Genomic DNA, 57,671 nt, shown 5'->3' with positions numbered 1-57,671 from the left:
ACCAAAAATCATATCCATAGGATGAGAAAATTCAGAATTTGGCATAAAAGCATCCGCTTTTACATAGTCATAATTATCATCTAAAGTAACCACATAAATCCAGTCACGCATCCACTCATAGACGAATAATTTATTTTCAAAATACTCAGGAAAAGTTTCCTTTGCATTTGGCGAATCATCTTTGTGGAAAACGGGACCCGACATTGGGTTTACGCCGCCAATTCCCAACCATGGAAATTCTTCAGAGGCATCATAAGAAAACCAAATTTGTGATTCTTTTACAGGCGGTAATTTTTTAAGACCTGTATTGTTTGGTGAGTTGTTGATGATATTATTTGGGTCAAATTTTGGACCTGATGTGTTTGTGGTAAAATCAAAATCATTATAGGGTTGGTTATTTCCTCGAGTGTATGGCCAGCCATAGTATCCTGCTTCTCTAGCTTGGTCAAATTCACCCATTCCTTTAGGTCCTCTGTTAGGATTATCTTTCCCAGCATCAGGGCCAATATCTCCCCAATATACAAAACCTGTTTTACTATCAATTGAAAGTCGAAAAGGATTTCTATTACCCATTATATAAATTTCTGGACGGGTTTTATCAGTGCTTTCTGGAAATAAATTTCCTTTTGGAATAGAATAGGTGCCATTATCTTCAGGTTTTATTCTTAGAATTTTCCCACGTAAATCGTTGGTATTTGAAGCGGATTTTTGAGCATCCCAAAGTGCTCTACCTTCTCGCTCATCAATGGGAGCATATCCATCAGATTGAAATGGATTGGTATTGTCGCCAATCGTTATAAATAAATTGCCTTTTGGGCCAAATTCTAATGCACCACCACTATGACAACATTTTCTTATAACAGGTACTTCAAGTAATAATTTTTCAGACTCAAGTATGAGTTCGTTATCAACTAAATCAAAACGAGAAATATGCTGTAAAGGTTCATCTCCTGGTTTAGAATAAAAGAGGTAAATCCAGTTGTTTTCTTCATAGTTAGGATCGACGGCTAAGCCTAATAAACCATCTTCATTTCCATAAAACACATCTAGTTTGGCAATTTCCTTTGTTTTGTTCTCTTTAAAGTCAAATAATTTTAAAGTACCTCTTCTTTCAATAAATAAGATACCTTTTCCAGGTAACTCATCCAATTCCATAGGTTCATCAAGGTTAAAATCTAATACCGTTTTTACAAATCTATTTTCTTCAGGTATTTTTTCTGTGGTTGCTTTTCCGTAATCTAAAATGTTATCTCCAATGGTATAGCGTATACCTCCTAATAAATGATCGATAAATTTAGGGTTTTTGTAGGTTTCATCTGTATGTCCTAATTCAGTGTAAAAAGCTTTACCACCATCATAATCGTGGTACCAGCTTATAGGATGGTCTCCATTATTTTTACCGCCTATATAACTACTTTCGTCAATTTTTATTAGAACATTAATGTCAGGATTGATATTTTTGAAGTTGTACCATTCATCACGTTTAATCCAAGTACTATCTAAATGTTGAGTAGAGATGTGTTTATTGTCAACTATAGTTAAAGTAGCTTCTTGTTGTTTTGGATGATTTACAAAATAAGCACCAGCTAATTTTCCGTACCACGGCCAATCATATTCCGTATCAGTGGCAGCATGTATACCTACATAACCACCGCCTGCTTGAATATAACGTTCAAAATTTGATTGTTGACTTTGATTTAAAACATCACCAGTAGTGTTTAAGAATACAACTGCAGAATAGGTTTTTAGTTTTTCTTCCGTAAACCAGTTGGCATTATCAGTAGTGTCGACTAAAAATCCATTTTCAGCTCCCATTTTTAAGATAGCGGTTGCACCAGCGGGTATAGATTTATGTTTAAATCCTGCTGTTTTGGTAAAAACAAGGATTTTTTTCTCTTTTGATTTTGTGGTACACGAAATAGCCAACATTAAGAAAATAATGGTGGTAAGCTTTAAAATTGATTTCATTTATTGATTGGGTTAGTACACAAATGTACCAAATTCACTTTTAATAGTAAGTTTTTTTGTTGGTGATGCTTCAACTTTACCAATAACTTGAGCATCGACATTAAATGAATTAGAAATTTTAATGATGTCGTTAGCAATGGCTTCAGGAACATATAATTCCATTCTATGACCACAATTAAATACTTGATACATTTCTCTCCAATCTGTATTCGACTGTTCTTGAATTAATTGAAACAAAGGAGGTACATCAAATAAATTATCTTTGATGATGTGTAAATTGTCTATAAAGTGTAGAATTTTGGTTTGTGCACCACCACTACAATGCACCATTCCGTTAATTTCAGATCTATATTGTTTCAAAATTTCACTGATAATTGGAGCATAAGTTCTCGTTGGTGATAGCACCAATTTACCAGCATTTATAGGTGAATTTTCAATAGTATCCGTAAGTTTTACTTTTCCTGAATAAACTAAATCATCGGGTACGGCATGATCATAACTTTCCGGATATTTTTCCGCTAAGTACTTTCCAAAAACATCATGTCTAGCAGAGGTTAAACCGTTGCTACCCATTCCGCCATTATATTCGGTTTCGTAAGTTGCTTGTCCAAAAGAAGACAATCCAACAATAACATCACCGGCTTTTATATTCGCATTATCAATAACATCACTACGTTTTAATCTAGCTGTTACGGTAGAATCTACAATTATGGTTCTTACTAAATCACCAACATCGGCAGTTTCTCCTCCAGTTGATTTTATAGTAACTCCATGTTTTTCTAAGTCGGTAATTAGTTCTTCTGTACCGTTTATTATGGCAGAAATTACATCTCCAGGAATTAAGTTTTTGTTACGCCCAATAGTTGATGAAAGTATAATATTATCAGTTGCACCAACACACAATAAATCATCAACATTCATGATTAATGCATCTTGAGCAATACCTTTCCAAACTGAAATATCGCCGGTTTCTTTCCAATACATATAGGCCAATGAAGATTTTGTACCTGCACCATCTGCGTGCATAATCAGGCAATATTCATCATCATTAGTTAAATAATCAGGCACTATCTTACAAAAGGCTTTAGGAAAAAGTCCTTTGTCTATATTGCTAATGGCTTTATGTACATCTTCTTTTGATGCAGAAACGCCTCTGAGGTTATATCGTTGGTCTGAAGATGAGCTCATTTTTTTATTGGTTTTATTTTGAAAGGTATAATTTACGCTTTTTGTAATCTATAATAGCATTGCCTTTTTCTAAAACATCGGCACCAATAATTCCGTTAACCGGTTTGGCTTCTTGTTTTGTTAGGGCGTTGTTAATATGTGCTAAATCAATTAATACAAGTGGTATTTTTTTTATTTTGAAATCGCTTATTTCAATTTTATTTTTTTTAGAAATTTGAGTGTCAATTTCTGCTGAACCTGCACCTGCAGCTTTATGTTCTGAATCTTCGGTTTTTAAACCAAAAGTTTCTATCTCATCGAAACCAACACATGAGTTTGAAGCACCAGTGTCTAAAATAAATCGTCCTTTTATACCATTAATTTTAGCTTTTATTTCAAAATGATTGGTGGCAATTTTTTTTAATTTGATGCTAATGTACTTTTTGTTTAATAAAAAGGCTTTCAGACTCATATTTAAATCACAGATTTAAATTGTTCTAAAAATCGGATATCATTTTCAAAAAGCATTCTGATATCTGGAATTTGGTATAACAACATAGCAATACGCTCAATACCCATTCCAAACGCAAATCCACTATATTTTTCAGGATCAATTTTAGTGTTTTTCAATACATTAGGGTCAACCATACCGCAACCCATAATTTCTAACCAGCCAGTTCCTTTCGTTATTTTATAATCTGTTTCTGTTTTCAAACCCCAGTAAATATCAACTTCGGCACTTGGTTCTGTAAAAGGAAAATAAGAAGGACGTAATCTGATTTTTGATTTGCCAAACATTTCTTTTGTAAAATAAATCAAGGTTTGCTTTAAATCCGCAAAGGAAACATCTGTATCTATATACAAACCTTCCACTTGATGAAAAATACAATGCGAACGGGCAGAAATGTCTTCATTTCTAAAAACTCTACCTGGAGAAATTGTTCTAATTGGAGGTTTGTTATTCTCCATATAACGTATCTGTACAGAAGAGGTATGTGTCCTTAACAACATATCTTTCTCAACATTTTTATGCTTTTCAACAAAAAATGTATCCTGCATATCTCTTGCTGGATGGTATTCTGGTAAGTTTAACGCTGTGAAATTATGCCAATCATCTTCTATTTCAGGGCCCTCAGAAATGGTGAACCCTATGCGAGAAAAAACATCGATAATTTGATTTTTAACAATAGAAATTGGATGTCTTGCACCCAATTCAATAGGTTCAGCCGGCCTTGATAAGTCTCCATAGAAACTTTTTTGTTCGCTATTGCCTTCTAGAGCACTATTCAGCGTTTCAACCTTATTTTCAGCTGTAGTCTTTAAGGTGTTTAGAGCTTGTCCAAATTCCTTTTTTTGCTTTGGGTCTACGTTTTTAAATTCAGCAAATAAGCCTCTTAATAGACCTTTACTGCCTAAATATTTTATACGAAATGCTTCAATTTCTTCTTTTGAATTTGAATTAAAAGCACTGACTTCGTTAATGAATTCTTTTACTTTGTCTAACATTGATTGTTTAACTTGGTTTGCAAATTTAAGGTTTTTCATCAATTAAGCAGAATAGTTTTTTATTAATCTATTCCCAAAGTAAAGAAGATGATTTTAGCGGTTAAAAGATTTGCAAATAATTAAGGTTTTCAAAGAAAGAAAACTGCATTTTAATTACTTTTGTTATGAATTTATTGATGAAACCTTAAAATTTACTTCCTAAATTATGAAATCGAAAATTAAAGATTTTATGGGTTACGTTAAACTACGTAATACCAACGAGCCTGAGTTTTTACAAGCAGTGCACGAAGTTGCAGAGACTGTTATTCCATTTATAGAAGAAAACCATAAATATAAAGACAAGATGTTGTTAGAGCGAATGGTTGAACCTGAACGTACGCTAATGTTTAGAGTGCCTTGGCTTGATGATAAAGGAAAGATACAAGTAAATAGAGGGTATCGGATAGAGTTTAATTCTGCCATTGGTCCATATAAAGGAGGATTACGATTTCATCCATCAGTAAATATTAGTATTCTTAAATTTTTAGGTTTTGAGCAAGTTTTTAAAAATTCGCTAACCACATTGCCAATGGGTGGTGGTAAAGGAGGTTCTGATTTTAATCCAAAAGGAAAATCAGATAATGAAGTAATGAAATTTTGCCAAGCATTTATGTCGGAATTATTCCGTCATATTGGTGAGAATACAGACGTCCCTGCTGGTGATATTGGGGTAGGAGGCAGAGAAATTGGATTTTTATTTGGGCAATACAAAAAATTAAGAAATGAGTTTACAGGTGTTTTAACAGGTAAAGGAATGTCTTTTGGAGGTTCATTAATTAGACCAGAAGCAACAGGTTATGGTACCGTATATTTTGCCGAAAACATGCTAAAGACACAGAATAAAAGTATAAAAGGAAAAATAGTTTTGGTTTCTGGTTCTGGTAATGTGGCACAATATGCTTGTGAAAAAGCGACTCAATTAGGGGCGAAAGTGGTTACGATGTCAGATTCTTCTGGATATATTTATGATGCAGCTGGTATAGATGCTGATAAGCTGGCCTTTATTATGGAATTAAAAAATGTAAAACGTGGAAGAATAGACCGGTATTTAGAAAAATACCCAACTGCGAAATTTTATAAAGAGGAAACCCCTTGGACTATAAAATGTGATATTGCCATGCCATGTGCTACACAAAATGAGCTCCATGGAGATCATGCGAAAACCTTGATAAAAAATGGTTGTTTTTGTGTTTGTGAAGGTGCCAATATGCCAAGTACAGCCGAAGCTATTCGAGTTTTTCAAGATGCTAAAATATTATTTTCACCGGGAAAGGCTTCAAATGCGGGAGGCGTTTCAGTTTCTGGTTTAGAAATGAGTCAAAACTCGTTACGTTATAATTGGACGAATGACAAAGTAGATACTAAATTACATGAAATTATGAATGATATTCATGACGTTTGTGTAACCTATGGTAAAGATGAAGATGGTTATGTAGACTATGTTAAAGGTGCAAATATTGCTGGTTTTGTAAAAGTAGCTGACGCCATGTTAGGTCAGGGAGTGGTTTAATAGTGATTTTAGATTTTAACTGAGTAGGATATAATTAAAGAATGTAATCACCATAATCTAGTTATTGACTAAAGGTAGTTGCTAGCTGTTCATTTATAACTTGATTGTGCGAATTTTTATTTTAGTATAATGTTCAGGTCATTTTTTAGAATAAAGATAACTTTTCCAATTATTGATTCTTCAACCTTCCATATGTTTTAAAATTACCCATCAAATAATTCCTATCTTTGTTATAAACACATTAATCAATGCCAAAAAATAGACTTCCAGATTTAAAAACATACGTTTTTGAACATTTTGCATTTGAACAATTGATGCAAAATAGAATAAACAAAGTACTTATTGTTTGTTCTAATTACGATTATTATATGTTGGAAGAGGATGGTAGAATTGATGAACGAATTTTTAATGAATACACCGCTTTAAATTTAAGATATCCTCCTACTTTTTTACATGCCAATTCTGCTAAAAAGGCATTAAAAATATTAGGTTCTGATCATATAGATTTGGTAATTACTTGGCTAGATATTGGTAGTTATAAGGCGTTTGAAACGTCTATGCAGTTGAAAAAGTTCTTTCCTAATGTACCTATAGCCGCGTTAAGTCATTACTCATCTGAACTAAGGAAGAAAATATTAAGAGAGAACACGGGTATCATTGACTATGTTTTTCATTGGAATGGTAATGTTGATATTTTTTTGGCCATTATAAAATTGGCAGAAGATAGATTGAATGCTGATAAGGATATTAATGAAATTGGTGTTAAAGCGATATTATTAGTAGAAGATTCGTTGCGGTTTTACTCAAGATATTTACCCGTTATTTATAAGATAATATTAAAGCAAACACGATCATTTATGTCGGAAGGCTTAAATGAACACCGTGCAATGAATTTGATGCGTGGACGTCCAAAAATTTTATTGGCTACACGTTACGAAGAGGGATTGGCTTTGTTTGAAAAATATAAAGACAATTTGTTAGGGGTAATTTCGGATGTAAATTATTTTAAGGATGGTAAACGTGATGCAACAGCAGGTTTTCAATTTTTAAAATATGTAAGGAGTATAGAACGCTATTTTCCTTTTCTAATAGAATCGTCAGATATCGAAAATGAGAAAATTGCTTTAGAATTAAAAGGTAAATTTTTATGGAAACATTCTGAAACCATAGAACTGGAATTAAAGAATTACATTACCAAATATTTTTCTTTTGGCGATTTTGAATTTTGGGATCCACAACAACATAGAGTTTTAGTTACCGTAAAGGATTTAAATGCTTTTCAAAATGCTCTGGCTATTGTTACTAAAGAGTCAATAACCTATCACGCCATAAGAAGTGAGTATTCTAAATGGTTGAGGTCAAGAGCACTTTTTCCATTAGCAAATTTGTTTAAAAATGTAGAATATGCTGATTTTGAAGATGCTGAAGAGATTAGAACCTTTTTAATTGAAGCCATAAAAGCGTATCGAATCTATAGATCTAGAGGGGTTATTTCTAAATTTAATAAAAATAAATACGACAAATATTTAGGTTTTGCCAGAATTGGAGATGGTGCCTTGGGAGGAAAGGGACGGGGACTTGCTTTTGTAGATTCTTTTTTAAAACGTAATCGCCTATTTAAAAAGTTTGATGATGTTGTTATATCCATACCAAGAACAGTTGTACTAAGTACAGATGTTTTTGACGAATTTATGGAAGAGCATAAGCTCTTTAAATTTGCAGCACATTGTGATGATGAGAATGAGATTTTAGATGAATTTATTTCGAAACCATTACCGGGCTGGGTAAAAGAAGATATAAAAGCCTTTTTAAAAGTAACCAAGCATCCGGTAGCTATTCGGTCTTCTAGTGTTTTGGAAGATTCACATTATCAGCCATTTGCAGGTGTTTTTGCGACTTACATGCTTCCTAAAACCAAATCGAAGCAAATGTTAGAAATGGTTTCTATTGCTGTAAAATCTGTAATGGCTTCCGCCTTTTTTCAAAATAGTAAATTGTATTTAAAAGCCACTTCTCATACCGTAGAAGAAAATAGAATGGCGGTAATTTTACAAGAAATTACAGGTACACAATATAATGATGTATTTTACCCTAATATTTCTGGAGTTGCTCGTTCAATTAACTTTTATCCAATTGGTAATGAAAAACCTAATGAAGGTATCGCCAATATTGCCTTAGGCTTAGGAGAAATAATTGTGGGCGGTGGACAAACGTTGCGATTTTCTCCATATCATCCCAAGAAAATAATACAATTATCAACACCAGGATCTACGCAGCGGGAAACACAACAATATTTTTATGCGTTAGATATGAATCCTGATAGTTATACGGCTTCAACGAGCCAGACTATTAACAAGAAGAAAATCACTATTAGACAAGCCGAGAAGCATGGCTCGTTAAAATTTGTGGCATCTACCTATGATTTGCAAAACAACATGATAAGACCCGGTGTAATGCACGATGGAATTCGTGTAATTACATTTGATAACATTTTAAAGTATGGTACTTTTCCTTTGCCAGAAATACTTCAGGAATTATTGCGTGTTGGACAACGTGAAATGAGAAATCCCATAGAAATTGAGTTTGCTGTTAAGTTAGATGTACCTCAAGGAAAACCGAGACAATTTAGTTTTTTACAAATTCGACCTATTGTAGAGAGTAACGAAACATTGAGCATGTTGCCGAATAATTTTGATGTTGCCGACACTATTATTTATTCAGAATCGGCATTGGGAAATGGGAAATATGATGATATCTGTGATTTTGTTTATGTAAAACCAGAAACATTCAATTCTGCAAGTACAAGGCAAATTGCAAAAGCTGTTGAACTGATAAATAAAAAATTTACAGAAGAGCATAAAAAATATATTTTAGTCGGTCCAGGTAGATGGGGATCTAGTGATTCATGGTTGGGAATTCCTGTGATATGGCCTCAAATTTCTGCGGCAAAAATAATTGTAGAGGCAGGACTGAATGATTTCAGAATTGATCCGAGTCAAGGTACTCACTTTTTTCAAAATTTAACCTCGTTTAATGTGGGCTATTTAACAATTAATCCATTTTTAAATGATGGTTTTTTTGATGTGGATTATTTAAATAGTCAAGAAGCGGTATATGAAGATGATTTTTTACGACATATTCAGTTTGATGCACCGCTTTCAGTAATTATTGAAGGTAAAAACAATAAAGCTGCAATTTTTAAATCTGGGTATCATATTGATAAAGATGTTTCTGAATTAGATATTTCAATAGATGATTTACCCCCTGAAGGTTTTATGTAGTCTTTTGAGGATTTAATATTATGTTATAACTATTGTAAGTTAAAATTATCATATTGCATAAATAATTAGTTTTAATTTGCTGAAAATAGAATTTAATAATTGTAATTTTGTTATGAGTTTTACGTTTTAAAATAAATAAAATATACAGACATGAATGTAAAAGAAATCTTAAACAATCTAGAAACAAAACACCCTGGAGAAAAAGAATATTTACAGGCGGTGCATGAGGTACTAGAATCTATAGAGAACATTTATAATGAGAATCCACAATACGCATCAGCAAAAATTATTGAAAGATTAGTAGAACCAGATCGTGTTTTTACTTTCAGAATTTCATGGGTTGATGATAATGGCGAAGTTCAAGTTAATTTAGGTCATAGAATTCAATTTAATAACGCTATTGGTCCATATAAAGGAGGTATTCGTTTACACCCAAGTGTAAACTTAAGTATTCTTAAATTTTTAGGTTTTGAGCAAATCTTCAAAAATGCATTGACAACCCTGCCTATGGGAGGTGCTAAAGGAGGATCTGATTTTAATCCTAAGGGAAAATCAGATGCTGAAATTATGCGTTTTTGTCAAGCTTTCATGCTCGAATTATGGAGGGTTATTGGACCAAATACAGATGTGCCAGCTGGTGATATCGGAACTGGTGGACGTGAAATTGGGTTCATGTATGGTATGTACAAAAAATTACAACAAGAAAATACAGGTGTATTTACAGGTAAGGGTTTAAATTGGGGCGGAAGCTTAATTAGACCTGAAGCTACAGGTTTCGGAGGTACTTATTTTACCAAAGAAATGTTAGATACTCAAAATGATAGTTTTAAAGGGAAAACAGTTACTCTTTCAGGATTTGGGAATGTAACTTGGGGAGTTGCTTTAAAAGTTACGGAATTAGGTGGTAAAGTAGTTACTATTTCTGGACCGGACGGTTATATATACGATGAAAAAGGTTTAGATGCTGACAAAATAGATTATTTATTAGCCTTAAGAGCTTCAAATAATGATATCGTTTCTCCTTATGTTCAAGAATTTCCTGAAGCTAAATTTTATCCTGGAGAAAAACCTTGGAGCGTAAAATGTGATATCGCTATGCCATGTGCTACGCAAAATGAAATGAATGATGAAGATGCTCAGAAATTAGTAAATAATGGCGTAAAATATGTGTCAGAAGTTTCTAATATGGGTTGTACACCTGAAGCAATTGATGTATTCCATAAAAACAAAATACTATACGCACCCGGAAAAGCAGTTAATGCAGGTGGTGTTGCAGTTTCTGGTTTAGAAATGTCTCAGAATGCGATGAAATTAAATTGGCCTATGGAAGAAGTAGATGCTAAATTACATCAAATAATGACTTCTATTCACATCGCTTGTACAAAATATGGAACAGAACCTGATGGATATGTAAATTATGTAAAAGGAGCAAATATTGCTGGGTTTATAAAAGTTGCAGATGCCATGATGGATCAAGGAGTATTGTAAAAAGATACGATTAAATTTTAGACAATATAAATTATTAAACTCGCCTTTTGGCGAGTTTTTTATTGCCTCACTTTACGAAGGTTAAGGTGAGCTTTTTTCATTATTTTTGAATATGTCTTTATTACCGCCATACCGAAAAATAATTCATGTTGATATGGATGCATTTTATGCCTCTGTAGAACAAATGGATAATCCTGAGTTGCAAGGGAAACCCTTGGCTGTTGGCGGAGGTGGAGAGCGAGGCGTTGTTGCAGCGGCTAGTTATGAGGCTCGTAAATATGGAGTCCGTTCGGCTATGAGTGGCATGTTAGCACGAAAAAATTGTCCTCATTTAATATTTGTAAAGCCTCGCTTTTCGCGATACAAAGAGATTTCATCTCAAATAAGAGCTATTTTCAATCAATATACAGATTTGGTAGAGCCTTTATCCTTAGATGAGGCTTATTTGGATGTGACAAAGAATAAAAAGAACTTTCCTTCAGCAACGATCTTGGCTCAAGAAATTAGACAACAAATTTACAATGAAGTAGGTTTGTATGCTTCAGCGGGCATTTCTATTAATAAGTTTGTCGCAAAAATTGCCTCTGATGTAAATAAGCCAAACGGGCAAAAGACAGTACCTCCAGAAGAAGTATTAGCATTTTTAGAAGCTTTAGATATTAAAAAATTCTATGGTGTTGGTAAAGTGACCGCTTCAAAAATGTACAATTTAGGCATATTTACAGGAAAGGACTTAAAAGAAAAGTCATCTAATTTTTTGACGGAGCATTTTAAAAAATCAGGGAAACATTATTTTGATATTGTTAGGGGAATTCACAATGGTGAAGTTAAACCTGACCGAACCAGAAAATCTGTTGCGGCTGAACATACTTTTAATACCAATTTGACTTCAGAAATTTACATGCTCGAGAAATTGGAAATAATAGCTGAAGAACTATCTGGTAGACTTTTAAAACCAAATATTTCAGGTAAAACTATTACCTTAAAAATTAAGTATAGCGATTTTACAATACAAACTAGAAGTAAAACATTACCCTATTTTGTAAAAGATAAGAGTGTTTTATTAGAGCAGGCCAAAGAATTATTATACCAAGAAGAAATGCATGAATCTGTAAGGTTGTTGGGTATTTCGTTGTCTAATTTAAATACAAATACGGTTGAAAAGGAAGAGCCTGTTGAGTTTCAGTTAAAACTAGAGTTTTAAATTCTTAAATTGGAATAGTTTTTGTATATTAATGGTTGTCAATAAATTATAAAATAATGAAAAATTTTATTTACGTTTTTGGGATACTCGGTTTTTTAATTGTGGGTTGTGGTACACAACAAACAACTACTTCTAATGAAGATAAAGAAGAACCTGTAAGAATTGCAAATGATAGTTTGGAGTATGAAATTACTATTATTGATCCAGGATTTACAAGTTATTTGATTTCTGCAAAACCGGAAAGTTATTATAGTCTAAGTACTTTAGAATCAAAAAATTGGGTTTATGTTATGGAGTGGAATAGTAGGTTTAGGAGTCCTACTAGATATAATACAAATATATATGAAAATGAAATTGACTACCAGCCCAATATAGATTATGGAATGGAAGTCAATTACAAGCTTTATCAGTATTTTCAGTTTGCACAGAAAAAATACAATATGCGATTAGGGTCTTTTCGGATTGATTAAAAAGCGAAACGTTGTGGACCACCACGTCTTATTTCTTCGTTGGCAATGGCTTCAAATTTGTCAAAATTTTCTCTAAAAGCATTTGATAATTTAAAGGCCATTTTATAATACGCTTCATCATCATTCCAAGTAGTTCGAGGACTTAAAACATCTGTGGGCACACCTGGGCAACTTCTTGGCTGAGCTACACCAAATACAGAATGAATATGGTAATCTTTATAATTGTAAGATCCTAAATCACCGTTTAATGCGGCATTGATCATTGCTCTTGTATATTTTAATTTCATTCGGGTACCAACCCCATAAGGGCCACCAGTCCATCCTGTATTTACCAACCAAACATTTACATTTGAATCTTTCATTTTTTTGCTTAACATTTCTGCGTATTTAGCAGGATGTAATGGCATAAAAGGAGCACCAAAACAGGCAGAAAAAGAAGGGACAGGTTCTGTAACCCCAGCTTCGGTTCCTGCAACTTTTGCCGTATAACCTGATATAAAATGATAAGCAGCTTGGTTTGGCAGTAAACGTGAAATTGGAGGTAAAACTCCAAAAGCATCAGCCGTTAGAAAGAATATATTTTTGGGGTTACCCGCTAGAGAAGGCGTTTTTATGTTTTTTATGTGATTGATAGGGTAACTAACTCGGGTGTTTTGTGTAATTGAAGTGTTTTCAAAATCAACTTCATTAGTACCGGCTTTGCATACCACGTTTTCTAATATCGCTCCAGACTTAATTGCTTTGAAAATATCGGGTTCATTTTCTTCAGAAAGATTAATAACCTTCGCATAGCAACCGCCTTCAAAATTAAAAATGGTGTTGTCTTTTGTCCAACCATGTTCATCATCGCCAATTAATTTACGATTAGGATCTGCAGACAATGTTGTTTTACCTGTGCCTGATAATCCGAAGAAAATTGCTGTTTCTCCATTTTCTCCAACATTTGATGAACAATGCATCGGTAATGTTTCTTTTTCAACAGGAAGGATAAAATTTAATGCAGAAAAAATTCCCTTCTTTATTTCACCAGTATAACCTGTACCGCCAATTAAAATAACTTTTCTTTTAAAATTTAAAATAGCGAAATTATGCTGGCGTGTACCATCTTCTTTAGCAACAGCCATAAAACTTGGGGCTTGTAATAGTAGCCAATCGGGTTGGAACAATTCCAATTCACTTTCCGTAGGTCTTAAAAACATATTGTAAGCAAATAAGTTAGACCAAGGAAGTTCAGTTATTATTCTAATGTTCATTCTATATCTGTCGTCAGCACAAGCATAGGCATCACGGGCATAGAGTTCTTTTCCTGATAAGTGCTTAATTACTTTATCATAAAGGCGGTCAAATTTTTCAGCTTCAAAAGGTATATTTATGTTACCCCACCAAACTTTATCTTCAGAAATCTCATCTTTTACGATAAATCGATCCTGAGGAGATCTTCCTGTAAACTCACCTGTGTTTACCATTAATGCTCCGGAATCAGCTATTTTACCTAAACCGTTATCAACGCAAATTTTTGTGAGTTCTTCGGGTGATGAGTTCCAATGTACATTGGCATTTTTTATGCCATATTTTTTTAATACTGCATTTACTGATTTTGTAGAATCTTTCATATTATGAGTTAGTTTGAACTACAAAATTAAGCAATATTACTTTTTACGAAAACGTTTTCGTAAAATTTTTATTTCTTAAGAAAGTTGAAAAACATAACAAGCCATCCTATAATAAATAATAAACCACCTAATGGGGTGATAAACCAAATAAGTTTAGGGTCAATACCACCCACTGTTATAGCGTAAATTGAGCCAGAAAATAATAAAATACCTAGGAAAAATAGCCAACTTATTGTTTGTCTACCTTTAGAACTGAAGCCAGAATAGGTGTTAACGAAAAGGAGTGCAAATACGTGATACATTTGATAGCGTACTCCTTTTTCATAACTCAGCAGGGCATCAGCTCCTAATTTTTCTTTTAGAGCGTGTGCACCAAAGGCACCTAGTACAATGGCAAGCATACCTAAAATGGCAGTAATTGATAAGTTTTTTTTCATTTTAAAAGGATTGTTCTATCACAAAAGTAGTACATATTTGTAACATCATACCTGCGATTGCTCTTAACGTTTTTTACTATTTTAATTCGAGAAAATGATACGCACTATTTTTGATTATGGTCAGTAATTTTTATACATTCGTGAATCAATTTTTTTAATCTATGCGTAACATTCTTATTATTGGTGCAGGTCGCTCATCTGCTTCACTTATCAACTATTTATTGGAAAAATCTGTAACTGAAAAATTACAGCTTACCATAGCAGATATTTCTATTGATTTAGCAGAGTCTATCATAAAAAATCATGAAAATGCGAAAGCGATTGTGCTTGATATTTTTGATGAAAAATCGAGAGTTTTAGCGATAAAAAATGCCGACATCGTAGTTTCAATGTTACCCGCAAGATTTCATATTGAAGTAGCTAAAGATTGTATTAGGTATAAAAAGAATATGGTTACTGCTTCTTATGTCTCTGACGAAATGAAAGCCTTAGATGCTGAGGTTAAAGCACAAGGGTTGGTCTTTATGAATGAGATTGGCTTGGATCCTGGAGTTGATCACATGAGTGCCATGAAAGTTATTGATAGGATTAGAGAAAACGACGCTAAAATGTTGTTGTTTGAATCATTTACAGGTGGTTTAGTGGCTCCTGAGAGTGATTCTAATTTGTGGAATTACAAATTTACATGGAACCCTAGAAATGTTGTTTTAGCTGGACAAGGCGGAGCTGCAAAATTTATACAAGAGGGTACTTATAAATATATACCGTATCATAAATTATTTAGAAGAACAGAAATATTGAATCTACCAAATGTTGGAAAGTTTGAAGCCTATGCCAACAGAGATTCCTTGAAATATATTAAAACTTATGGGTTAGAAAATATACTCACAATGTATAGAGGAACCATTAGACGTGTTGGTTTTTCAAGAGCTTGGAATTTGTTTGTACAGTTGGGTATGACAGATGATAGTTATACGTTAGAAGGTTCAGAGCATATGAGTTATCGTGAGTTTACAAACTCATTTTTAGCTTATAATCCTCATGATTCTGTCGAGTTAAAACTACGCTCTTATTTAAAAATTGACCAAGATGATATCATGTGGGAGAAATTATTAGAGTTAAATATTTTTGATCATACTATAAAAGTAGGGTTAAAAAATGCTACACCGGCTCAAGTATTGCAGAAAATACTAATGGATAGTTGGACTTTGAAAAAGGAGGACAAAGACATGATTGTAATGCAACATAAATTTGGTTACGAATATCAAAATGAAAAACGTCAAATAGAATCGACAATGGTCGTTATTGGTGAGGATCAAACTTTTACTGCGATGGCAAAGACGGTTGGCTTACCTGTTGCTATAGCTACTTTATTAATTCTAAATAAAAAGATTACGACGCCAGGTGTTCAAATACCAATAACCAAAGAGGTTTATGATCCTATTTTAAAAGAGTTAGAAAGTCATGGAATTGTGTTTAACGAAATTAAGACACCCTATTTAGGATATAACCCAGATGTTGTGATTGGGTAGTTAATATACACTGATTATTTAATAGAACAGAATTATACTGAACTCGTTTCGGCATCTAATTTTTTTTGTTATCTGCGTTGAGTGATACTTTTCTGAATTCAAAAAATCATGTATTCAATTAAGTAAATTACATTTTTAAATAAAAGTCTTTTACTAATTTAATATAAGTGTCCGTGTAGTGATGCCGAGCAGTTTCAATTACCAAGTCCTCCATTATTACTTCATTTTCTGTAAATGAAAATTCTAATAAACTTCTTTTAATATCAGAAGTTGGTGTGCCTTTAACGTTACAGATAATGTTGACGAAAAGGTTATGCTGTTTTGCTAATTTTATAAAATTTTTTTCTTCTTTATAGGGTATAATAACCGTAAAAACACCAGTGCTACTTAATAGTTTAGACACGGATTTGAGGAGTATATCAAAAGGTAATGAATCTGTGAAACGAGCTGTATTTCTAGCATTATCATCACTTTGAAACGCATCGTTATAAAATGGGGGGTTTGAAATTATCAAATCATAGTTATCATCCATTTCATTTGTAAATTCTTCCAAAGAAGCATGATAGCAAAATAATCGATCACCCCAAGGTGAGTTTTCAAAATTTTCAACGGCTTGTTCAAAAGCATTGTCATCAATTTCTATGGCATCAATTATTTCGGCATCACTTCGTTGAGCCAATTGTAATGCAATAACGCCAGTTCCCGTTCCAATATCTAATATTGATTCAGGATTGTGCTTTATAGAAGTCCAAGCTCCTAATAATACACCATCAGTGCCAATTTTCATTGCACATTGGTCTTGATTAATGGTGAATTGTTTGAATGAAAAGAGTTTATTCATCTAAATACATTTCAATTAATCCCTCAGGAGTTTCCACAACAATTTTTTTGTTAGCTCTATCTACTTTTTTTATAAAGTCATCTATCATTGGAATCAAAACTTCTTTGTCTCCATTTTCAATTATAAAAAGGGGCTGAGCTGTTTTGTCATTGACACCCACTAGACTACCAACGCTACCGTAATTTACATCTTCAATAGTAAACCCAATTACTTCGTGATAGTAAAATTTATTTCCAGTTAGTTTAGGTAATAAGGTTAAAGGTAGATACACACCACATTTCATAATAGAATCTGCATCTTCTTCTGTGGTAAAGTTTTCGAACTGTACACGGAGTTGATTACCTTTTTGTAAGAGGCTTTTTTCTATAAAAAAGGGAATAAAGTTATTACCAGCTTCTAAAAATACAGCATCCATATTTTGATACAAGTCTGGCTCATCTGTATCTAGCTTTATAACTACTTCTCCTTTAAAACTGTGTTTTCTAACTACTTTTCCTAAATAGAAACAATCTTTTTTTTGCATAATAAAAATTAAAAAGCCTGACAAAATTTGTCAGGCTTTAAATATAAGATATAATAAATAAATTTATTCTTCTTCTTTAGAAGCTTTTACTTCTTCAACTTTTTCAGCAACTGGTGCTTCATTAGCTTCAGCAGCAGCTTCGTCAATAGTTTGAGGAGCTTCTTCAACAGCTTCTTCAGCAGGAGCCTCAACTTCAGCTACTACAGGAGCAGGTGCGTTTTTAGCAATTCTTGCTTCGTTAGCTTCTTTTTCAGCTTCTAGAGCTTTAGCTTTAGCACTAGCGTCAGCTTTAGATAAGCCATCAACTTTAGCATCAACTCTTTTTGCTTTATCATCTAACCAAGCTTGGAATTTTTCTTCTGCTTGTTCTTCAGTTAAAGCACCTTTTCTAACACCACCAGCTAAATGATTTTTTAATAAAGCACCTTTATACGACAAAATTGCTTTTGCAGTATCAGTAGGTTGAGCTCCATTTTGTAACCATTTTACAGCACGATCAATATCTAAATTGATTGTTGCAGGATTAGTATTTGGGTTGTACGTTCCTAATTTTTCTAAAGACTTACCATCTCTTTTTGAACGAGCATCTGCTGCAACGATCCAATAGAATGGTTTTCCTTTTTTACCGTGTCTTTGTAATCTAATTTTTACTGGCATTTGTTGTTAATTATTTAAGGTACACGACCTTGATTATTAATGATTTATTCACTTTCTCGAAGTGGGCTGCAAATATACTACGTTTTTTTGTTATAAAGTATGTTGATAGCGTTTTTTTAATTCCCTTTCTCTTGATGAGAATTTTAGTTGTCTTTGGTCTGTAGTATGTTATAAATATAATCATTTGATTTTATAAATGAATTTTAATTGGCATATTTGTAAATACATAAAAAATATCATGAACATTTTAGGAATATTACCTGCCAGATATGGCTCCACAAGATTAGAAGGCAAACCTTTACTAGATATTTGTGGAAAACCCATGATTCAACGTGTTTACGAACAGGCCAAAAAAGCATTGACAGATGTTTTAGTTGCGACTGATGATAAGCGTATTGAAAAAGCGGTAAAGGCTTTTGGAGGCAATGTGGTCATGACTTCCGACAAGCATAATACAGGTACAAACCGGTGTTTAGAAGCATTTGAAATATTTAAATCTACTTCAGGAGTTGATTATGATGTCGTTATTAATATTCAAGGAGATGAACCTTTGTTAGAGCCAGAACAAATCAAACAAATCCTTTCTTGCTTTGATGATAAGTCAACCCAAATGGCAACCTTAGTTATTCCTGTAAAAGCTTCGGAAAACGTATTTGAAGGTGGTGTTTTTGTGGTGATGGATAAGAATAATAATGCCATGTATTTTAGCCGCTCTGTAATTCCTTTTGTACGTGATGCCGATAAAAACAATTGGCAGCAACAACATACTTTTTACAAACATGTAGGTATGTATGCGTTTACTCCTGTAGCTTTAGAAGAATTTGCTAATTTATCTCAGACCTCACTTGAAATTGCCGAATCTTTAGAGCAAAACCGCTGGTTAGAAAATGGAAATAAAATAAAAGTAGCCACCACAGAGTTTGAAACCATTGCAGTGGATACGTTGGAGGATTTAAATAAGGTTAGAAATATAATAACAAAAAAAAGTTAGTCACTTCACTTTTACACTCTAAAGCTGCCATAGTATGACTAATTAAAAATAACAAATTATGCGTTTTTTTTAATTTAGTTTATCAACTATTTGAGGGTTTGAAAAATGAGATTATTTAACCACCAACTTCTCCGTAACACTTTCCTTACCCTTAGAAACTCTCAACAAATACTCTCCTTTCGGTAAATAATACTTCCCGTTATCAGCCTTTTTTAGATCTATTTTTTTCTTGATAAAATAGCTTTTTAAACTCTTTTCAGAAACAGAGAAATCATAATCTTTAAAATTGAATCCACTATCTGTTTTTAAAGTTTCGCTGTACAACACATTTTTTTCGTCAGCCAATACTTCTAATTTAACAGTACCAGCGTTTGATGTAAAATAGGAAACTTCTATATTAGGTAGATATGGTTTTGAATACTGACTCCAAGAATTTCCCCAACGTGAAGAGTGTCTCATTTCAGGTAATTTAAAAAGAGCAATCGTTTTATTTTTTACATTGTTGTATTGTTGAAGTGTGGCAATATTTGCTTTGTAAAGTGAACGTCCATGTGTACCGATAATCAAATCTTTTTCTCGTTCTTGTATCACTAAATCGTGCACAGCAACTTTTGGAATTCCATTAGAAAACACTTGCCAATTTTGTCCTTTATCAAAACTTACAAAAACTTCATTGTCTGTTCCTAAATACAATATATTTTCATCGATAGGGTCTTCTTTAATTACGTTAATAGAATAATCTGGCAATCCGTTAGCAATAGATTTCCATGTGTTACCCATGTCTTCACTTACATAAGCATACGCTTTAAAATCATCACTTCTATATCCATTTAACGTAGCGTAAACACGATTTCTTTCATGTTGTGAAGCAATGACACGAGACACCCATAATCCTTGAGGTAAGTCATCAGAGATTTTTGACCAAGTAACACCGCCATCTTTTGTTAGCTGAATTAATCCATCATCAGAACCCGTATAGATCATCCCAAATTGAAAAGGACTTTCTGAAATTGTAGCTATGGTACCGAAAGGAACATTTCCTTTTTTGCCACCTGTCGTTAAGTCGCCCGAAATCACTTCAAAATTTTCACCTTTGTCCATTGAGCGTAACAATTTATTGGCGGCCATATATAAAATATCCTGATTGTGAGGAGATAATAAAATAGGTGTTTGCCAATTATAACGATATGGAGAATCGCCTAATTCGTGTTTTGGATTAAAGCTTAAACGCTCGCCAGTTTCTATATTAAGACGGGTGTAATAACCAAACTGAGATCCAGAATAGACAATATTGTCATCGCGACTATCAATTTGAACTTGCATGCCATCACCACCACCAATTCTTTTATAAGGATATTGTCCTGTGCCTTCCCAACTTTTAGAAGCTTTATATGTGCTAGGGCCATACCAAACACCATTATCTTGAAAACCACCGTAAACATTATAAGGTTTTTTATTATCAACATTTACATAATAATATTGCCCCACCGCAAGTGAGTTGTTTTTTGTCCAGTTTTCACCATCATCATAGGTAATGTTAACACCTCCGTCATTTCCATTAATAACATGACCGTTTAAGTTAGGGTTCACCCAAATTGCTTGATGATCTGAGTGTACATTTTCTTTACCAATTGATTCAAAAGTTTCACCACCATCAACTGATTTTAATAAAGGAACACCTCCTATATAAACTTTATCTTCATTTTTAGTATTTACTGCAATTAAACCAAAGTAATAACCATAAGAACTATAAAGACCATCTATAAAACCTTTGTGTGTTTTTGACCACGTTTTACCGCCATCTGTTGATTTGTAAACTTCTGCTCCAATAACTGGAGTGTCAAACATAACTGAATTAGCATCTGTTAAATAAACGGATAAATCGATCGGTTTTATACTACCATTTTCTACTTTTTCTTTCACACTTTTGGCCGTGTATTTTTTATCAAATCGATTGGCTTTTAAAAATTCGTCAAGTTTTTTAGTGTCAAGTTTTGAAAAATCAATAGTGCTCATGGTTTCAAAATCTTCCTTTTTCAAACCTTCAGATGTAACTTTTTTCTCAGCAGGTCTTCTGTTTTGATTATCTAATAAAGCATAAATAACGTCATCACTAAATGCAGCTAAGCCAATTCGGCCAACGCCACCATCAGATGGGAAGCCACTTTTGGCATCAGTCATTTTAGTCCAAGTAGAACCCGCATCTGTACTTTTATATATCGCTGAATGATCTCCGTCGCCATCAAAGTCCCATGCTTTTCTTGTTCTTTCCCAAGAAGCTGCATACATTATATCAGGATTGGTAGGAGAGACAGAAAGGTCTATTACACCCGTATTCTCATCAATAAATAGTACATTCTTCCACGATTTTCCACCATCTGTAGTTTTAAAAATACCACGTTCAGCATTTGAAGAATACAAATGTCCAATCACACCAACAACCACTTCATCAGTATTGTTTTTATTAATTATCACCCTACCAATATGATGCGAATCTGGTAGGCCAACGTTTGTCCAAATTTTACCTTTGTCGGTACTTTTTAAAATTCCAATTCCCGCATAAGAAGAACGTGAAGAATTACTTTCTCCGGTCCCAATATAAATAGTGCCTGAATTCCAATCAACAGCAACGTCGCCCATGTTTTGGGTTGGAGCCGTTTCGGTAACAGCAGTAAATGAAGTGCCATTATTATTTGTATACCATAAGCCTCCAGAAGCATAGGCTACATAAAATTCAGTAGGTTGGTCAGGGTTTACATCAAAATCTACCACGCGACCACTCATTACAGAGGGGCCAATATTAGTAAAAGGTACATTTTGGACTATAGATTGTCCGAAAAAATTAAAAGAAAGAAATAAGAAGAATAGAAAAAGGAAATTGTTTTTCATGTTGGTAGGTTTGTTTTGTCGATGTTCAAATATAAAGGTTTTTAAATTTAATTTTTGAACTAAAACTAAAGTAATACAACCTTTTAAATTATGAGTAGTATAAAGGGTTTGGTTTAAGGTTTTTTACTATCATGATTAAAAAATGTTTAAGTAGTCTATTCCAGCTATTCTCTCATGCAATTGACGTTAAAATTTCCTGTTAATAAAATCCTTAAAAATCTGATCAAAAAAAACAATTAAAACACTAATTTTAAACATTCGAAATAAGGGTAGTTTTAAACCCGTTCTCGCAATAAAAATCACTTCTATTTATGTACTTAATTTTTGACACCGAAACTACCGGATTGCCTAAAAAATGGAATGCCCCAATTACCGATACCGATAATTGGCCAAGGTGTGTACAGATAGCGTGGCAAACACATGATAAGTACGGTAAATTAATAGAAAGTCATGAGTATTTAATTAAACCAGAAGGGTTTAATATACCTTATGATGCGGAACAAATTCATGGTATTTCTACAGAATTAGCAGAAGCAAAAGGAGAAGAGTTAGATACCGTATTAAAGTTATTTAATGAAGCTCTTTCAAAAACAACTTTTGTAGTTGGTCAGAATGTTGGTTTTGACTTAAATATTATGGGTAGTGAATACTATCGTCAAGGAATTGAGACCCAGTTGAATGAATTACCACTGTTAGATACCTGTACTGAAAAAACAGCTACGTTGTGTCAAATTCCAGGAGGTAGAGGGGGTAAGTTTAAATTACCAACCTTAACAGAATTACACCAACATTTATTTAATGCTCCTTTCGCTGAAGCTCATAATGCTACTGCGGATGTTGAAGCCACCACACGATGCTTTTTTGAGCTGATTAGAAAACGTTTATATACCAAAGAAGAATTAGATGTTGATGCCAAGTATTTTGAGGAGTTTTCGAGAGAAAATCCTCAAGTAATTGAGCTGATAGGGCTTAAACATACCAACCTTAAAAAAGAGAGTAAGAAACTAAGAAAAAAGAGTGAAAAAACAGAGGGGCAATCTGGAAGTGCAGCATCTAATTCAGATATAAACTTAGATGATTTTGCATTTTCTCATTTACACAACCATTCTCAATTTTCCATTTTACAATCAACAGCGAGTATTAAAAAACTTGTTGAAACAGCAGTAAAAAACAAGATGCCAGCCGTAGGTTTAACGGATACTGGTAATATGATGGGGGCTTTTTACTTTGTAAAGGAAGCTTTAAGTAGTAATAAAAACAATGAGCATCAAATTAAACCGATTGTGGGTTGTGAATTTTTTGTTTGTGAAGATCATAAAAACAAATCCGTAAAGGATAATGGATACCAAATGGTTTTGTTGGCCAAAAATAAAAATGGATATCATAATTTAGCAAAAATGGCATCTACAGCTTATGTTGATGGTTTTTATTATGTACCCAGAATAGATAAAACCATTGTTGAAAAATACAAAGAAGATATCATTGTATTGAGTGGGAATATTTATGGGGAAATTGCCTCAAAGATTCTTAATATGGGTGAAAATCAAGCCGAGGAAGCATTGGTTTGGTGGAAAGATACCTTTGGAGATGATTTTTATATAGAATTAAATAACCATAATCAAGAAAATGAGCAACACGTAAATAATGTGTTGATTGATTTTTCAAAAAAACACGATATAAAATTAATAGCTGCTAACAACACCTATTACATTAATAAGTCAGATGCAGATTCGCATGATATTTTACTTTGTGTAAAAGATGGTGAAAAGGTAGCTACACCAAAGGGTAGGGGAAGAGGCTTCCGTTATGGTTTACCCAATGAGGAATATTATTTTAAGAGTCAAGAAGAGATGAAACAATTGTTTCGTCATACGCCTGAAGCCATTGTTAACATTGAAGAAATTGTCGATAAAATTGAAGTGTATACTTTGCAGCGTGATGTGTTACTTCCAAAATTTGACATTCCTGAACAGTTTGTAGATCCAAAAGATGCTGAAGATGGTGGCGTAAGAGGAGAAAATGCATTTTTAAAGCATTTAACTTTTGAAGGTGCTGAAAAACGATACGGAAAATTAGATAAAGAAAAGCAAGAACGTCTTGATTTTGAGTTAGAGATCATTGAAAAAACGGGATATCCAGGGTATTTCTTAATTGTATGGGATTTTATTCTCAAAGCGAGAGAAATGGGAGTTTCCGTAGGGCCAGGTCGTGGTTCTGCAGCAGGTTCAGCCGTAGCGTATTGTTTGTGGATTACAAATATTGACCCCATTAAGTATGACTTACTTTTTGAGCGTTTTTTAAATCCCGATCGTGTTTCGTTACCGGATATTGATATTGATTTTGATGATGAAGGGAGACAGCGAGTAATTGACTATGTAATAGATAAATACGGTGCCAATCAAGTGGCTCAAATTATTACATATGGTACAATGGCCGCGAAATCTTCTATAAGAGATACAGCGAGGGTATTAGATTTACCGTTATCAGATGCTGATAGGATCGCCAAATTAATTCCAAATACAAAATTGGCTAGCATTTTTGGAGACGATCCAAAAAGCATTGCCAAAATAAAAGCTTTACGAAGTGAAGAGGTTGTAAATGTAAATGAACTACGAAATTTAGCAGAGGGTCATGGTATTGTCGCTGAGACTATTATGCAAGCCGTTGCTTTAGAAGGGTCTGTTCGTAATACAGGTACGCACGCTTGTGGTGTCATTATTACCCCTGAAGATATTACCAATTTAATTCCCGTTGCAACAGCTAAAGGTTCTGATCTTTATGTAACTCAATTTGATAATAATGTTGTTGAAGATGCTGGCCTACTAAAAATGGATTTTTTAGGGTTAAAGACATTAACTTTAATTAAAGATGCTGTAAAAATAATTAAAGCCATACATGGGGTTGATTTAGACCCTGATGAATTTCCGTTAGATGATAAAAAGACATATGAGTTGTTTCAACGCGGAGAAACGGTAGGTATTTTTCAGTATGAATCGCCTGGAATGCAGAAGCATATGAAGTCTTTAAGACCAACTGAGTTTGCGGATTTAATTGCGATGAATGCCTTGTATAGACCAGGTCCAATGGAATATATACCTTTGTTTATTAATCGTAAACATGGTACAGAAGCTATTGAATATGACCTTCCAGAAATGGAAGAATACCTTAAGGAAACGTATGGGGTAACGGTGTACCAAGAGCAAGTGATGTTATTGTCTCAAAAATTAGCTGGGTTTACCAAAGGTGAAGCTGATGGTTTGCGTAAGGCCATGGGTAAAAAGATATTTGCTTTACTTGAAAAATTAAAACCTAAATTTATTGCAGGTGGTACTAAAAATGGACATCCAGAAGATGCATTAGAAAAAATTTGGAAAGACTGGGAAGCGTTTGCTGCTTATGCCTTTAACAAATCGCACTCTACATGTTATGCCTATATAGCATATCAAACGGCTTATTTAAAAGCACATTATCCTGCGGAATATATGGCAGCGGTATTGTCAAATAATATGAATGATATTAAGCAGGTTACGTTCTTTATGGATGAATGTAGACGTGCGGGGATTGAAGTGTTGAGTCCAGATGTTAACGAATCTTTTTACAAGTTTGCGGTAAATAATGAAGGTGCCATCCGTTTCGGAATGGGAGCTGTAAGAGGGGTTGGATCTAATGCTGTAGAAGCCATTGTTTCTGAGCGTAAAGAGAATGGTCCTTATACTTCGATTTTTGATATGGCCAAACGTGTAGATTTACGTTCTACAAACAAAAAAGCTTTTGACGGATTAGTATTAGCGGGTGCATTTGATTCATTTATAGAAACTCACAGAGCTCAATATTTTGAGCATGACGAACGTGGACAAACGTTTATTGAAAGAGCCATTCGCTTTGGAAATAAATACCAAGAAAATAAAAACTCAGCCCAGATTTCTATGTTTGGTGAAGCCTCTGAAATTCAATTTGAAGAACCTATAATTCCCGATTGTGAACCTTGGGGAGTTATGGAGAAATTGGCAAAAGAAAAAGAGATGATTGGTATCTATATTTCAGGCCACCCATTGGACGATTTTAAAACAGAAATAAAATATTTTTGCAATGCTCCTATCAGTTCCTTTAATGATTTACCAAGTTTAGTAAATAAAGATTTAACTATTGCGGGTATTGTTACTGATGTGCAACATAGAGTTTCAAAAAATGGTAAAGGCTGGGCATTATTTACAATTGAAGATTATTCAGAAGCCTATGAGTTTAGAATGTTTGGCGAGGAATATTTAAGGTATAAGCATTTTTTAATACCCAATTCTTTTTTACATGTCAAAATTTCTGTTCGTAAAGGATGGAGAGAGGGTGATGTACGTATGCAATTCAATAATATACAAATGTTACAAGATGTGTTAGACCTTTTGGCCAATAAGCTAACGTTACAATTAGATATATTAGAGCTTACGGACCAAAGAATAAATACCTTAGAAGAAATTTTAGAAGACCATAAAGGTAAAGACGTATTGAACTTTTTAGTATATGATCGTGAAGAAAAACTGAAGCTACAAATGCCTAGTAGATCTGCAAAAGTTAAAATATCTCAAGATTTATTGAATGAACTAGATACACGCAATTTGAGGTATAAATTGAATTAATTATTCAACTTTACTTTCTTTCCTGTTTTTGCACTTTTTTTAGCGGCATCTAAAATTTCAACCACAATCATATTGTTTTCTAATGAAGATAAGTCATATGGCGGTAACGTAATTTTATTTCGAACCACCGCTTCAAGCATTGAGAAAGGATCATCATAAGGAGCCAAACGAGATTCTAAAACATTTTTTTGCTCTTCCTCTTTTTCATTTAAACGGTAACGCATTGTTTTAGCATTGTCACTATATACGTATCCTGTTTTACCATAGATTTCCATGTCTTTTCTTGACACCGGCCAATTCCACGAAGCTTGAATAATACCTTGCATTTTAGGGTATTGTAAAATAATTGTCGCTTCATCATCTACATTTGGATAGATTTCTGGTTTTATGGTTTGGGTCATTGCGAATACGGCTTCTGGTTTTTTACCTTTTGTAAACCATGTAATTAAATTAGCACCGTAACAGCCAAAATCAACCAAGGCACCACCACCGTTAAGCACAGGGTCTGTAAGCCATTCTAAAAATTCTTTATTAATACCAATTTCTTTTGGTCCTTGATGCCCATCACGAACTACTATTTTTCTGAGAATTCCTATGTCACCGTTTTCGACCATTTCATAAGCCTTATGATTTGTAGCATACCATGTGGTCTCATAATTGGTCAATAAGTGAATATTATGTTTTTTGGCAAGAGCCTCCATTTTTTTCGCATGTTCCATACTTACTGCCAAAGGTTTTTCAACCATCACATGAATACCTAAAGGAGCACAAGTTTCGACTACTTCTAAATGTTTATAAATAGAACCGAAAGCAGTGACAGCTTCTGGTTTTGTCGCTTTAATCATGTCTTCCATGGTAGCAAAAACAATATCCATGGAGTATCCAAAATCTTTTGAGTAACGTTCTGCTAGGTCTTTATTGGGCTCTACAATTCCGACAATTTTTATATCTCCTTTATCTGGTCTGCTTAAAATCCAACCAACATGACTATGAGATAATCCTACAACGCCTATTTTAAGTGGTTTAGAATTCGTTTGACCTACCGAAAGCTCTGAATTCAATAAGAAAAATGAAAATATAACTAAGAATGGAGTATTAAAAGAGTTGTTGATTTTCATGCTAAGGGAATAAGTTCTTCTCAAATGTAGTGAAAAAATAAACCTCATAGGTTTTGAAGCTATGAGGTTAGTAATATTTTATCCTAAGAAATCGTCGTCAAAATTAATATCGTCATCAGGGGCGTAGTCATTATAATTTACGCCAGGAGGATTAAACAATCCCCAACGGTCAATCATATAATTGTTTGGGTCAAAACTTGCCACCCATTCCGCAAAGATGACACGGAATTCTTCAATTTCGTTTCTTAGTAACTCTATATAGTCATTGTCTTGGTAGCCGCAAAGTTGCATACCAGAGCAACTTGTTAAAATTTCACGAGCCGATTTTCTTATAATAGCAGCATTTTCCATGCGAATATCATAAACGTTAGCTCCTTCTGCTCCTGCAATTTTTGCAGGAATAATCAATGCATTTTCGATGATGTAGGTAGCGTAATTTTCAAGCATTTCACCTTCAGCTTCATCAGCAGTTTCAACATCATCCTTTGAAACTAAACTTCCAATTTTTCTGCCTAGTAACATAATTTCCCATGCTTTTTTATAGATAGGCATTTTTTCTATTTCCTCGTGAGACTTGTAGTCATCATCGTCGTCTTCAAACATATTTCCACTTATTTTGTATTGTCTTATTATTAACGATAAGAATAGTAACGTAGTATTGGTTATATGATAATTGTTTTTATAGTATTGATATCAATGGAGTTAGCTCTTAAATTGTTTTTACGTACACTTTGTGACAATAAAAAAGCCCATCTATTGATGGGCTCTTGTTTAAAATTTTAACTAGTAATATATATATGTTATATAACTTTTACATTTACTGCGTTTAAACCTTTTCTTCCTTCTTCTAAATCAAATTCAACTTCATCGCCTTCGCGAATTTCATCGATTAATCCAGAAATGTGAACGAAATGTTCTTTGTTTGAACCTTCTTCAGTTACAAAACCAAATCCTTTGGCATCGTTGAAGAACTTTACTGTTCCTTTACTCATAATTATTTATAATTTATTATTAATTACTAAGTAGTAACCAAATATGGTGCCAAAGAATTAAAAACATTCTTTTTATTCCTTAATTCTGAACTCCATAAAGATAGGTAAATGATCTGAACCAATATTTGGTCCAGTACCACGATCAATAACGCTAATAGCCTTACTTATCAACGCATGATCTAAAGTGGTATTTAAGATTGTAAACATTGTTGGCCAAGTTGGCAGTATACCTAATCCATTTCGCGAATCTTTTAAGTTGGTATTTAATAATAAATCTTTAAAGTGTTTTGAATAAGAAGAGGTATTTAAATCGCCTATAACGATTAAATTTTCAGAAAGCTCTTTCCTTTTTTTAGCAAGATTCTTAAAATGAGCATTACGAATATCAAAGTTTCTTTTACCCATTGGAGGAAAAGGGTGCGTTGCAATTAAATCTATGGGTTTGTCATCAATTTTTAGGCTAGCTAGAATAGAAGGGACTTTTGATGAATCAAAATTTAAAACGGACATTTCCGAGGCTATCTTACTATAGTATCCAATTCCGAAATTATCATTACGAAGTACCCATTTTTTAAAAGTATACTGTTCTGTAATGTCACTTAAAGCAGATTTCCATTTTTGATTATATTCAAGTAAGATGAGAATATCAGGACTCTTAGTTTTTATAAAGTCTATGACTTTTTCAGAATCGTTATTACTTGAAAGTAAATTGATACTGACAATTGTGGTTCCTCTTAACTTATGTATCTCACCAAGTTTACTTGGAAAATAAAGACGGTATATAAAAGAAGTATTCCAAATGATCAGTAATATGGTAATGCCACTAATAATCTTGCTTTTTTTAGTAAATAGGTTTAATACAAATACAATTATTAGAAAAATTGAAATTTGCAGCTTAAAGTTTGACATAATATCAATAAGCCAATAATTGGGAAAGATGTTTGGCAATATTGATGTCAAGAGTGCAGCTACTATGCCTAACTTGAGTAAAAAATCAATTATTTTTTTTATCATTAATATAATTTATAAACACCCCTAAAGTCTCCTCAAGGGGACAATACTAAAGTAATTTGGTAACTAATGTCCCCTTGAGGAGACTTTAGGGGTGTCGTTATTCAAACAATTATCCACTCCAATATTCCCTTCCCTACGGGGAGGGATAGGGAGGAGATTTTACTTAACCTTCACCCTGACACCTTCACTGTGACTACTAAACTCAGGTGCATACATACTTTGTATTGTTGTAATACCATTAGAGAAATCACCTTTGTTATTGACACGTAAGTCGTATTCAAAAACATAAACACCTTTGGGTAAATAGTCAAAAAAGAAATTGGTAGCCGCATCTTTTGTGCTTTCATAATACCCTAAATTGTCTTGCCATTTGTATTGTGATAGTACATTTATAGGTTCAAATCCTGCTGCACGCATATCTTTCATATGAACAAATTCCATGGTTCTATCTACTTTTAACTCTATTCGAACACGAACTAAATCGCCCAATTTTAAATTGGTACTTTCAGTGATAACCGTAAGCTCTTCGCCATGATCCGTATTCTTTTTAAGGAATAGCTTTTTAGACAATTGCAATGGTGTTTTGGCTGAGGTTATTTTGTCTAAATCCTCAAAATATTGCCAATACAATGCTCCCCAAGCTACACCTTCAGATTTCTTACTTAAGGTTACGGTTGCCATGTCTGCTTTTATTTCGTCACCTTTCCATGAGGCTTTAAAATACCCCGTTCCAGCTTCTATTTTGGTGTCTTCCAATTGTAAAGGGTCAATTTTTTGATCGCCGATGGTGATGTCTACAAATTCAGTAACTTCTAACCAATCTGTACCTTGTAAGAGTAAAGCATAAACAGCTTCAGTAGTTGCTTTTGTCGTTTTCCAACGATTCGTTTGTTTATTCTTTAACAACCAGACCTTAAGTTCGTCAATGATTTTTATATCACCTTCAACTTCAGTAAATGCTTCAATCAGCAAGGCTTGTGTTTCAATTGGAGCTTGATACCAATACCAACTAGCCGTGTTCTCTTTCCAATACATACCCAGTTCTTGGCTTGATATTGAATTTTCTTTTAGTGAAGCTATTATTTTATTGGCTACTGCCGTTTTGTCATTTCTTTTTGCGACTAATGAAATCATACCTTTTGTGTATAAGTTGTTTTTTTTCCAAAATTCGTAGGCTTGATTGGTAAAATAATCAACAGCTGTTTGAACATTGTTACGAATGGTAATATCCTTATAAAAACTACGCATATACAAATATTGAATTTGAAAATGATGGGTATGATTACTTACCCAAAACTCTTTTTCCAAGCGTTCACCTTCCGCTTTTGTTTTGGCTCTGGCTTTAATTTTTTTCGCTTGTTTTTTTAATTCGTTAAAATCAGATAGTATCTCATCATCTAAAAATTTCACGGCTTTATTAAGCATGGATGACGTCTCGTCTCCGCTCGACGTGACATTTAATTTTCTTAGGTGTCCAAAGCCTGACGCAATATGTTGTGTAATATATCGATTAGGATATCGTGCTCCTTTAAACCAAGGGAAACCACCATTGCCCATTTGAACTTGTTCCAATTTACGTAAGGCAGAAGCCAATTCGTTTTTCATTTTATTCAAATCAAACAGTAAGGCAATTCGTTTTTTCTGCTCTGTTTCAGATTGAGCATCACGTAACCAAGGAGTTTCTTGAATTATGAGCGATTTTAATTCTTGGTTTTTTTCTAAATTAGATACCAGAGCATCACTGTTTTTCCATTGATTAAATACCTCTTGAATCCTTGGGTTTGAATTGGCAATATGACTAGCCAATGCATTTGAATAGTATCGAGAAAAAGTTTGCTCTGCACATTCGTAAGGGTATTCCATTAAATACGGTAAGGCCTGAACAGCATACCAAGCTGGATTTGAGGTTATTTCTAAGGTTAAATTGTGATTTTTTAAGCTTGTTGATGTATTGCTTTTCAACTTATCAAGAGTAAATGTTCTGGTTTCATTAGAACGCAGCCACATAGGTAAGCTTTCGGTTACCAACATTCTGTTTGACAATACAGGTAAGGCATTTTCTTCACCATCCGTAAAATCACCAGCTTTAGCTACTATTTTATATTTTACGGCTTGTACGTCAAATGGAATTTTTAAGGTCCAGCTTACATTGACATTTCCTTTTGCGTCTACCGTAAAAGTTTTACGATTATCAGCATTCCCTAATTTGGCATCAATAGGTTTATCAGTTAAGGCATCAAACAATTGTAATTCGCTAATTCCGTCCAATTTATTCTCCGTTAAATTGGCAATTTTTGAAGCAAAGACAATTACATCACCTTCACGTAAAAAACGTGGTGGATTTGGCATTACCATCAGTTCTTTTTGAGTAACGGTAGATAAACGCATTTGTGCGGTTGCCATGTCTTTCGTATGAGCCAAGAGATTTAAATTCCAACGTGTTAAACTTTCTGGAATGGTAAAATTAAAACTTACATTACCTTCAGTATCCGTTTTTAAATGTGGATAGAAAAAAGCAGTTTCTTGCAAGTTTTTACGAGCAACGATACCTTTTAATGGTGAATCTGTTGCTGGCGGAGGAGGGATTGCTTCAATTCTTTCAGTAATTGGTAAGTCCTCATCAATTTCCTTTACGGAACTAGGGCTCAATGCGGGTTGTGCTATACTATCTTCCATTGCCATTTCTGATTCATCTGCTACCATTGCCACGCCCGAAGCCCTTCCTCTTAAAGCTTTATTGGCAGACTTTTTTTCTCGTCTTTGACTCCCATAACCAGTAACTACCACTTCATCTAAAGACTGCTCATCAACTCTTAATCTTATGTTGTAAATATTATCCCCTTTAATCGTTATTTCAGAAGTGTTAAATCCCAAATAGGAAAAAACTAATGTTTCGCCCTGAGAAGCTTTTATTTTATAGTTTCCATCAAAATCAGTTGTAACACCGTTGACTGTTCCTTTCACTATAACATTTACACCTGGTAATACTCCAGAATTATCAGATACTTTACCATAGATATAACCTTTTTCTTTATTTGTATCTGTAGATGAGGAAACTCTATCTGGTGCGTGATTTCTTCTAATTGAGTTTAAATAATTATTATTAAACCAGCTATTCGTTAAACTAAATCCGAACCAATTGAGTTGGTCATAATTTTGGTTAGAAAATCCATAATAACTATAATTTTGTTGATCGATATTAAAATTAACATTCCCAAAACTATGACTGGCCGTACTTTGGTTGTAATTGTAATAATAGCGTTGGTTAAGTGGACTAAAATACCAGTTGTGAGGTTTAAATTCGTCTAAAGAAGCATCATACATAGAAGCCAATACTTCTGCTGCCACCTTGTCTTTTTTGTTTCCTTTTATTTTAAAGCTCCATGTTTCGTTTTGCCCTGGTTGTAATTTATCTCTGAACGTAGTGGTCTCAATAAACAATTCCTTTTTAGGATAAGGCACATTAATATTTAAATTTCCATTGCTAAATGCATTGTTATTTACGAGCTGGTATTGTATGGTAAAACCACCAAGATCTTCAGGCTTAACAGGTATTGAAATGGTTTTAATTTCATTAGAGAGTTTTACAATTTTAGTCTCGACGATATTATATTTTTTAACAACGGTAACTGTTACAGAAATATCTTCTGATGCCGATCCTAATTGTAATTTTACAAATTCGTTAGGTTGGTATTTATTTTTATTTGTTTTAATAAAAAGTAATTGCTTGTCAGAAACTACCTTTTCATTGGTGTTAAAAACCTCAAAACGGAACTCATCTTTTACCGCCTGTTTAAATTTGTCTTCACTTTCTGCAATAACGATATACAAGCCTGAAACCCATTTACTGATGTTTTTCAATTTTAAGTCTTTTTCTTTTTCAGTATTAAAAGTGGTTTCAAAAACTAGTTTTCCTTGTTTCCATGTATTCGAATCATTTTCCTTTTGATAAGCTTCATGAGGGAATAATTTTTTAAACGCTGCCTCTGAAAATGATTGATAATCTGGTGCTTCCCATGGCCGTGTTCTTAATACAAATTTAGGAGCAACCAACTTGTAAATTTTCAGGTTACCTTTTGTAGCTACAAACGCTCCATTTAAATTGTTAGATTGTAAATTAACAGTATGGTTTTTGTCAGACTTCTCAAGCTTATCAGGCATAGAAATAGAAAGTGTTAATGCATGGTAGCCCACATTTACAGTAGTTTCCGTACTTCGTGTTTCTCCATTAATATCTGTAACATCAGCCATTACCTTATAATTAAAAGTAGGCTGATTACTAGGGTCTATTTTAATATCTGGAATAGATTTAAAAGCAATTTTATAATTACCACTGGCATCCGTAGAGGTTTCACCATGTGTTATTTCTTGGGATTCTGAATTGTTACTATAATCATTATAATACCACCAACACCACCTAGGAAATTGTGCGGTTCTAAATACGCGATAAGTGACTTTAGCGTCGGTTATGGTACTTCCAGCAAATGCATTTGCAGTACCATTAATAGTTACGGTATCATTAACTCTGTATGTATCGGTTACGGGCCTAAATTCAGTCTCAAATTTGGGACGTTTATATTCTTCTACTGAAAAGTGTGAACTACCATTGAGTGAATTTCCAAAATGATAACTGGAAGATGCATAGATATTAAAATTTCCTGTTAATCCTGTGTTTGGCAAGATAAATTCGCCACTAAAAGAGCCAAATTCGTTGGTTTTAAAAGTGAATGATTTTACTTCTTGATAATTAACATCGTTTAGCTTCACGGTTACTTCTTTTCCATCAATAGCATGCGATTTATTGTCTTCAGAAGCTACTGCAATACCTTTGAAATAAACGGTTTGCCCTGGTCTGTAAATACTCCTATCCGTAAATAAAAAGATACGAGCCGATTTATTTTCGTTTATGACAGGTTTGTGAGTTTCATATAAATAATAGTCGCCAAATGTTGCTTCATCATTTTTATAGTTTACTGTGATTACAACGTTATTTCTATACACATTGTTTTTGAAAAAGACCTGTCCGTTTTTATTAGTAGTTAGCGTTCTGTTTATTGCTTTATTATACCTGCCTGTGTTATAATTTTTAATATTTATTCGGGCATCCTTGATAGGTTTACCAGTGTTTCTGTCCACGATTTGATAGATTTTGTTACCCTCTAATGTGTTTTCAACTAAAGCAATATCTGTTACTTGTGTAAAGGTATGCCCAAAAGTAAATTGATCTGAAATAGTCTCGTTTACAGAGGTAAAGATCATATAATTTCCACCTTCTAACTCAGGTAATAAAACCTCTGTAGTGTGCTGAAGATAATCACTTTCATTTTTTAATGTACTGTTCCATGTTTTAATAACCTTTAATTTTTTGATAAAGGCTATTTTTTTATCATCCTGATAAATTTCAGAAAACTTTTTTTGTTGACTTTTGGAGATTTTTAATGCTATAAAGTATAGTTGATCTGTGTTTTTATAAGTAACCAATAGCTTAGCAGGTTTATGTATAGGTGTAAATTTTTCTGTTGTAATTTGTAAACTAGGGTTTAGTATTTGACTTTGTAAACTCTTGCATTTTTCGGCTCCTGTAGATTTTGGAAAAAGAGCCATGGCATCTTCACAAACTTTTAAAGCCTCTTTGCGTTTCCATTGATTGTTGTTAGTTATGGGATCATATGCATTTGCTTGACTGTCTAGATAAACAGCAATTTTATAATCAATTTCTGTAACTATTTCGTGTTTATTATACTGTTTTTTAAGAGCATTCAGTGTATGAAAATAAACAGCATCTTTATTGCTGAATACAGCGTTTGTACGCACAAAGTCTAAACGCTCTAAGGTTAACGTAACTAAAGCCGTTGGGTCTTTATCTTTTGCATGAGATAATGTTAAATTTTTATATAAACGTAAGGCATGTAATTGTTGTGATAAACTATCCTTAGCATACAATTGATTTTTGGTGAAATCAGTGTTTGGAGCCAATAATTCGGCATTGTCAATTTCAAATTTATAAGCAGGACGTCTTAAATTACGTTCATCGGTTTTGTAAAAATCTATGGCTCTATGAGCTAAAAAATCATATAAAGTGGGTCTGTAGACTTTAGAGTTTCCTTGCAGATGTAAAATGGCATTATAAGCAGTTAAATCAGATTCTTGTAAGGATATTGAATTGATTAATGACGCCTGAAAATGATGATGCGTTTCTTCAAAAATAGTTTGTAAGTCCCACGTTCTAAAATCAAGAGTATCTACCTTCTCTGAAGTATTTGTACGATTGTAAAATTTATATCGGTTTTGTTGAAAATATTGCCAATAGATATCTGCAATTATGCTTTCCAAGATGTTTTTTGTTGGGAATTTACTTTTTGTAGCTTCTTTTTTTAAATTTATGATTGTATTTAGTTGAGCATCTTCCTCTAAAGTCAATGCGAATTTTGAAATATAAAGCAAGGCCTTTACCAATTGAGGATCGTTCTTATCCTTTTTGGCTTTTTTATATATTTTTTCAACTTCAGCCAAGGCAGATTTTGGTAAACCTTCTAGTTCATGAGATTCTACTTTATACCAAGCCTCTGAGTAATTGTCAGTAGGTTGTGCTTCTATAGTTGTAGAAAATAAGAATATCATTGTTAATATGGTGATTGACTTTTGCATAATTCTTTTATTAGAAAACAAATAACGATAGTATAACCTAAAATTACAATTAATATTGAGTAAAGTGGTCGTTTTGATGAGTAAGACGCTAATTTCACTAATTTTCACAAACCTGTCATTGCGAGGGATTCATATAATAGTGTCGTAAAAGAACTATTTAAAATACCCATGGCAACCTTATGAATCTTACTCGAAATTTTTATTGTTAGATGGTCACAATTGTTATTTGGACTTTCATTTTTAGAATTTATTTGTTATTTATTTTTTAGTGCTTGTAATTTGTATTTTATTTATTTTTACACAATGATTTCAGAACAACAATTATACCAACAAGTTCAAGGCAAAACGAGAGTTGTTATCTTAGCTTCTAAAGATGAAAATAACATCACAGCTATGTTACTTCATGTTTTAAATTATCATAATAAACAAGTTGATTTTGTTTTAGCTAATGGCAAACAATCTATTGATGAAAGCAACGAATTTATTGTAATTGAAGCAGCTAAAAATGCCGATGCCTTAAAAGGGAATATAGCACTTGTAATTGATGTGAACCCTGAGATACACACTGCAGGTTTTGTAAATTCTATTACTAATGGAGGGATGTTAGTCTATTATGAAGAAGTTGCAGCTGTTAAACTAATAGTAGAGTCGAGTACAAATACCATTAAAAAATATCCTTATAAAGCTCCAGATTATTCATTCGAAAATGAGGTCTACTTTATAGATACCAATGAAGGCAAATTACCCTTAGAAATAACGAATGAAAATGACATTAAACACCTGTTGGGTGCAAAATGGATCTGCCAACATATGGGTGTAGACGAAGATGATTTTTACGAAGCCGTTGGAGAATTTAGAGATTAAACTTAAGGTGTTAACATAAAAAAGAGGTAAAAAATAATTGTCTATTTTTTACCTCTTTTTTGTTATAGTCAGAAAGAATCTGAATATTAAATTAAGCTTTATGAGGTTTAACAGGACAACCAATCGCCTTTGTAAAATTAGGGTTTGGTTTTTCTTCATTTTCTAATGCTTTAATAGCATCTTCAACGTATTTTACTTTTACGTTTTCTGGAGCTCTTGAATTGTCATCAATGGTACCAATATATTGTGCTTTTCTATCTTTATCTAGTAAAAATACATGAGGTGTTCTTACCGCACCATATTGAGGTGCTACTTTTTGACCTTCGTCAACGAGATATGCAAAAGGGAATCCTTTTTCCTTCGCACGTTTTTGCATGGCTTCGTAACTTTCGTTTTCACCACCTGATGCCGTATTCGGATTAATAGCAATGACTGAATAGCCTTGACTCGCGTACTTGTTATGTAATTCAATTAAACGATCTTCATAAAGTACAGAAAAAGGACATCCATTGCACGTAAACGTCACAATGTAGCCTTTCGCATCTTTTATACCCGCTAAAGAAACCATATTGCCATCCACATTTTTGAGATTAAAATCAGTAGCTACATCACCTATTTTATAGCCTCCAATTTCTTCAAGGGTTTTTGTTTGCTCAGGAAGTCCGCCTTTTGGAGGTCCCTTTCTATCACCGTCTCCTCTTGGTGGATGACCTTCTCCTTTTGGTGGGTGATCACCAGGGCCTTCATGTTGCTCTGTGGTTGCAACGTCTTTATCGTTTGCAGGTTTATCTTTACATGAAATGATACTTGCCGTTATAAAGACAAATGCTATTAGTAAATTGATTTTTTTCATTTTTAAAATTTATTATTAGTGGTTACGTATTTTATTAATTTCATTTTCTAAATCTTTCAAATCTTCGAAAGCACGTTCAAAAAATAGACGTTTTTTATTGTTAAAAATTATGGTAAATGGAATGGCACCTGACCAATTGGGGTCTATTTTATCTATCCATGCATTGGCATCAGGATCATCTAATAAAACCACCTTTTCAGTAATATTATTTTTCTTTAAAAACGGTTTTAGTTTCGTTTCTATATCTTTTGTAAAATCGAGACTTACCAGAATCAATTCTATTTCTGGGTTTTGAGTAGCAAACTCTTGTAAATAAGGCAATTCTTTAACGCACGGAGCACACCACATGGCCCAAAAGTTTACGATATAAATTTTATCACTCTCGGTATAGAGTAGTGGTTCTAATTGGTTAAAGTCGTAGACAGGTATTTCAGTTTGAAGTACGTCAACAGCTACCTTTTCTGTGGTATTTGTTGTTTTCTGCTTGTTACAACTGACGCTTATACTCAGCAAAAGTGTTACAATAAAAAGTGGTATGCTGTTCTTGATCATTAATTTTTAATAAAAATAATGGATGCAAGGTATTGTATTTGAGTATTTTCTATAAAGTGAAATTGTTAAATCTTTACTAAGATTTAACAATTTCACTTGTATGTCAGAAATTATGGGGATAACTATTTAGGTGCTGCTCCAAAGAAATATACAATGGGAAGCCTATTAAAATGATTTCACAGTTGTCTTAAATAGACAGTGGTTCGTACTGGTTTTATAATTGAACAACACCGGGGTTTTCTCTAACAATGGTAAGGTTAAAATACTTTCTAGTTTGGTTGTTTACCCCACCGCTATTTCTAAAATCCATTGCTTCACCTACAATAAAAGAACTTGATGGTAACCCATGTGTTGGTGGTAATGGAAGTGTTTTATACGTTCCGCCTCCAATCATTCCACTTTTTGGATTTGATCTATCTCCTAACCAGTCGTATTGTATAAAATCTCGGTCATCACCGGGGTTATCTACTGTTGTGATGATGAAATTGTCTGGTACGGCAGAAATTCTTTCAAAATTGCGGTAATCAGTTTGGTAAATGAACTGTTCTAAACCTCCTGTACCTCCATCATTTGCAGAAATGGTAAACGTATATATCGAATTTTGTAACAAGTTAATTTCTATATCAGAGGTAACCATGTTATTGTCTAGAGTCACCTCTACACCCGGCCCTGAAATTGAGATGGATATTTCTGGGGCGTCATTATCTATTTCGGCTAATTCAGTGTCACAACTGATTAGTAAAAAAGTAACGAATGTTAAGTCTAAATAAACAAAATTTTTCATCATAAAAGTTTTTAATTACTTCTTTTATGATTTATTTTTTAAAAGGTTAACATTAAATTTATTATTTAATTTCTGCCAAATTGAAAATTTGGGAGTCAATACTTTTTTAAATCTTAAGGAGATTGGAACTAATAATTATTTTTTTAGTTCGAATTTTCATTTATTTTTTTACAATAGTACGTCTTAACCTACTCCTTATATCCAAACCTTTTCAACTGATTTTTATTGGAACGCCAGTCTTTGTTTACCTTAACATAGAGTTCTAAATATACTTTTTTATCAAAGAATTTTTCTAAATCACGACGGGCTTCCGTGCCTACACGTTTTAATCCTGCACCTTTATGGCCTATAATAATTCCTTTTTGAGACTCACGCTCAACCATAATAATAGAACGGATTTTAATAATATTAGGTTCTTCAACAAATTCTTCTGTATCAATTTCTACAGCATAAGGAATCTCCTTTTTGTAATGTACTAATATTTTTTCTCTAATGGCTTCATTTACAAAAAAGCGTTCAGGCTTGTCCGTTAACTGATCTTTAGGATAAAATGCTGGAGATTCAGGTAACAGTTCTATAATGTTTTCGAGCACGCTCTTAATATTAAAATTCTGTAATGCCGAAATAGGAACAACTCTGGCATTGGGTACTTTTTCTTGCCAATACACCATTTGATCTTCCAAGATTTCCTGTTTTGATGTATCAATTTTATTAATCAATAACAAAACGGGAATTTTGGCATTGGTAATCTTTTCGAAAAAGGCTTCGTCTTTTAAATCTTTTTCACCAATTTCAACCATATAGATAAGCACATCTGCATCTTCAAAAGCAGATTTGACAAAGTCCATCATTGATGCTTGTAGTTCATAGGCAGGTTTTATAATACCTGGTGTATCAGAAAATAGTATCTGAAAATCTTCACCATTAACAATTCCCAAAATACGATGTCGTGTAGTTTGAGCTTTTGAGGTAATGATAGATAAACGTTCACCTACAAAGGCGTTCATTAGTGTAGATTTACCTACGTTTGGATTACCGATGATGTTTACGAATCCTGCTTTATGTATTTTTTTTTCTTCCATATTGTTTTGCAAAGATAAGTTTAAATTATTGATAGACCTCACAGGTTTTGAAAACCTGTGAGGTCTTGTGATTGTATGTAATAAATAATTATCTTTAAGACTTAGTTTAATCAAGTTAAATGAACTTTACATTAATACAAGCCAATCCCAAAGAAATAAAAAAAGCTTTCAATTTATTGAAATCGGCATCAAAAACATTGGAGCAAAAAAATGTTAAACAATGGGATTATTGGCAAGATCCCCCTGAAGGGAAAATTAAATGGGTGGAAGATGGTTTTTTAACTAATGAATTTTATTTTATAAAAAACGAGAATGATAAAGTAATGGGTATGGTCCGAATTTTAGAAAATGATTTAAATTATTGGGGAGAAATGAATGATAAGTCAAAGTATATTCACTCGTTGGTTGTAGACAATGTTTTTTCTGGTAATAATTTGGGAAAACAGGTTGTGTTACTAATTGAGAAGAACGCGAAAAAGGATGATTATGAGTATTTAAGATTGGATTGTGATGCTACAAACACTAAACTTTGTACATACTACGAAAACCTTGGGTTTATATTAGTGAGACAAAAGGAATTACCCTTGGGTGTCTATAATTTATACCAAAAGGAGTTAGGTTAAAAGCGACTTCGTTCTTCCATCTTTTTTCATCTCGGACTTCCAACCTTGTACCTCTTACCTTTTTTACATTGTAAATCCTAAAATTAAATATAAAATCACCGTAATTGCCCCACCAAACAATGCATACGGCAGTTGTGTTCGTACATGGTCAATATGGTCACTGGCCGATGCCATGGAGGAAATTATGGAGGTGTCTGATATAGGGGAGCAGTGATCACCAAAAATACCACCACCCAATGTTGCAGCAACTACCAAGGTAACATCTGAACCGTGTAAATTAGCCATTGGTATTGAAATGGCTAACATTATGGCAAATGTTCCCCATGAGGTTCCTGTAGAAAAGGCTATAAAAGAGCTAATGATAAATACAATAGCAGGTAAAAATTCAGGTGATAACCAGTCTTTAGACCAGTTGGCAACAAACTGTCCTGTGCCCAATGCTTTACAAGCATCTCCAATAGCAAAAGCTAATAACATTAATAACGCCAACGGCATCAATTCACTAATTCCTTTTAAAATGAGGTCAACCATTTCTCTACTTCGCATTAATCCTTGCGAGCGGTATAATATCATGGCAACAACTATAGAGGTAGTAACAGCATAAAGTACGGAAGAAGAACCAGAGCCTTCACCTAAAGACGTTACAAAATGATTAAACCAAGAGGTAGCGTCTGTAACATTATTCCATCCCGTATATGCCAGCCAAACAGGCATCATAATAACCATAGTTGCCAAAGGGACAATCATATTAAAAGCCCTAGCAGGAATGCCTTCTTTCGGCTTATAAGAGGTTACGGCTTCAGAAATCATTGGTTTAGAGCCGTCATTTAATAGTTTTCCGGTATCACGCGTTCGTTTTTCAGCTTTAGCCATTGGACCAAAATCCTTTTTTGAAACGATAATAACTACAACTAAAATCAATGCTATAATTGGGTAAAAATTATATTTTATAGAAGACATTAAAACACCAAAAGGATTCTCAACACCTTGAGTTAATAATAAGCCCATTATAAAAGCACCCCACGCATTAAAGGGTATTAAAATAGACGATGGAGCTGAGCTTGAATCTGCTATATATGCTAATTTTTCACGAGGAATTTTAAGTTTATCAAAAACGGGACGATAAATGGTACCTACCGTTAAAGAACTAATACTGGTTTCAACAAAAAGAGCCATTCCAGTTAAAAAAGCTAATAATTGAACCACTACGCGGCTATACCCACTTTGTTTATTTTCAAAATAAACAATGAGTTTATTTAACTGATTCACAAAACCTTCAACTCCACGAGAGTATTGAATAAATAGTAATAAAGCACCGACTAAAGCACTAAACATTATGGTTCTGGTATTTCCTTCCGATTTAAAAACATTTACAAAACCTTCTAATGTAGCCAAAGTACCTTCTAAAAAGTTCCAATCGCTCATGATAAGCCATGATAACCAAATACCTAACACCAAGGATACATATACTTGTTTGGTTTTTAAGGCTAAAATTATGGCTAATACTGGGGGTAAAATGGAAAGGAAACCGTAATCTGTCATAAGTAGTTTTGGGTGGTTTAAAATTTTAAATATAATAATACTTTTCGTAATATTGTTCTTTTATAAAGATTATGGATAAAGTAAAAATTAAATGGGGCATTATAGGTTGTGGAAACATAGCTAATAAATTTGCTAGTGATTTGGCCTTAATGGAAGATGCAGAGCTACAAGCTGTAGCTTCTCGTAGTATTGAAAAAGCAAAAAGTTTTGGAGAAAAGCACAATTCAAAAAAGTGTTATGATAGTTATGATGAATTGTTTTTAGATGGAGATGTAGATATTGTTTATATAGCCACGCCACACAGTTCACATTGTGAATTGAGCTTAAAAGCGATGCAACATAATAAACATGTGTTGAGTGAAAAGCCGTTAGCGATTAATAAGGTAGAAGCTGCAAAAATGATAGCTTTGTCCAAAGAAAAAGGACTTTTCTTTATGGAAGGTTTATGGACACGGTTTAACCCAACATTTGTTGCCATAAAAAAAATAATTGATAGTGGTGAAATTGGCGATATAAAATTCATAAATGCTGATTTTTCTTTTAAATCAAACCATTCATTAGATAGTAGAGTTTTTGATTTGAAATTAGGAGGTGGAGCATTATTAGATATAGGTATATACCCAGCCTTTTTAACCTATGCTTTATTGGGTAAACCAAAAGAAATTTTGGCAAAATCTATTTTTAATGAAGCTACAAAGTGCGATGTTCAATCTTCAATGATTTTTCATTATGAAAATGCACAAGCCATATTGTACAGTGGTTTTATGTCAAACGCCAAAATGATTGCTCGTATTAGTGGTTCTGAAGGTGAAATTTATATCCATAACCAATGGCATATGGCTCAAGGTTATACCTTAGTTAAAAACGGGAAAGAAGAGGTGTTTGAATTACCTACAAAAGGGATTGGGTTTTCACATGAAATTATGGAATGTCATAATTGTTTGAAAAATAATCAAATTGAAAGCAAACATTGGTCACATAAAAACAGTATGGATTTGATTTCTATCTTAGACGAAGTTAGATGTGAAGTTGGGTTGATTTATCCACAAGACTAGACACTATTTGTAACCATGTCATAGCGAAGGCATACCAGTAATTTTATTAATTAAAAGTAGTTTAAAATGCCTGAGGAAATCTCGTTAAGGTTATTACAAAACTTAATTTGAAATTTAATTTTAAACTGCTACTGTCACTGAATGCTGCTAATGCCAGCTAATTTTTAACTCCAGTCGTCAATCCGGTAATTTTCATTTTCGCCTTCTAATAATTGTAGATAGCTTACATATCTAGATTCGGAAATTTCAGCATTTTCAACGGCCTTTTTAATAGCACAATCAGGTTCGTTCAGGTGCAAACAATTGTTAAACTTACAATGTTGTTTTATGGCAAAAAATTCAGGAAAATAATCTCCAATTTCATGTTTTTCAAAGTCGACCACTCCAAAACCTTTAATTCCAGGGGTGTCAATAATATATCCGCCGAAAGGCAGTACAAACATTTCTGCAAATGTTGTAGTGTGTTGTCCTTGTTTATGCTGTGATGATATTTTAGCCGTTTTTAAATCTAACTCAGGAAAAACAGCATTGATTAAGGTTGATTTACCAACACCTGAATGTCCTGAAAACATACTCACTTTATCTTTCATAAATATTTTTAACTTATCAATATTTATTTTTTCAGTGGCAGATACATCTAGACATTCATAACCAATATCTCTATACGTTTTTTCAATGGCTTGTTTTTTAGCCAACAACTCTTTACTGTATAAATCAATTTTATTAAATAAAATTACCGCTGGTATTGAGTAGGCTTCAGCAGTAGCTAAAAAGCGATCTATAAATGAGGTAGATGTTGGTGGATTATCTATGGTTACTAATAAAAAAACCTGATCAATATTTGCAGCAATAATATGCGTTTGCTTTGATAGATTAACAGATTTTCTAATAATATAATTCTTTCGTTTATGAATTTTATTGATAATACCATTTTCATTATCAGCTTCCATATCGAAATCAACAACGTCTCCTACTGTAACGGGATTTGTACTTTTTATACCGCTTAAACGGAATTTTCCTTTAATCCGGCAATCAATAACTGTGTCATTATCAACCCTTACCGAATACCAACTCCCCGTTGATTTTGTTACAACACCTGTCATTTATAAAGCTTTAATCATAAAGTGATTTTTTTTGATCTTTATTCTGTTATTTTAAAAATTCATAAGATTTTGCATAGTCTAACATTTGTCCTGCAAAAGTTTCAGGCTGTGTAACTTTTACATCTGTAATTTCACCCTCTTTATCGGTTACAGGCACTAAAACAGGATTTACAAAGCCACTGTATGGAGCAGATTTAAACTGGCTATTACGTTCTAAAATTTCTTTATGAATATCTTGGTCAACTTTTACACCATAATTTTCTACTAAGTTTTTAGCAGCCTCATAATCACCTTCAGAAGTAATACGTTGCGTTTCTCTTAACAATTTACCAAAAATTTCTCTTAACTTGGCGTAATCATTAATGTTATAGTATGTCTTACCATCTCTTTCTATTTTTTCAATAACGTTGTCCTTTTTTCCTTGCTCATACGCCCAAGCCGAAACCCATTGTCTGTTTCTCATATGTGCTTCTTCAACATCATCACCTAAATTAAGTCTTATCAATTGGGTTAGCAATCCGTTTCTGATATAGCCATCATAAGCCGATTTACCTATGTTTTCCCAGTTATCAACAAGACCTATTTCCTGTATTTTTGAATTGTATAAATAATAAAGCCCCACTAAGTCTGCACGGCCTTCTTCAATGGTAGATTTATATGATTTCAAGGTTTCTTTTGGAGTACCGACTCCTTTATTGATTTGTCCAGAAGCATGTCCAACAACCTCGTGCAATGCAGTATGTAATTTATCTGCTTGCTTACCATATTCTTCTTCTAATTTAATTTCTTCTTCATCGTAAGCAAATTCTTTAAGTCTGTCAGTACCACCAGCACTGTTATAAGCCGCAATAATATTTCCTAAAGAAACTGATTTACTACCATGCTCTTGTCTAATCCAATTGTTATTTGGTAAGTTAACACCTATTGGCGTACTCGGTGAAGCGTCACCAGCTTCTGCGGCAACATTCACTGTTTTATATGAAACACCAACAACATTTTTCTTTTTATGTTGATCCATTAATGGAGAATTATCCTCAAACCATTGAGCGTTTCCAGATAATACTGACATTTTTTTAGACATTTCAAAATCCTTCAATTGTACGATACTTTCGTAAGAACCTTTATAGCCTTTAGGGTCGTTATATACTTCTATAAACCCATTAATCCAATCAATGTTACCTTCGGTAGATGTTACCCAAGCAATAGCATATTCATCCCAAGAATGGATATCACCTGTTTTGTAAAATTCAATTAAAAGTCCCAATGCTTTAGCCTGATTTTCGTTTTCGGCAACCTCTTGAGCTTTTGCTAACCATTTAATAATTTCATCAATAGCTGAACCGTACAATCCACCTGATTTATAAACCTGTTCAACTAATTTTCCATTTTCTTTTACCAATCTTGTGTTCAACCCTTTTTCTATAGGTTTTGCTTCATCAACTTTAATGGCACCATAATAATTTTCTACATCTTGTGTAGTTACATCAGGTCCGTAAAAATTAACGGCAGATTCTAAAACGATATCAGCATCCTTAGATAGGTTGACTTTTTTAGAATCTTTATCATTAAATAATACATCGATTATTTCAGCATCAAGTGTTGTGTTTGTATCTTTTAACAATCCTTCAAGATAGGTTTTTGAAAAACTAGGCTTCATTTTCATTGTTGAATAATGATGATGAATACCATTAGCAAACCAGACACGCTTTAAATAAACTTCAAAGTTTTTCCAATCTTCGTTAGATTTATCTCCTTTGTATGACGTGTAAATATTTTCTAAAGCATTTCTGATTGGTAAGTTGTAGCGATAGTTTTGATCCCACATAATATCACGACCCGCCAATCCAGCTTGACTTAAATAATACACCAGTTTCTTCTCTTTCAATGTCAGGGCTTCAAAACCAGGTATTTCGTATCTTAAAATCTTAATGTCAGCAAACTGTTCAACTTCAGTTTTAAATTCTTTCTCTTCGGTTACCCCAACATCTTCGCTCTTGTTTTGGTCTTTTTTATCACATGACCAGAAAAAAGCGGTAAGCAAAAGTATGTTTAAAAGATATTTGATTTTCATATCAGCTATAGTTTTATATATTTATACAAAAATAGGCAAAATAGCTATAAAACCTTACATTTGTATAGAACCAGATTGGACTGTTTTGCATTTATTTTAAAAAGACCTATTTTTAAAGAAAGTAAACCGTTTAAATCAGTCATTAACTCCAAATAGTAAAGAATGAAAGCTCTAAAGTATGTATTTTTATTGTTACTTTTAGTAGTAGTAGCAGGATCCATTTATATAGCCACACTTGAAAATAGTTATAGTGTAGAGCGAACCAAAGTAATTGATGCACCCGTTGAAGTGGTTTTTAATGTGGTGAATGAATACAAAACATGGTCTAGCTGGTCACCTTGGTTAGGAAAAGACCCAGAAGCAAAATTAACTTATGGAGATAAAACGAGTGGTGTAGGAGCTTCTTATGCATGGAAGGGCGACGTTACTGGAGAAGGTAGTATGGAAACCTTGTCTGTGCAACAAGATAGTATTAGCCAGAAAATTACTTTTATTACGCCGTGGGAGTCTACATCAAATGTGTATTGGAAATTTAGAAAAGTTGATAAAGGAACCTCAGTTACTTGGAGTATGAAAGGTGATTTAGATTTTATGTCAAAGGCTTACATGGCATTTAGCGGTGGAATGGATGAGCAAATTGGACCAGATTATGAGCTAGGATTGGTTAAATTGGATAGTATTGTTAATGCTGTGATGCAAAAATATAGCGTAACCATTAACGGGGTAACTACACATGGTGGAGGATATTATTTATATCAAACAACCTCTTGTAAAACAGAAGAAGTGTTACGTACTATGGAACGAATGTTACCAAAAATTGCCACCTACGCAAAAAACAAAAATATTACGCTGACTGGCCCACCATTTATATTGTATCATAAATACGATAGAGAAAATAATGCAGTAATCATGTCAGTGGCTATTCCTGTTATGGAAAAGGTGATTACTGATAAGGATAGCGATATTTTAACGGGAATGCTTAAGCCATTTACGGCAATAAAAACAACACTAAAAGGGGATTATAAAAACTTAAAAGAAGCTTGGGAAGCTACGGAAAAACATATAACTACTAATAATTTAGAGAAGTTAGAAGTGTTACCTGCAATGGAAGTTTATATTAATAGTACCGCAGGTATACCAAACCCAGCAGATTTAAGAACGGAAATATTTGTACCTATTAAGGAAGTGCCTGAGGTTGAATAAAGACTTAAGTTGTATGAATTAGTATAGGTTTTTTAACCTGTGACTTAACTGAGATTGATGTGAAAGTCTAAAATATATACGATTGCAAACTCAATACTATTACTAATAGAGAATCGTTTAATTCTCTATTCTCTATTCTCTATTCTCTATTCTCTAAACTATACTTCACTATATCTAAAACAATCTGCAACATGATCGTTTACCATACCCGTGGCTTGCATGTTTGCATAAATAACAGTACTACCTACAAATTTGAATCCGCGTTTTTTTAAATCTTTAGATAGTTTATCTGATAAATCAGTTGTTGCAGGAACATCAGACATACTTTTGTGTTTGTTTTTTATGGGTTTCCCTTTGGTAAATTCCCAAATATAATCTGAAAAAGAACCAAATTCTTTCTGAATTTCCATATATGCTTTTGCATTAGAAATGGTGGCTCTTATTTTTAATTTGTTTCTAATAATTCCAGCATCTTGAAGTAAAGACTCGTATTTGTCTTCACCATATTTTGCTATTTTTTTATAATCAAAATTGTCAAATGCTTCTCTGAAATTTTCTCGCTTTTTGAGTATAGTTATCCAACTTAATCCCGCTTGAAAAGTTTCCAATACTAAGAATTCGAATAATTTAGCGTCGTCATAAACAGGTACGCCCCATTCCTCATCATGGTAAGCCATATACAAAGGGTCATTTCCACACCAAGCACATCTATTTTTATCCATTTGATCTAAAATTTTCACTAAAATAGAAATTTTAATTGGTAATGCTCCGTTGGTTCCTCCCCTTTTTTCAAGGAGAGGTGCCGAAGGTGGAGGGGTTTAGAATTCTAATAATTACCTTATCTTTAAAAAATGAACTTAAGTTATTGGGAAATAAAATCATGGTTTACAAATGTAGACTTTACCATTGTAGGTAGTGGTATTGTCGGATTAAGCACGGCCTTGTTTTTAAATGAAAAATATCCAAAAGCAACTATTCTTATTTTGGAAAGGGGAATGTTACCCCATGGGGCAAGTACGAAAAATGCGGGCTTTGCTTGTTTTGGTAGCTTATCTGAAATTATCGACGATTTAAAGTCGCATTCAGAGCAAGAAGTTTATGATTTGGTTCAAAAGCGTTGGGATGGGTTACTGTTATTAAGAAAAATAGTAGGAGATAAATTCATCGATTATCAGCAATTAGGTGGATATGAATTATTTAATGATGCTACTGTATTTAATGAGTGTTATGATAAAAAAGAAGCTGTAAATAAACTCTTACATGGTGTTTTTAAAAAAGAAGTATTTTCCTTTGATGATGATGCGTTTCATTTTTTAAAAGTAAATAAAAAACTCGCTTTTAACCCATTTGAAGGGCAAATTGATACCGGTAAAATGATGTCAGAACTACTTCGGAAAGTTCAAATGAAGGGAGTAAAAATACTGAACAGTTGTAGTGTTATAAATTACACGGAACAGTTGAACGGTGTTACTGTAAAAACGAGTATTGGTGAATTTTCGACTAAAAAGTTGTTGATAGCAACGAACGGCTTCGCAAAGCAATTGCTAAAAATTGAAGTGGAGCCTGCAAGAGCACAAGTGTTAATTACCAAACCGATTAAAGATTTATCTATTAGAGGTACTTTTCACTTAGATAAGGGCTATTTTTACTTTAGAAACATTAATAATAGAGTTTTACTTGGAGGAGGAAGAAACTTAGACTTTAAAACTGAAGAAACCACCACGTTTGGACAAACTGAATTGATACAGAATAAGCTGGAAGAAATTTTATCGACTATTATTTTACCGAATAAAAAGTTTGAAATTGATTTCAGATGGAGTGGTGTTATGGGGGTTGGTAATCAAAAAAAAGCGATAGTTAAGCCAATTAGTAACCATGTAACATGCGGTGTTCGACTAGGCGGTATGGGTATTGCTATCGGTTTTTTAGTAGGTAAGGAATTAGCATCACTAATGGAATAAATTATGAAACTTAAATTAATTATTGTTTTTTGTTTGTCAGTGTTTAGTGTATCATCACAGGAACTCACTCAAAATTCAGCATCAGTAGATTTTAAGATTAAAAATATGGGGTTTAATGTTGATGGAAAATTTAAAGATGTTGCTGTTTCGGCTAATTTTAATTCAAATAATCTAGAAAGAAGCTTTATAAAAGGGACTATTCAGGTGAGTTCGATTGATACTGATAATAATAAAAGAGACAAGCATTTAAGAACCGCAGATTATTTTGAAGAGGAAACCTTTAGTACTATTAAATTGACTTCCACTATAATTGTAAAAAAAGCAGCAAACCAATACCAATTAACAGCCAAATTAAAAATTAAGAAAACCACAAAAACGATTGAAATTCCATTAGAAGTAATTGAAAATGGTAGCTCAATAGTTATGAAATCTAGCTTTTCAATTAACAGATTAGATTATGGAGTAGGTGAAAGTAGTTGGGTACTATCAGATACCGTTAAAATTCAAGTAAACTTTAAAGGTAACAAATAATATGAATCAAAAAAAAGATGTAATCATTGTAGGCGGCGGATTAGCAGGTCTTGTAAGTGCCATACATCTTTCAAAGCAGGGAGTTCATGTAACTGTCATTGAAAAAAATGAGTATCCTAAACATAAAGTCTGTGGTGAGTACATATCTAATGAGGTCTTGCCTTATTTAAGTTTTTTGGAAGTTAATCCACATGAGTACGGAGCTAAGAAAATTACAAAGTTTGCAATTAGCACCGTAGATAGTAAATTAATAGAAACTACATTACCGTTAGGTGGCTTCGGAATTAGTAGATATACCTTAGATCAGTTGTTGGCAGAAAAAGCTATTGAAAATGGTGTAAAAATTATTAAAGATTCCGTTGTTGATATTACTTTTCAAAATGATGAATTCTCTGTTTTTACTAAAATGCAACAAAATTATATTTCTAAGGTTGTTATTGGGGCCTATGGAAAGCGCTCGGCTATTGATGTGCAATTAAAAAGAGATTTTATAAAAAATGATTCTCCTTATTTGGCGGTTAAAACACATGTAAAGTTTGATTTTCCAAATGATTTGGTAGCCCTTCACAATTTTAAAGGAGGGTATTGTGGTGTATCGAAAGTAGAAAATAACCACATTAATTTGTGTTATATTACCAATTATAAGGCATTTAAAAAGTATAAAAACATTGATGATTTTCAACAAAAAGTACTTTATAAAAATACCTACTTAAAAGAAATGTTCGAAAATTCTATTCCCGTTTTTGAAAAACCATTAACGATAAGTCAAGTTTCATTTTCATCAAAAAATCCAGTAGATAACCATATCATTATGTGTGGAGATACCGCTGGCATGATTCACCCATTGTGTGGAAATGGAATGAGTATGGCTATTCATGGAGCGAAGATTGCATCTGAATTGATCATTGATTTTTTTGGTAATAAAATATCTAGACAAGAACTAGAAAAAAATTATGATAAAAAATGGAATAATGAATTTAAGTCACGATTAAAAACGGGACATTTCATTGCTAAATTATTCAGGATGCAAGCATTTTCTGAATTGATGTTATATGGTCTGCAAAGCTTTCCAAGTTTATTACCTAAAATTATACAACAAACCCATGGTAAACCCCTTAAAGTAGAATGAGCTTTTTTATAAATACTAAATACAGAACTGATGCCATAGAAATTATGGATGATTTTTCCATTGATGGTGCTATACTTGAAAATACCTTAGATCAGTTAGCCAATATCAACAAATGGTTGGGGGGAAATAGCGTTACGTTAAGTGGTTTAAAAACAGTACTTAAAAAGTATCCAAAACACAAACCACTAACTATAATTGATTTAGGTTGTGGTAATGGTGATATGTTACGAATTGTTGCACAATATCTTAAAAAGAATCATTTTAATTTTAAACTCATTGGGGTCGATGCCAATGCATGTGCAATTGAGTATGCTCAAAAATTATCTGTAGATTATCCTGAAATTATGTATCTTCAACAAGATATTTTTTCTGAAGAATTCAAGTTGTTAACATATGATTTAGTATTGGCAACGTTGTTTTTGCATCATTTTAAAAAAGAGCAATTGATAACATTGCTTTCAGAGCTGCTAAAAACGGCAAAATTAGGAATTCTTGTAAATGATTTACACCGTCATAAAATGGCCTATTATTTATTTAAAGGATTGGGTTTGTTTATAAAAAACCATATGGTGAAACAAGATGGGCTCACATCTGTTTTACGAGGGTTTAAAAGAAAAGAGTTGGAGAAAATGTCTAATGAATTGAATGTTAAAAGTGAAATTAATTGGAAATGGGCTTTTCGTTTTCAATGGATAATTCAAAAATAAATGAGTGTAAAAATAACAGCAGTTGCAAAACAACTACCACAATATACGAGAACTACCAAGGAGATTTTACCATATATAAAAACTTGGTTAACGGGTCAAGAGGAACGCTTTCAACGAAAAGTAATAAAGTTGTTTGAAAATGCAGGCGTAGATAAACGCTATTCCATTATGGATGCTCATGAAGTTTTTTTAAATTCATCGTTTGAAGAAAAGAATGATATTTATAGTAGAGAGTCTATCAAATTAGCAGAATCTGCATTGCAAAAATCATTGGATAAAGCGAAATTAAATGCTGAGGATATAGATTTTATAATTACTGTCAGTTGTACGGGCATAATGATTCCTTCTTTAGATGCATATTTAATTAATCGTTTAAAAATGCGTCAAGATATTGTTCGGTTACCAGTAACAGAAATGGGATGTGCCGCAGGAGTTTCAGGTATTATTTATGCGAAGAACTTTTTAAAAGCCAATCCAAATAAGCGAGCAGCAGTTATCGCAGTTGAATCGCCAACGGCTACTTTTCAGCTAGACGATTATTCTATGGTTAATATTGTGAGTGCTGCTATTTTTGGAGACGGAGCAGCTTCTGTTATCTTATCTTCTTATGAAAATGAAGAAGGTCCAGAAATTTTAGATGATGCCATGTATCATTTTTATGACGCCGAAAAAATGATGGGTTTTAAATTGCGGAATTCAGGTCTGCAAATGATTTTAGACAAGTCTGTTCCGGAAACAATTGCCAATCATTTTCCGGCTATTGTACATCCGTTTTTAGAAAGAAATAAATTAAAAATAGAAGATGTAGATCATCTTATTTTTCACCCTGGAGGAAAAAAAATAGTACAAACCGTTGAAGAATTATTTGGCACATTAGGTAAAAACATAGATGATACAAAAGATGTATTGAAACAATATGGAAATATGTCTAGTGCAACCGTTTTATATGTATTAGAACGATTTATGGATAAGAAATTACCAAAAGGCGATATTGGATTAATGTTGAGTTTTGGTCCAGGTTTTTCAGCACAAAGAGTTTTATTAAAATGGTAAAAGAATTTCAACATAACGAATGGGCATTGATTTTAGGAGGTTCTAGTGGCCTGGGCTTAGCAACTGCTAAAAAACTAGCAAAACATGGACTTAATATTGTAATTGTTCATAGAAATAGACGTTCAGAAATGCCTCAAATTGAAAAGGAATTTTCAATAATACAACAAGAGGGTGTAGCGTTGCTTGATTTTAATGAAGATGCTTTTAAGCTAGCCTCAAGAACCGAGATTATCGATAAGATTATTACTAAATTTGGTGATACAGGAAAAGTAAAAGTGATGGTGCACAGTGTTGCCAAAGGGAACCTAAAACCGATGGTTGCTTATGATAAACCTACCTTAAAAAATGACGATTTTCACTTGACCTTAGATGCGATGGCATTTAGTTTATTTGATTGGACAAAAGCTCTATTTGATGTTGATTTATTTGCCGAAGACAGTAGAATAATAAGTTTTACAAGTGAAGGAAATTCGAAACCATGGCCAAATTATGCGGCGGTTTCTGCAGCGAAAACGGCTCTAGAAGCTATAACCAGAAATATAGCATTAGAATTCGCTCCATTTGGGATTAAAGCAAATTGTATACAAGCCGGAGTTACAGATACGGCATCATTAAGAGCAATTCCAGGAAGTGAAAAGATAAAAGAACATACGTTATTACGAAGCCCATTTAAGCGTTTAACAACACCAGAAGATGTGGCCAATGTAGTATACTTATTATGCAAAGACGAAGCAAAGTGGATTAACGGTTGTATAATACCCGTAGATGGTGGTGAGCGTTTAAGTTGATGGAGTATTTAAAGGAAAGAACTCTTCGAAGGAGGTGGATGTGTACTATGGATAGCTCTAAGTTTTTGAAAATTATTATATTATAATTGTAGAAACGTAATAATCCCCCTCCTTTTTTCAAGGAGGGGTGCCCAATTTCATAGGTTGTGGTTCGTTAATCAGATTTTGGGCGGGGTGGTTGTTTTTAAAATTTTTCTGATTTATTTTATAATATAAAGAAGTAATAAGTTGAGTTCATGATTAAAAATATAATAACCCAACTTTCTTTAATTCAGGAATTAATTCCAGAGAAATTCGAATTTACCAATCCCGAATTTGAAGAAGAAAGTAAGGAATATTGGGCATGCCGATTTAAGATTAATAACGAAATAGTACTATATAGAAAGGCGAAAATTACACCAACTAAAATAGGGCAATTTGTTACCATATGGAAAAGAGAAGTAAAGGGGCCAATAGCTCCCTTTCATGCTGATGATGATTTTGATTTGGTGATTATTTTTACGGTAAAAGAAAATGAAATAGGACAGTTTGTTTTTCCGAAGTCAGTACTTGTTTCAAAAGGAATAGTGTCTACTAATGTTAAAGAAGGTAAGCGAGGTTTTAGGGTTTACCCACCTTGGGATGCAGCTATAAACAAACAAGCCATACGAACACAAAAATGGCAACTAAATTATTTTTTAAAAATAACAGATAATTCTATAAACAAGGCGAAAGCTCAAGAGCTATTTATGCTAAATGAAAACTAATCTATGACTTCAGAAGAAATTATATTGAACTTGCCATACCAGCATCCTTTTTTGTTTGTTGATGAGCTTGTTACGGTTTCTGATAATGGAATTGAAGGGAATTACACCTTTAAAAACGATGAATATTTCTATAAAGGTCATTTTAAAGACAACCCCATAACACCGGGAGTTATTTTAACGGAAACCATGGCTCAGATTGGTGTCGTTTGTTTAGGGATTCACTTGATGGGTAACGATATTTCTGTAGACAATAAACCTAAAATAGCGTTAACTTCTCAGGCTGTTGATTTTTATCTTCCAGTGTATCCTAATGATAAAGTTACCGTGATTTCAGAGAAAGAATATTTTAGATTTAATAAATTGAAATGTAAAGTCAAAATGTTAAATGCTTCTAATGAATTGGTTTGTAGAGGCTCTATTTCAGGTATGATAAAATGAAAAAACGCGTTGTTATAACTGGTCTTGGTGTTGTTGCTCCTAATGGGGTAGGTATTGCTGATTTTACGAATGCCATAAAAAATGGCGTATCAGGAATTAAATTTCATCAAAAATTATCAGCGTTGAATTTTTCTTGTTGTATTGGTGGAATACCTACTATTTCGGAAGAAAAAAAAGCTGAATATTTTACCGATTTACAATTACGGAATTTTAATAGTTCTGGTATTTTATATGGATGCATAGCAGGAATTGATGCTTGGAAAGATGCCGGATTGTCAATGGACGATGAAAATGTGGATTTTAATAGTGGAACCATTTTCGGAACAGGCACTTCGGGAGTAGAAAAATTTAGAGAAGCCATTTACAAACTAGATGATAAACAGGTACGGCGTTTAGGCAGTACAGTGGTTGCTCAAACAATGGCGAGCGGTGTTAGTGCGTATCTTGGTGGTATGTTAGGGTTAGGTAATCAAGTGAGTACTAATTCTTCAGCATGTTCAACAGGTACAGAAGCTATTTTGATGGGTTTTGAGCGAATTAAAAATGGAAAAGCGAAACGTATGTTAGTGGGCAGTTGTAGTGATCATGGTCCATACCTTTGGGGTGGCTTTGATGCTATGCGTGTTATGACTTATAAGCATAATGAAAGTCCAACACAAGGTTCTCGACCTATGAGTGCATCAGCTTCAGGTTTTGTGCCAGGAAGTGGGGCAGGAGCTTTGCTATTAGAATCGTTGGAAAGTGCTTTGGAAAGGAATGCTACGATATATGGTGAAGTTTTAGGAGGTGCTATTAATTCTGGTGGACAACGTAATGGAGGTACAATGACGGCACCAAACGCAGAGGCAGTCCAGCGTTGTATTATAGATGCAATTGCTGATGCGAATGTAAATACGAATGATATTGACTTAATTAACGGACATTTAACCGCAACCATTAAAGATCCAGATGAAATTGAAAATTGGGTTATGGCATTAAAAAGAGAGGGGAATAGTTTTCCTTTTATCCAATCCACTAAATCGATGATTGGCCATTGTTTAGCAGCAGCCGGAGCTATAGAAAGTGTGGCGTCTATAATTCAATTGAAAGAAGGTTTTATTGCCCCAACGATCAATTGTGATGATGTGCATCCAGAAGTTTTAAAATTAATTAATACCGATAAAATTATAAAGCAACATATTCAAAAAGAATTAAATTTGATAGCGAAAGCCAGTTTCGGATTTGGAGATGTAAATGCTTGTGTCCTTTTTAAGAAATTTGAGACTAATAATTAACAATAACAAAATGGATAAAAACGAACTTATAGAATCTTTAAAAAAAATTGTAAAGCCTTATATTCAAGATGAAGCTGCTTTTGAAAATTTAAATGAGGATACCGATTTTATAAATGATTTAAAAATTAATTCTGCTAATTTAGTAGATGTTATTTTAGATGTAGAGGATGAGTTTGACATAGAAATTGACAATGAAGCCATGGAAAAAATGCTATCGGTAAAATCAGCAATGGCTATTATAGAAACGAAATTGGCTGAAAAATGATTGGTAATGATGTGGTGGATTTAAATTTGGCAAAAACCCAAAGCAACTGGAAACGGAAAGGCTTTTTAGAGAAGGTGTTTACGCCAAAAGAACAGTTAATTATTAACAATACAGCGGATTCTTTTACTACAGTTTGGTTACTGTGGAGTATGAAAGAAAGTGCTTATAAAATCTATAGTCGGCAATATAATACACGTTTTTTTGCACCTAAGAAATTTGAATGTGAGCTAAATACTATTCAGAATACCGTTAGTATTAATGAAATTACCTATTATACATCATCAACAATATCAAGAAAAAATATTCATACGTTGGCGACATTAAATAAGGATGAGTCAATTACAACCGATTTTTTTAGACTTAAAAATGATACCTATGACATTCAGCACAATACAACTTATAAAAATCTAAAATTAGCTGTTGCAAAACAATTTAAAGTTCCAGTAACTAAAGTAAAAATAGAAAAAGATAACAATGGAATTCCATTCATCAAGTATCGAAAAGGCAACTTAAACCTTTCAGCTTCAA

At 33.2% G+C, this 57,671-nt stretch carries 46 protein-coding genes (2 of these 46 cut by a window edge); 23 read left to right on the top strand and 23 right to left on the bottom strand.

Translation table 11 applies throughout. The annotated features are described in order from the left end of the window. The 4 genes in view from D3P13_RS08870 to pheS are tightly spaced (at most 13 nt apart) and all read right to left on the bottom strand, a layout consistent with a single transcriptional unit that may run on beyond the window. Positions 1-1,968: the 5' portion of a ThuA domain-containing protein gene (locus D3P13_RS08870; RefSeq protein WP_117881496.1), read on the bottom strand. The gene continues 1,380 nt to the left of window position 1, outside the view; the window shows 1,968 of its 3,348 coding nt (coding positions 1-1,968); the start codon lies at positions 1,966-1,968; the stop codon falls past the left edge of the window. A 12-nt stretch (positions 1,969-1,980) separates the two neighbouring features. Continuing rightward, positions 1,981-3,156: an AIR synthase related protein gene (locus D3P13_RS08865; protein WP_117881494.1), complete on the bottom strand. Its 1,176-nt coding sequence runs from the start codon at positions 3,154-3,156 to the stop codon at positions 1,981-1,983. A gap of 13 nt (positions 3,157-3,169) precedes the next feature. Then, positions 3,170-3,607 (bottom strand): retropepsin-like aspartic protease, encoded by a 438-nt coding sequence (locus tag D3P13_RS08860; protein WP_117881492.1) that lies wholly within the window; start codon positions 3,605-3,607, stop codon positions 3,170-3,172. Positions 3,608-3,609: 2 nt separating this feature from the next. Further along, positions 3,610-4,641 carry a phenylalanine--tRNA ligase subunit alpha gene (pheS, locus tag D3P13_RS08855; RefSeq protein WP_117882228.1) on the bottom strand — a complete coding sequence of 344 codons (1,032 nt, stop codon included), beginning with the start codon at positions 4,639-4,641 and terminating at the stop codon, positions 3,610-3,612. Positions 4,642-4,846: 205 nt separating this feature from the next. On the opposite strand from pheS, the gene gdhA (D3P13_RS08850) reads away from it, so the two are divergent. The 5 genes from gdhA (D3P13_RS08850) to D3P13_RS08830 all read left to right on the top strand — a co-directional run bounded on the left by gdhA (D3P13_RS08850) (position 4,847) and on the right by D3P13_RS08830 (position 12,633). Further along, positions 4,847-6,190, top strand: a complete 1,344-nt coding sequence (gdhA, locus tag D3P13_RS08850) for an NADP-specific glutamate dehydrogenase (protein WP_117881490.1) — start codon at positions 4,847-4,849, stop codon at positions 6,188-6,190. A 248-nt stretch (positions 6,191-6,438) separates the two neighbouring features. Next, complete coding sequence (locus D3P13_RS08845) at positions 6,439-9,471, top strand: PEP/pyruvate-binding domain-containing protein (protein ID WP_117881487.1); 3,033 nt, start codon at positions 6,439-6,441, stop codon at positions 9,469-9,471. A 150-nt stretch (positions 9,472-9,621) separates the two neighbouring features. Continuing rightward, the gene (gene gdhA / locus D3P13_RS08840) at positions 9,622-10,959 is read left to right on the top strand and encodes an NADP-specific glutamate dehydrogenase (protein WP_117881485.1); all 1,338 of its coding nucleotides are present in this window, start codon (positions 9,622-9,624) and stop codon (positions 10,957-10,959) included. Between the two features lie 112 nt (positions 10,960-11,071). Then, positions 11,072-12,163: a DNA polymerase IV gene (gene dinB / locus D3P13_RS08835; protein ID WP_117881483.1), complete on the top strand. Its 1,092-nt coding sequence runs from the start codon at positions 11,072-11,074 to the stop codon at positions 12,161-12,163. Positions 12,164-12,219: 56 nt separating this feature from the next. Beyond that, positions 12,220-12,633, top strand: a complete 414-nt coding sequence (locus tag D3P13_RS08830; protein WP_117881481.1) for a DUF6146 family protein — start codon at positions 12,220-12,222, stop codon at positions 12,631-12,633. Here D3P13_RS08830 and pckA read toward each other — a convergent pair. Both pckA and D3P13_RS08820 read right to left on the bottom strand, forming a co-directional pair. Continuing rightward, complete coding sequence (pckA, locus tag D3P13_RS08825; RefSeq protein ID WP_117881479.1) at positions 12,630-14,246, bottom strand: phosphoenolpyruvate carboxykinase (ATP); 1,617 nt, start codon at positions 14,244-14,246, stop codon at positions 12,630-12,632. The genes D3P13_RS08830 and pckA overlap by 4 nt on opposite strands. 68 nt (positions 14,247-14,314) lie before the next feature. Further along, complete coding sequence (locus D3P13_RS08820; protein ID WP_117881477.1) at positions 14,315-14,683, bottom strand: DUF423 domain-containing protein; 369 nt, start codon at positions 14,681-14,683, stop codon at positions 14,315-14,317. A 161-nt stretch (positions 14,684-14,844) separates the two neighbouring features. Here D3P13_RS08820 and D3P13_RS08815 point away from each other — a divergent pair, with 161 nt between their 5' ends. Then, a complete protein-coding gene (locus D3P13_RS08815) occupies positions 14,845-16,215 on the top strand; it encodes a saccharopine dehydrogenase family protein (RefSeq protein WP_117881475.1) in 1,371 nt (456 codons plus the stop codon). Between the two features lie 127 nt (positions 16,216-16,342). Here D3P13_RS08815 and D3P13_RS08810 read toward each other — a convergent pair whose 3' ends face one another. From D3P13_RS08810 to D3P13_RS08800, 3 genes are all read right to left on the bottom strand, one after another. Then, on the bottom strand, positions 16,343-17,056 hold the full coding sequence (locus D3P13_RS08810) for a tRNA1(Val) (adenine(37)-N6)-methyltransferase (RefSeq protein WP_117881473.1): 714 nt from the start codon (positions 17,054-17,056) through the stop codon (positions 16,343-16,345). Next, positions 17,049-17,579 (bottom strand): ribosome maturation factor RimM, encoded by a 531-nt coding sequence (gene rimM, locus D3P13_RS08805; protein ID WP_117881471.1) that lies wholly within the window; start codon positions 17,577-17,579, stop codon positions 17,049-17,051. Before rimM ends, D3P13_RS08810 begins: the two co-directional genes overlap by 8 nt. Before the next feature lie 63 nt (positions 17,580-17,642). Next, positions 17,643-18,236, bottom strand: a complete 594-nt coding sequence (locus tag D3P13_RS08800; protein WP_117881469.1) for a 30S ribosomal protein S16 — start codon at positions 18,234-18,236, stop codon at positions 17,643-17,645. Between the two features lie 238 nt (positions 18,237-18,474). Between D3P13_RS08800 and kdsB the strand changes: the two genes are divergently transcribed. Continuing rightward, a complete protein-coding gene (gene kdsB / locus D3P13_RS08795) occupies positions 18,475-19,227 on the top strand; it encodes a 3-deoxy-manno-octulosonate cytidylyltransferase (RefSeq protein ID WP_117881466.1) in 753 nt (250 codons plus the stop codon). 111 nt (positions 19,228-19,338) lie between these two features. On the opposite strand, the gene D3P13_RS08790 is transcribed toward kdsB, so the two are convergent. Beyond that, entirely contained in the window at positions 19,339-22,116 is a 2,778-nt protein-coding gene (locus D3P13_RS08790) for a WD40/YVTN/BNR-like repeat-containing protein (protein WP_117881464.1), read from the bottom strand. 311 nt (positions 22,117-22,427) lie between these two features. Between D3P13_RS08790 and dnaE the strand changes: the two genes are divergently transcribed. Further along, positions 22,428-26,747 (top strand): DNA polymerase III subunit alpha, encoded by a 4,320-nt coding sequence (gene dnaE / locus D3P13_RS08785; protein ID WP_117881462.1) that lies wholly within the window; start codon positions 22,428-22,430, stop codon positions 26,745-26,747. On the opposite strand, the gene D3P13_RS08780 is transcribed toward dnaE, so the two are convergent. The 5 genes from D3P13_RS08780 to D3P13_RS08760 all read right to left on the bottom strand — a co-directional run bounded on the left by D3P13_RS08780 (position 26,744) and on the right by D3P13_RS08760 (position 36,519). Next, complete coding sequence (locus D3P13_RS08780; RefSeq protein WP_117881460.1) at positions 26,744-27,865, bottom strand: Gfo/Idh/MocA family protein; 1,122 nt, start codon at positions 27,863-27,865, stop codon at positions 26,744-26,746. The two genes, dnaE and D3P13_RS08780, sit on opposite strands and share 4 nt — an antisense overlap. A 78-nt stretch (positions 27,866-27,943) precedes the next feature. Then, on the bottom strand, positions 27,944-28,468 hold the full coding sequence (locus D3P13_RS08775) for a hypothetical protein (protein ID WP_117881458.1): 525 nt from the start codon (positions 28,466-28,468) through the stop codon (positions 27,944-27,946). A gap of 197 nt (positions 28,469-28,665) precedes the next feature. Next, positions 28,666-28,857 carry a cold-shock protein gene (locus D3P13_RS08770; RefSeq protein ID WP_117881456.1) on the bottom strand — a complete coding sequence of 64 codons (192 nt, stop codon included), beginning with the start codon at positions 28,855-28,857 and terminating at the stop codon, positions 28,666-28,668. 72 nt (positions 28,858-28,929) lie between these two features. Continuing rightward, the gene (locus D3P13_RS08765) at positions 28,930-29,871 is read right to left on the bottom strand and encodes an endonuclease/exonuclease/phosphatase family protein (RefSeq protein ID WP_117881454.1); all 942 of its coding nucleotides are present in this window, start codon (positions 29,869-29,871) and stop codon (positions 28,930-28,932) included. 159 nt (positions 29,872-30,030) lie between these two features. Continuing rightward, a complete protein-coding gene (locus D3P13_RS08760; RefSeq protein ID WP_232829161.1) occupies positions 30,031-36,519 on the bottom strand; it encodes an alpha-2-macroglobulin family protein in 6,489 nt (2,162 codons plus the stop codon). A gap of 303 nt (positions 36,520-36,822) precedes the next feature. On the opposite strand from D3P13_RS08760, the gene D3P13_RS08755 reads away from it, so the two are divergent. Beyond that, positions 36,823-37,383 carry a Mur ligase domain-containing protein gene (locus D3P13_RS08755; RefSeq protein ID WP_117881452.1) on the top strand — a complete coding sequence of 187 codons (561 nt, stop codon included), beginning with the start codon at positions 36,823-36,825 and terminating at the stop codon, positions 37,381-37,383. 91 nt (positions 37,384-37,474) lie between these two features. Here D3P13_RS08755 and D3P13_RS08750 read toward each other — a convergent pair whose 3' ends face one another. The 4 genes from D3P13_RS08750 to era all read right to left on the bottom strand — a co-directional run bounded on the left by D3P13_RS08750 (position 37,475) and on the right by era (position 40,654). Next, on the bottom strand, positions 37,475-38,236 hold the full coding sequence (locus D3P13_RS08750; protein ID WP_117881450.1) for a thioredoxin family protein: 762 nt from the start codon (positions 38,234-38,236) through the stop codon (positions 37,475-37,477). A 15-nt stretch (positions 38,237-38,251) separates the two neighbouring features. After that, positions 38,252-38,788: a TlpA family protein disulfide reductase gene (locus D3P13_RS08745; RefSeq protein ID WP_117881448.1), complete on the bottom strand. Its 537-nt coding sequence runs from the start codon at positions 38,786-38,788 to the stop codon at positions 38,252-38,254. 214 nt (positions 38,789-39,002) lie between these two features. Beyond that, positions 39,003-39,575: a hypothetical protein gene (locus D3P13_RS08740; protein WP_117881446.1), complete on the bottom strand. Its 573-nt coding sequence runs from the start codon at positions 39,573-39,575 to the stop codon at positions 39,003-39,005. A 185-nt stretch (positions 39,576-39,760) separates the two neighbouring features. Further along, entirely contained in the window at positions 39,761-40,654 is an 894-nt protein-coding gene (era, locus tag D3P13_RS08735) for a GTPase Era (RefSeq protein ID WP_117881443.1), read from the bottom strand. Between the two features lie 119 nt (positions 40,655-40,773). Between era and D3P13_RS08730 the strand changes: the two genes are divergently transcribed. Further along, the gene (locus D3P13_RS08730; protein WP_117881441.1) at positions 40,774-41,277 is read left to right on the top strand and encodes a GNAT family N-acetyltransferase; all 504 of its coding nucleotides are present in this window, start codon (positions 40,774-40,776) and stop codon (positions 41,275-41,277) included. Positions 41,278-41,340: 63 nt separating this feature from the next. Here the strand turns inward: D3P13_RS08730 and D3P13_RS08725 are convergent, their stop codons facing one another. Further along, positions 41,341-42,819: a Na+/H+ antiporter NhaC family protein gene (locus D3P13_RS08725; protein WP_117881439.1), complete on the bottom strand. Its 1,479-nt coding sequence runs from the start codon at positions 42,817-42,819 to the stop codon at positions 41,341-41,343. Between the two features lie 71 nt (positions 42,820-42,890). On the opposite strand from D3P13_RS08725, the gene D3P13_RS08720 reads away from it, so the two are divergent. Beyond that, a complete protein-coding gene (locus tag D3P13_RS08720; protein WP_117881437.1) occupies positions 42,891-43,874 on the top strand; it encodes a Gfo/Idh/MocA family protein in 984 nt (327 codons plus the stop codon). Positions 43,875-44,038: 164 nt separating this feature from the next. Here the strand turns inward: D3P13_RS08720 and rsgA are convergent, their stop codons facing one another. Together rsgA and D3P13_RS08710 are read right to left on the bottom strand one after the other, a co-directional pair. After that, positions 44,039-44,977 carry a ribosome small subunit-dependent GTPase A gene (gene rsgA, locus D3P13_RS08715; RefSeq protein WP_117881435.1) on the bottom strand — a complete coding sequence of 313 codons (939 nt, stop codon included), beginning with the start codon at positions 44,975-44,977 and terminating at the stop codon, positions 44,039-44,041. Between the two features lie 46 nt (positions 44,978-45,023). Then, positions 45,024-47,048, bottom strand: coding sequence for a dipeptidyl-peptidase 3 family protein (locus D3P13_RS08710; protein WP_117881433.1), 2,025 nt, complete (start codon positions 47,046-47,048; stop codon positions 45,024-45,026). A 162-nt stretch (positions 47,049-47,210) separates the two neighbouring features. Here D3P13_RS08710 and D3P13_RS08705 point away from each other — a divergent pair, with 162 nt between their 5' ends. Continuing rightward, entirely contained in the window at positions 47,211-48,251 is a 1,041-nt protein-coding gene (locus D3P13_RS08705; protein ID WP_117881431.1) for an SRPBCC family protein, read from the top strand. A gap of 158 nt (positions 48,252-48,409) precedes the next feature. Here the strand turns inward: D3P13_RS08705 and D3P13_RS08700 are convergent, their stop codons facing one another. After that, positions 48,410-48,973, bottom strand: coding sequence for a DNA-3-methyladenine glycosylase I (locus D3P13_RS08700; RefSeq protein WP_117881429.1), 564 nt, complete (start codon positions 48,971-48,973; stop codon positions 48,410-48,412). 129 nt (positions 48,974-49,102) lie between these two features. Here D3P13_RS08700 and D3P13_RS08695 point away from each other — a divergent pair, with 129 nt between their 5' ends. From D3P13_RS08695 to D3P13_RS08645, 11 genes are all read left to right on the top strand, one after another. Further along, positions 49,103-50,212 (top strand): NAD(P)/FAD-dependent oxidoreductase, encoded by a 1,110-nt coding sequence (locus tag D3P13_RS08695; RefSeq protein ID WP_117881426.1) that lies wholly within the window; start codon positions 49,103-49,105, stop codon positions 50,210-50,212. Positions 50,213-50,215: 3 nt separating this feature from the next. Continuing rightward, the gene (locus D3P13_RS08690; RefSeq protein ID WP_117881424.1) at positions 50,216-50,743 is read left to right on the top strand and encodes a YceI family protein; all 528 of its coding nucleotides are present in this window, start codon (positions 50,216-50,218) and stop codon (positions 50,741-50,743) included. A 1-nt stretch (position 50,744) separates the two neighbouring features. Continuing rightward, positions 50,745-51,872 carry an NAD(P)/FAD-dependent oxidoreductase gene (locus tag D3P13_RS08685; RefSeq protein WP_117881422.1) on the top strand — a complete coding sequence of 376 codons (1,128 nt, stop codon included), beginning with the start codon at positions 50,745-50,747 and terminating at the stop codon, positions 51,870-51,872. After that, the gene (locus D3P13_RS08680) at positions 51,869-52,579 is read left to right on the top strand and encodes a methyltransferase domain-containing protein (protein ID WP_117881420.1); all 711 of its coding nucleotides are present in this window, start codon (positions 51,869-51,871) and stop codon (positions 52,577-52,579) included. The genes D3P13_RS08685 and D3P13_RS08680 overlap by 4 nt, the downstream gene beginning before the upstream one ends. Next, a complete protein-coding gene (locus D3P13_RS08675; RefSeq protein WP_117881417.1) occupies positions 52,580-53,632 on the top strand; it encodes a type III polyketide synthase in 1,053 nt (350 codons plus the stop codon). Next, on the top strand, positions 53,626-54,420 hold the full coding sequence (locus D3P13_RS08670; protein ID WP_117881415.1) for an enoyl-ACP reductase FabI: 795 nt from the start codon (positions 53,626-53,628) through the stop codon (positions 54,418-54,420). The genes D3P13_RS08675 and D3P13_RS08670 overlap by 7 nt, the downstream gene beginning before the upstream one ends. A gap of 236 nt (positions 54,421-54,656) precedes the next feature. After that, positions 54,657-55,166: a MepB family protein gene (locus D3P13_RS08665; RefSeq protein ID WP_117881413.1), complete on the top strand. Its 510-nt coding sequence runs from the start codon at positions 54,657-54,659 to the stop codon at positions 55,164-55,166. Positions 55,167-55,169: 3 nt separating this feature from the next. Then, the gene (locus D3P13_RS08660) at positions 55,170-55,604 is read left to right on the top strand and encodes a 3-hydroxyacyl-ACP dehydratase FabZ family protein (protein WP_117881411.1); all 435 of its coding nucleotides are present in this window, start codon (positions 55,170-55,172) and stop codon (positions 55,602-55,604) included. Continuing rightward, a complete protein-coding gene (locus tag D3P13_RS08655; protein ID WP_117881410.1) occupies positions 55,601-56,878 on the top strand; it encodes a beta-ketoacyl-[acyl-carrier-protein] synthase family protein in 1,278 nt (425 codons plus the stop codon). Before D3P13_RS08660 ends, D3P13_RS08655 begins: the two co-directional genes overlap by 4 nt. Positions 56,879-56,888: 10 nt before the next feature. Then, positions 56,889-57,143, top strand: a complete 255-nt coding sequence (locus D3P13_RS08650) for an acyl carrier protein (RefSeq protein ID WP_117881408.1) — start codon at positions 56,889-56,891, stop codon at positions 57,141-57,143. Further along, positions 57,140-57,671 carry the 5' portion of a 4'-phosphopantetheinyl transferase family protein gene (locus D3P13_RS08645; RefSeq protein ID WP_117881406.1) on the top strand. Its footprint extends 80 nt past the window's final position, so the window shows 532 of its 612 coding nt (coding positions 1-532); its start codon is at positions 57,140-57,142; its stop codon lies beyond the right edge, outside the window. Before D3P13_RS08650 ends, D3P13_RS08645 begins: the two co-directional genes overlap by 4 nt.

It is taken from the genome of Aureibaculum luteum (assembly GCF_003449015.1).
In the GTDB taxonomy this organism is placed as follows: Bacteria; Bacteroidota; Bacteroidia; order Flavobacteriales; family Flavobacteriaceae; genus Aureibaculum; species Aureibaculum luteum.
The sequence above is the reverse complement of the archived record's forward strand: the minus strand, read 5'-3'. Positions and strand labels throughout refer to the sequence as shown.

Coding starts and splice junctions, on each gene's coding strand:
- D3P13_RS08865 (WP_117881494.1), bottom strand. CDS start 3,156: ATGAGCTCATCTTCAGACCAACGATATAACCTCAGAGGCGTTTCTGCA.
- D3P13_RS08860 (WP_117881492.1), bottom strand. CDS start 3,607: ATGAGTCTGAAAGCCTTTTTATTAAACAAAAAGTACATTAGCATCAAA.
- pheS (WP_117882228.1), bottom strand. CDS start 4,641: ATGTTAGACAAAGTAAAAGAATTCATTAACGAAGTCAGTGCTTTTAAT.
- gdhA (WP_117881490.1), top strand. CDS start 4,847: ATGAAATCGAAAATTAAAGATTTTATGGGTTACGTTAAACTACGTAAT.
- D3P13_RS08845 (WP_117881487.1), top strand. CDS start 6,439: ATGCCAAAAAATAGACTTCCAGATTTAAAAACATACGTTTTTGAACAT.
- gdhA (WP_117881485.1), top strand. CDS start 9,622: ATGAATGTAAAAGAAATCTTAAACAATCTAGAAACAAAACACCCTGGA.
- dinB (WP_117881483.1), top strand. CDS start 11,072: ATGTCTTTATTACCGCCATACCGAAAAATAATTCATGTTGATATGGAT.
- D3P13_RS08830 (WP_117881481.1), top strand. CDS start 12,220: ATGAAAAATTTTATTTACGTTTTTGGGATACTCGGTTTTTTAATTGTG.
- pckA (WP_117881479.1), bottom strand. CDS start 14,246: ATGAAAGATTCTACAAAATCAGTAAATGCAGTATTAAAAAAATATGGC.
- D3P13_RS08820 (WP_117881477.1), bottom strand. CDS start 14,683: ATGAAAAAAAACTTATCAATTACTGCCATTTTAGGTATGCTTGCCATT.
- D3P13_RS08815 (WP_117881475.1), top strand. CDS start 14,845: ATGCGTAACATTCTTATTATTGGTGCAGGTCGCTCATCTGCTTCACTT.
- D3P13_RS08810 (WP_117881473.1), bottom strand. CDS start 17,056: ATGAATAAACTCTTTTCATTCAAACAATTCACCATTAATCAAGACCAA.
- rimM (WP_117881471.1), bottom strand. CDS start 17,579: ATGCAAAAAAAAGATTGTTTCTATTTAGGAAAAGTAGTTAGAAAACAC.
- D3P13_RS08800 (WP_117881469.1), bottom strand. CDS start 18,236: ATGCCAGTAAAAATTAGATTACAAAGACACGGTAAAAAAGGAAAACCA.
- kdsB (WP_117881466.1), top strand. CDS start 18,475: ATGAACATTTTAGGAATATTACCTGCCAGATATGGCTCCACAAGATTA.
- D3P13_RS08790 (WP_117881464.1), bottom strand. CDS start 22,116: ATGAAAAACAATTTCCTTTTTCTATTCTTCTTATTTCTTTCTTTTAAT.
- dnaE (WP_117881462.1), top strand. CDS start 22,428: ATGTACTTAATTTTTGACACCGAAACTACCGGATTGCCTAAAAAATGG.
- D3P13_RS08780 (WP_117881460.1), bottom strand. CDS start 27,865: ATGAAAATCAACAACTCTTTTAATACTCCATTCTTAGTTATATTTTCA.
- D3P13_RS08775 (WP_117881458.1), bottom strand. CDS start 28,468: ATGTTTGAAGACGACGATGATGACTACAAGTCTCACGAGGAAATAGAA.
- D3P13_RS08770 (WP_117881456.1), bottom strand. CDS start 28,857: ATGAGTAAAGGAACAGTAAAGTTCTTCAACGATGCCAAAGGATTTGGT.
- D3P13_RS08765 (WP_117881454.1), bottom strand. CDS start 29,871: ATGATAAAAAAAATAATTGATTTTTTACTCAAGTTAGGCATAGTAGCT.
- D3P13_RS08760 (WP_232829161.1), bottom strand. CDS start 36,519: ATGCAAAAGTCAATCACCATATTAACAATGATATTCTTATTTTCTACA.
- D3P13_RS08755 (WP_117881452.1), top strand. CDS start 36,823: ATGATTTCAGAACAACAATTATACCAACAAGTTCAAGGCAAAACGAGA.
- D3P13_RS08750 (WP_117881450.1), bottom strand. CDS start 38,236: ATGAAAAAAATCAATTTACTAATAGCATTTGTCTTTATAACGGCAAGT.
- D3P13_RS08745 (WP_117881448.1), bottom strand. CDS start 38,788: ATGATCAAGAACAGCATACCACTTTTTATTGTAACACTTTTGCTGAGT.
- D3P13_RS08740 (WP_117881446.1), bottom strand. CDS start 39,575: ATGATGAAAAATTTTGTTTATTTAGACTTAACATTCGTTACTTTTTTA.
- era (WP_117881443.1), bottom strand. CDS start 40,654: ATGGAAGAAAAAAAAATACATAAAGCAGGATTCGTAAACATCATCGGT.
- D3P13_RS08730 (WP_117881441.1), top strand. CDS start 40,774: ATGAACTTTACATTAATACAAGCCAATCCCAAAGAAATAAAAAAAGCT.
- D3P13_RS08725 (WP_117881439.1), bottom strand. CDS start 42,819: ATGACAGATTACGGTTTCCTTTCCATTTTACCCCCAGTATTAGCCATA.
- D3P13_RS08720 (WP_117881437.1), top strand. CDS start 42,891: ATGGATAAAGTAAAAATTAAATGGGGCATTATAGGTTGTGGAAACATA.
- rsgA (WP_117881435.1), bottom strand. CDS start 44,977: ATGACAGGTGTTGTAACAAAATCAACGGGGAGTTGGTATTCGGTAAGG.
- D3P13_RS08710 (WP_117881433.1), bottom strand. CDS start 47,048: ATGAAAATCAAATATCTTTTAAACATACTTTTGCTTACCGCTTTTTTC.
- D3P13_RS08705 (WP_117881431.1), top strand. CDS start 47,211: ATGAAAGCTCTAAAGTATGTATTTTTATTGTTACTTTTAGTAGTAGTA.
- D3P13_RS08700 (WP_117881429.1), bottom strand. CDS start 48,973: ATGGATAAAAATAGATGTGCTTGGTGTGGAAATGACCCTTTGTATATG.
- D3P13_RS08695 (WP_117881426.1), top strand. CDS start 49,103: ATGAACTTAAGTTATTGGGAAATAAAATCATGGTTTACAAATGTAGAC.
- D3P13_RS08690 (WP_117881424.1), top strand. CDS start 50,216: ATGAAACTTAAATTAATTATTGTTTTTTGTTTGTCAGTGTTTAGTGTA.
- D3P13_RS08685 (WP_117881422.1), top strand. CDS start 50,745: ATGAATCAAAAAAAAGATGTAATCATTGTAGGCGGCGGATTAGCAGGT.
- D3P13_RS08680 (WP_117881420.1), top strand. CDS start 51,869: ATGAGCTTTTTTATAAATACTAAATACAGAACTGATGCCATAGAAATT.
- D3P13_RS08675 (WP_117881417.1), top strand. CDS start 52,580: ATGAGTGTAAAAATAACAGCAGTTGCAAAACAACTACCACAATATACG.
- D3P13_RS08670 (WP_117881415.1), top strand. CDS start 53,626: ATGGTAAAAGAATTTCAACATAACGAATGGGCATTGATTTTAGGAGGT.
- D3P13_RS08665 (WP_117881413.1), top strand. CDS start 54,657: ATGATTAAAAATATAATAACCCAACTTTCTTTAATTCAGGAATTAATT.
- D3P13_RS08660 (WP_117881411.1), top strand. CDS start 55,170: ATGACTTCAGAAGAAATTATATTGAACTTGCCATACCAGCATCCTTTT.
- D3P13_RS08655 (WP_117881410.1), top strand. CDS start 55,601: ATGAAAAAACGCGTTGTTATAACTGGTCTTGGTGTTGTTGCTCCTAAT.
- D3P13_RS08650 (WP_117881408.1), top strand. CDS start 56,889: ATGGATAAAAACGAACTTATAGAATCTTTAAAAAAAATTGTAAAGCCT.